This is a genomic window from Aquimarina macrocephali, from assembly GCF_051627225.1.
Lineage (GTDB): Bacteria > Bacteroidota > Bacteroidia > Flavobacteriales > Flavobacteriaceae > Aquimarina > Aquimarina macrocephali.
In genome coordinates this window covers 2,999,356-3,057,026 of record NZ_CP151795.1, presented here as the reverse complement: position 1 = coordinate 3,057,026, position 57,671 = coordinate 2,999,356, and the positions used below count along the sequence as shown (strand labels likewise).

53 protein-coding genes and 1 riboswitch (2 of these 54 only partly in view) are annotated in these 57,671 nt (G+C 33.2%); of the genes, 17 read left to right on the top strand and 36 right to left on the bottom strand.

Annotated elements, in window-relative coordinates; all coding sequences use genetic code 11:
* The 9 genes from AAFU52_RS13225 to AAFU52_RS13185 form a co-directional block, all read right to left on the bottom strand.
* Window positions 1-423, bottom strand: the beginning of a protein-coding gene (locus AAFU52_RS13225) for a hypothetical protein (RefSeq protein ID WP_438422259.1). It extends 705 nt beyond the left edge of the window; only the first 423 of its 1,128 coding nucleotides appear in the window; its start codon is at window positions 421-423; the stop codon falls past the left edge of the window.
* 248 nt (window positions 424-671) lie between these two features.
* Entirely contained in the window at window positions 672-1,727 is a 1,056-nt protein-coding gene (locus AAFU52_RS13220; protein WP_438422258.1) for an NAD(P)/FAD-dependent oxidoreductase, read from the bottom strand.
* Window positions 1,724-2,317 (bottom strand): precorrin-2 dehydrogenase/sirohydrochlorin ferrochelatase family protein, encoded by a 594-nt coding sequence (locus AAFU52_RS13215; protein WP_438422257.1) that lies wholly within the window; start codon window positions 2,315-2,317, stop codon window positions 1,724-1,726. The genes AAFU52_RS13220 and AAFU52_RS13215 overlap by 4 nt, the downstream gene beginning before the upstream one ends.
* A gap of 21 nt (window positions 2,318-2,338) precedes the next feature.
* A complete protein-coding gene (gene cobA, locus AAFU52_RS13210) occupies window positions 2,339-3,109 on the bottom strand; it encodes a uroporphyrinogen-III C-methyltransferase (RefSeq protein ID WP_438422256.1) in 771 nt (256 codons plus the stop codon).
* Window positions 3,110-3,114: 5 nt separating this feature from the next.
* Window positions 3,115-5,205, bottom strand: a complete 2,091-nt coding sequence (locus AAFU52_RS13205) for a HEPN domain-containing protein (protein WP_438422255.1) — start codon at window positions 5,203-5,205, stop codon at window positions 3,115-3,117.
* A 106-nt stretch (window positions 5,206-5,311) separates the two neighbouring features.
* Window positions 5,312-6,559, bottom strand: coding sequence for a sulfate adenylyltransferase subunit 1 (locus AAFU52_RS13200; protein ID WP_438426640.1), 1,248 nt, complete (start codon window positions 6,557-6,559; stop codon window positions 5,312-5,314).
* Between the two features lie 124 nt (window positions 6,560-6,683).
* On the bottom strand, window positions 6,684-7,643 hold the full coding sequence (gene cysD, locus AAFU52_RS13195) for a sulfate adenylyltransferase subunit CysD (protein WP_024770647.1): 960 nt from the start codon (window positions 7,641-7,643) through the stop codon (window positions 6,684-6,686).
* Window positions 7,644-7,664: 21 nt separating this feature from the next.
* On the bottom strand, window positions 7,665-8,291 hold the full coding sequence (locus AAFU52_RS13190; protein WP_438422254.1) for a phosphoadenosine phosphosulfate reductase domain-containing protein: 627 nt from the start codon (window positions 8,289-8,291) through the stop codon (window positions 7,665-7,667).
* Window positions 8,292-8,323: 32 nt separating this feature from the next.
* A complete protein-coding gene (locus tag AAFU52_RS13185) occupies window positions 8,324-8,590 on the bottom strand; it encodes a DUF2061 domain-containing protein (RefSeq protein ID WP_438422253.1) in 267 nt (88 codons plus the stop codon).
* A 324-nt stretch (window positions 8,591-8,914) separates the two neighbouring features.
* On the opposite strand from AAFU52_RS13185, the gene AAFU52_RS13180 reads away from it, so the two are divergent.
* Window positions 8,915-9,457, top strand: a complete 543-nt coding sequence (locus AAFU52_RS13180) for a hypothetical protein (protein ID WP_438422252.1) — start codon at window positions 8,915-8,917, stop codon at window positions 9,455-9,457.
* A 307-nt stretch (window positions 9,458-9,764) separates the two neighbouring features.
* Entirely contained in the window at window positions 9,765-9,935 is a 171-nt protein-coding gene (locus tag AAFU52_RS13175; protein ID WP_438422251.1) for a hypothetical protein, read from the top strand.
* A 91-nt stretch (window positions 9,936-10,026) separates the two neighbouring features.
* On the opposite strand, the gene AAFU52_RS13170 is transcribed toward AAFU52_RS13175, so the two are convergent.
* The 5 genes from AAFU52_RS13170 to AAFU52_RS13150 all read right to left on the bottom strand — a co-directional run bounded on the left by AAFU52_RS13170 (window position 10,027) and on the right by AAFU52_RS13150 (window position 16,531).
* Complete coding sequence (locus AAFU52_RS13170) at window positions 10,027-11,205, bottom strand: trans-sulfuration enzyme family protein (RefSeq protein WP_438422250.1); 1,179 nt, start codon at window positions 11,203-11,205, stop codon at window positions 10,027-10,029.
* Window positions 11,202-11,627: an OsmC family protein gene (locus tag AAFU52_RS13165; protein ID WP_024770642.1), complete on the bottom strand. Its 426-nt coding sequence runs from the start codon at window positions 11,625-11,627 to the stop codon at window positions 11,202-11,204. The genes AAFU52_RS13170 and AAFU52_RS13165 overlap by 4 nt, the downstream gene beginning before the upstream one ends.
* A gap of 145 nt (window positions 11,628-11,772) precedes the next feature.
* A complete protein-coding gene (thrA, locus tag AAFU52_RS13160) occupies window positions 11,773-14,187 on the bottom strand; it encodes a bifunctional aspartate kinase/homoserine dehydrogenase I (RefSeq protein WP_438422249.1) in 2,415 nt (804 codons plus the stop codon).
* Window positions 14,188-14,200: 13 nt separating this feature from the next.
* Window positions 14,201-15,163: an alpha/beta fold hydrolase gene (locus AAFU52_RS13155; RefSeq protein ID WP_024770640.1), complete on the bottom strand. Its 963-nt coding sequence runs from the start codon at window positions 15,161-15,163 to the stop codon at window positions 14,201-14,203.
* 81 nt (window positions 15,164-15,244) lie between these two features.
* Window positions 15,245-16,531, bottom strand: a complete 1,287-nt coding sequence (locus AAFU52_RS13150; protein ID WP_024770639.1) for an O-acetylhomoserine aminocarboxypropyltransferase/cysteine synthase family protein — start codon at window positions 16,529-16,531, stop codon at window positions 15,245-15,247.
* A gap of 122 nt (window positions 16,532-16,653) precedes the next feature.
* A riboswitch (SAM riboswitch) is annotated at window positions 16,654-16,762 on the bottom strand.
* A 331-nt stretch (window positions 16,763-17,093) separates the two neighbouring features.
* Between AAFU52_RS13150 and metK the strand changes: the two genes are divergently transcribed.
* The 3 genes from metK (at window position 17,094) to AAFU52_RS13135 (ending at window position 19,799) form a co-directional block, all read left to right on the top strand.
* Window positions 17,094-18,350 carry a methionine adenosyltransferase gene (gene metK, locus AAFU52_RS13145; protein ID WP_024770638.1) on the top strand — a complete coding sequence of 419 codons (1,257 nt, stop codon included), beginning with the start codon at window positions 17,094-17,096 and terminating at the stop codon, window positions 18,348-18,350.
* 213 nt (window positions 18,351-18,563) lie between these two features.
* Window positions 18,564-18,929, top strand: a complete 366-nt coding sequence (locus AAFU52_RS13140) for a hypothetical protein (RefSeq protein WP_438422248.1) — start codon at window positions 18,564-18,566, stop codon at window positions 18,927-18,929.
* A 516-nt stretch (window positions 18,930-19,445) separates the two neighbouring features.
* Window positions 19,446-19,799 (top strand): hypothetical protein, encoded by a 354-nt coding sequence (locus AAFU52_RS13135; RefSeq protein ID WP_152538556.1) that lies wholly within the window; start codon window positions 19,446-19,448, stop codon window positions 19,797-19,799.
* 79 nt (window positions 19,800-19,878) lie between these two features.
* Here the strand turns inward: AAFU52_RS13135 and AAFU52_RS13130 are convergent, their stop codons facing one another.
* Both AAFU52_RS13130 and AAFU52_RS13125 read right to left on the bottom strand, forming a co-directional pair.
* A complete protein-coding gene (locus AAFU52_RS13130) occupies window positions 19,879-20,301 on the bottom strand; it encodes a DoxX family protein (protein WP_438422247.1) in 423 nt (140 codons plus the stop codon).
* A 90-nt stretch (window positions 20,302-20,391) separates the two neighbouring features.
* Window positions 20,392-21,576 (bottom strand): heparan-alpha-glucosaminide N-acetyltransferase domain-containing protein, encoded by a 1,185-nt coding sequence (locus tag AAFU52_RS13125; RefSeq protein ID WP_438422246.1) that lies wholly within the window; start codon window positions 21,574-21,576, stop codon window positions 20,392-20,394.
* Between the two features lie 296 nt (window positions 21,577-21,872).
* On the opposite strand from AAFU52_RS13125, the gene AAFU52_RS13120 reads away from it, so the two are divergent.
* Window positions 21,873-22,253 carry a DoxX family membrane protein gene (locus AAFU52_RS13120; protein WP_438422245.1) on the top strand — a complete coding sequence of 127 codons (381 nt, stop codon included), beginning with the start codon at window positions 21,873-21,875 and terminating at the stop codon, window positions 22,251-22,253.
* Between the two features lie 168 nt (window positions 22,254-22,421).
* Window positions 22,422-22,763 carry a hypothetical protein gene (locus tag AAFU52_RS13115; RefSeq protein ID WP_024770633.1) on the top strand — a complete coding sequence of 114 codons (342 nt, stop codon included), beginning with the start codon at window positions 22,422-22,424 and terminating at the stop codon, window positions 22,761-22,763.
* 79 nt (window positions 22,764-22,842) lie between these two features.
* On the opposite strand, the gene AAFU52_RS13110 is transcribed toward AAFU52_RS13115, so the two are convergent.
* From AAFU52_RS13110 to AAFU52_RS13100, 3 genes are all read right to left on the bottom strand, one after another.
* Complete coding sequence (locus tag AAFU52_RS13110) at window positions 22,843-23,361, bottom strand: DUF302 domain-containing protein (protein ID WP_024770632.1); 519 nt, start codon at window positions 23,359-23,361, stop codon at window positions 22,843-22,845.
* A gap of 50 nt (window positions 23,362-23,411) precedes the next feature.
* Window positions 23,412-26,156: a carboxypeptidase-like regulatory domain-containing protein gene (locus AAFU52_RS13105; protein WP_438422244.1), complete on the bottom strand. Its 2,745-nt coding sequence runs from the start codon at window positions 26,154-26,156 to the stop codon at window positions 23,412-23,414.
* Between the two features lie 109 nt (window positions 26,157-26,265).
* Window positions 26,266-27,093 (bottom strand): GLPGLI family protein, encoded by an 828-nt coding sequence (locus tag AAFU52_RS13100; RefSeq protein WP_035091931.1) that lies wholly within the window; start codon window positions 27,091-27,093, stop codon window positions 26,266-26,268.
* 154 nt (window positions 27,094-27,247) lie between these two features.
* On the opposite strand from AAFU52_RS13100, the gene AAFU52_RS13095 reads away from it, so the two are divergent.
* The 4 genes from AAFU52_RS13095 to AAFU52_RS13080 all read left to right on the top strand — a co-directional run bounded on the left by AAFU52_RS13095 (window position 27,248) and on the right by AAFU52_RS13080 (window position 30,850).
* The gene (locus AAFU52_RS13095) at window positions 27,248-28,720 is read left to right on the top strand and encodes a sensor histidine kinase (protein WP_438422243.1); all 1,473 of its coding nucleotides are present in this window, start codon (window positions 27,248-27,250) and stop codon (window positions 28,718-28,720) included.
* Window positions 28,713-29,393, top strand: coding sequence for a response regulator transcription factor (locus AAFU52_RS13090; protein ID WP_024770628.1), 681 nt, complete (start codon window positions 28,713-28,715; stop codon window positions 29,391-29,393). The genes AAFU52_RS13095 and AAFU52_RS13090 overlap by 8 nt, the downstream gene beginning before the upstream one ends.
* A gap of 172 nt (window positions 29,394-29,565) precedes the next feature.
* On the top strand, window positions 29,566-30,180 hold the full coding sequence (locus AAFU52_RS13085; RefSeq protein ID WP_024770627.1) for a deoxynucleoside kinase: 615 nt from the start codon (window positions 29,566-29,568) through the stop codon (window positions 30,178-30,180).
* Between the two features lie 13 nt (window positions 30,181-30,193).
* On the top strand, window positions 30,194-30,850 hold the full coding sequence (locus AAFU52_RS13080) for a DUF2461 domain-containing protein (protein WP_024770626.1): 657 nt from the start codon (window positions 30,194-30,196) through the stop codon (window positions 30,848-30,850).
* Window positions 30,851-30,893: 43 nt separating this feature from the next.
* On the opposite strand, the gene AAFU52_RS13075 is transcribed toward AAFU52_RS13080, so the two are convergent.
* Window positions 30,894-32,135 carry a 3-deoxy-D-manno-octulosonic acid transferase gene (locus AAFU52_RS13075; protein ID WP_438422242.1) on the bottom strand — a complete coding sequence of 414 codons (1,242 nt, stop codon included), beginning with the start codon at window positions 32,133-32,135 and terminating at the stop codon, window positions 30,894-30,896.
* A gap of 207 nt (window positions 32,136-32,342) precedes the next feature.
* Here AAFU52_RS13075 and AAFU52_RS13070 point away from each other — a divergent pair, with 207 nt between their 5' ends.
* The 5 genes from AAFU52_RS13070 (at window position 32,343) to AAFU52_RS13050 (ending at window position 40,821) form a co-directional block, all read left to right on the top strand.
* Complete coding sequence (locus AAFU52_RS13070) at window positions 32,343-34,145, top strand: T9SS type A sorting domain-containing protein (protein ID WP_438422241.1); 1,803 nt, start codon at window positions 32,343-32,345, stop codon at window positions 34,143-34,145.
* A gap of 110 nt (window positions 34,146-34,255) precedes the next feature.
* Window positions 34,256-35,401, top strand: coding sequence for a DegT/DnrJ/EryC1/StrS family aminotransferase (locus tag AAFU52_RS13065; RefSeq protein ID WP_024770623.1), 1,146 nt, complete (start codon window positions 34,256-34,258; stop codon window positions 35,399-35,401).
* Between the two features lie 142 nt (window positions 35,402-35,543).
* Window positions 35,544-38,444: an SNF2-related protein gene (locus AAFU52_RS13060; protein WP_438422240.1), complete on the top strand. Its 2,901-nt coding sequence runs from the start codon at window positions 35,544-35,546 to the stop codon at window positions 38,442-38,444.
* 188 nt (window positions 38,445-38,632) lie between these two features.
* Window positions 38,633-39,907, top strand: a complete 1,275-nt coding sequence (locus tag AAFU52_RS13055; protein WP_438422239.1) for an amidohydrolase family protein — start codon at window positions 38,633-38,635, stop codon at window positions 39,905-39,907.
* Between the two features lie 173 nt (window positions 39,908-40,080).
* Window positions 40,081-40,821, top strand: a complete 741-nt coding sequence (locus AAFU52_RS13050; protein WP_438422238.1) for a phosphodiester glycosidase family protein — start codon at window positions 40,081-40,083, stop codon at window positions 40,819-40,821.
* 110 nt (window positions 40,822-40,931) lie between these two features.
* Here the strand turns inward: AAFU52_RS13050 and AAFU52_RS13045 are convergent, their stop codons facing one another.
* The 12 genes from AAFU52_RS13045 to AAFU52_RS12990 form a co-directional block, all read right to left on the bottom strand.
* Window positions 40,932-41,588, bottom strand: coding sequence for an IS1 family transposase (locus tag AAFU52_RS13045; protein ID WP_438422237.1), 657 nt, complete (start codon window positions 41,586-41,588; stop codon window positions 40,932-40,934).
* 248 nt (window positions 41,589-41,836) lie between these two features.
* Complete coding sequence (locus AAFU52_RS13040) at window positions 41,837-42,340, bottom strand: hypothetical protein (RefSeq protein ID WP_438422236.1); 504 nt, start codon at window positions 42,338-42,340, stop codon at window positions 41,837-41,839.
* A 5-nt stretch (window positions 42,341-42,345) separates the two neighbouring features.
* On the bottom strand, window positions 42,346-42,771 hold the full coding sequence (locus AAFU52_RS13035) for a hypothetical protein (RefSeq protein WP_438422235.1): 426 nt from the start codon (window positions 42,769-42,771) through the stop codon (window positions 42,346-42,348).
* A gap of 17 nt (window positions 42,772-42,788) precedes the next feature.
* Window positions 42,789-43,343, bottom strand: coding sequence for an REP-associated tyrosine transposase (locus tag AAFU52_RS13030; RefSeq protein ID WP_438422229.1), 555 nt, complete (start codon window positions 43,341-43,343; stop codon window positions 42,789-42,791).
* Window positions 43,344-43,445: 102 nt separating this feature from the next.
* Window positions 43,446-43,928: a JAB domain-containing protein gene (locus tag AAFU52_RS13025; RefSeq protein WP_438422234.1), complete on the bottom strand. Its 483-nt coding sequence runs from the start codon at window positions 43,926-43,928 to the stop codon at window positions 43,446-43,448.
* A gap of 269 nt (window positions 43,929-44,197) precedes the next feature.
* Window positions 44,198-44,677 (bottom strand): hypothetical protein, encoded by a 480-nt coding sequence (locus AAFU52_RS13020; protein ID WP_438422233.1) that lies wholly within the window; start codon window positions 44,675-44,677, stop codon window positions 44,198-44,200.
* A 1-nt stretch (window position 44,678) separates the two neighbouring features.
* Window positions 44,679-44,903: a ParB N-terminal domain-containing protein gene (locus AAFU52_RS13015; protein ID WP_438426639.1), complete on the bottom strand. Its 225-nt coding sequence runs from the start codon at window positions 44,901-44,903 to the stop codon at window positions 44,679-44,681.
* A 16-nt stretch (window positions 44,904-44,919) separates the two neighbouring features.
* The gene (locus tag AAFU52_RS13010) at window positions 44,920-45,474 is read right to left on the bottom strand and encodes an REP-associated tyrosine transposase (RefSeq protein WP_438422229.1); all 555 of its coding nucleotides are present in this window, start codon (window positions 45,472-45,474) and stop codon (window positions 44,920-44,922) included.
* Window positions 45,475-45,773: 299 nt separating this feature from the next.
* Window positions 45,774-46,481 (bottom strand): toxin-antitoxin system YwqK family antitoxin, encoded by a 708-nt coding sequence (locus AAFU52_RS13005; RefSeq protein WP_438422232.1) that lies wholly within the window; start codon window positions 46,479-46,481, stop codon window positions 45,774-45,776.
* A 113-nt stretch (window positions 46,482-46,594) separates the two neighbouring features.
* The gene (locus AAFU52_RS13000) at window positions 46,595-47,113 is read right to left on the bottom strand and encodes a hypothetical protein (RefSeq protein WP_438422231.1); all 519 of its coding nucleotides are present in this window, start codon (window positions 47,111-47,113) and stop codon (window positions 46,595-46,597) included.
* A gap of 2 nt (window positions 47,114-47,115) precedes the next feature.
* Complete coding sequence (locus tag AAFU52_RS12995; protein ID WP_438422230.1) at window positions 47,116-47,340, bottom strand: hypothetical protein; 225 nt, start codon at window positions 47,338-47,340, stop codon at window positions 47,116-47,118.
* Between the two features lie 66 nt (window positions 47,341-47,406).
* Window positions 47,407-47,961, bottom strand: coding sequence for an REP-associated tyrosine transposase (locus tag AAFU52_RS12990; protein ID WP_438422229.1), 555 nt, complete (start codon window positions 47,959-47,961; stop codon window positions 47,407-47,409).
* 146 nt (window positions 47,962-48,107) lie between these two features.
* On the opposite strand from AAFU52_RS12990, the gene AAFU52_RS12985 reads away from it, so the two are divergent.
* Window positions 48,108-48,386 carry a helix-turn-helix domain-containing protein gene (locus tag AAFU52_RS12985; protein ID WP_438426638.1) on the top strand — a complete coding sequence of 93 codons (279 nt, stop codon included), beginning with the start codon at window positions 48,108-48,110 and terminating at the stop codon, window positions 48,384-48,386.
* A 137-nt stretch (window positions 48,387-48,523) separates the two neighbouring features.
* On the opposite strand, the gene AAFU52_RS12980 is transcribed toward AAFU52_RS12985, so the two are convergent.
* The 4 genes in view from AAFU52_RS12980 to AAFU52_RS12965 are tightly spaced (at most 21 nt apart) and all read right to left on the bottom strand, a layout consistent with a single transcriptional unit that may run on beyond the window.
* A complete protein-coding gene (locus AAFU52_RS12980) occupies window positions 48,524-49,153 on the bottom strand; it encodes a hypothetical protein (protein ID WP_438422228.1) in 630 nt (209 codons plus the stop codon).
* On the bottom strand, window positions 49,146-49,511 hold the full coding sequence (locus tag AAFU52_RS12975) for a hypothetical protein (protein ID WP_438422227.1): 366 nt from the start codon (window positions 49,509-49,511) through the stop codon (window positions 49,146-49,148). The genes AAFU52_RS12980 and AAFU52_RS12975 overlap by 8 nt, the downstream gene beginning before the upstream one ends.
* Entirely contained in the window at window positions 49,483-53,394 is a 3,912-nt protein-coding gene (locus AAFU52_RS12970) for a DUF6443 domain-containing protein (RefSeq protein ID WP_438422226.1), read from the bottom strand. The genes AAFU52_RS12975 and AAFU52_RS12970 overlap by 29 nt, the downstream gene beginning before the upstream one ends.
* A 21-nt stretch (window positions 53,395-53,415) precedes the next feature.
* Window positions 53,416-57,671: the 3' portion of a PKD domain-containing protein gene (locus AAFU52_RS12965; RefSeq protein ID WP_438422225.1), read on the bottom strand. The gene runs 49 nt beyond the window's last position; only the last 4,256 of its 4,305 coding nucleotides appear in the window; its start codon lies off the right edge, out of view; the stop codon is at window positions 53,416-53,418.

Here is a 57,671-nt window from a genome sequence, read left to right as displayed (position 1 = left end):
GAGGAAATCATACACTTCTTCTTTATTAGGACATAAAAACTGGTAATGTGAAACATATGCAGGTTTATCATATGCAGATTCACCATTTCGATTAATGGCGTACCATTCTGGTTTTAATTTTGGATTAGAATTTTGTATCATGGTAGGTATCCATGCATGAAACTCCATCCCTGTTTCTTTTACAATTTCACCAACTCTTTTATAAGTTAAAGGATCATGACCTGCAGAATACATTAAACCGTCAATTCCTTTATTTTTTAATTCTTGAAACTGATTTTTTAATTCTTCATCTGACGCATCTTTAGGCAATTGTGCCCATGCGTAAACAGGTATTTTGTTTTTAGTGACTACACTTTTCTCAGTTTTATTTTTACAAGCAATTAATAAAAAAACAATCGAAAGAATAGAAAGTAGCTTTTTCATAAGAACGTTTAAAAAAAATTAGAATCATAGGTAAAGAAAAAAAATAGAGATTAAAATTTTTTTCTACAAAACACATCATTTCATAGAAGTACAACCTGTTTTATAACCTATTATACCATTTTTGATAATATCCAAACGGGTTATTGAAGCAACTAAATCTTTATTGTCAGGATTCAAAATAAAACAAGTGCATACTGAAACCGATTTTTCAGTATGCACTTGTTTTGCCTTTACGGTAAAATTTATTTTTAATTAATGGCTTTTACCACTTCTTTTTTAGCTTCTTTTTTAGTTCCATCAAATCCTTCTACTCCCCCAACAGTTGTATATTTCATAACATACTTTTTATCTGGGAATATTCTTTGGTAAGCGCTCTGACACATAATAGCTGCTTCATGAAAACCTGAAAGAATCAATTTTAGTTTTCCTTTATACGTATTTACATCACCAATGGCATAAACTCCCGGGATATTAGTCTGGTAGTCGTAAGAATTATCTACTTTGATTGCATTTTTCTCGATCTCTAATCCCCAATCTCCTATTGGTCCTAATTTTGGTGATAATCCAAATAACGGAATGAAGTAATCTGTATCTAAAATAATTTCTCCTTTTGTTTTATGTTTTATACCAACAGCTGTAATGTGATCATCGCCTTTTAATTCTTTTACTTCAGCTTCAGTAATCAGGTTTATTTTACCTAATTTAGAAAGTTCTGCTACTCGTTCTACAGAATCTAAAGCTCCTCGAAATTCGTTTCGTCTATGTACCAGAGTTACTTCGCTAGCAACATCTGCTAAGAAAATCGACCAATCTAAAGCAGAATCTCCTCCGCCTGAAATTACAACTCGTTTATCTCTATATACTTCTGGATCACGTATAATATATGCTACTCCTTTATCTTCAAAATCAGCAATATTTGGGATTGGTGGTTTACGAGGCTCAAAAGAACCTAATCCTCCAGCAATTGCAACTACCGGCGCATTATGCTGCGTTCCTTTATTGGTAGTTACCAAAAATGTATCGTCTTCTAATTTCTCGATAGTTTCTGCTCTTTCACCCAGGGTAAACCCAGGGTTAAAAGGTTTTATTTGCTCCATTAGGTTATCTACCAATTCTCCTGCTAATATTTCTGGAAACCCAGGAATATCATATATTGGTTTTTTGGGATATATTTCTGAGCATTGCCCACCTGGTTGTGGTAAGGCATCAATAAGATGCGTCTTTAACTTCAGTAATCCTGCCTCAAAAACAGTAAATAATCCTGTTGGTCCCGCTCCGATTATTAAAATATCAGTCTTGATCATTTTTCAACTTCTTTTTTTCCTATTAATCCTTTGGTAAATTCGTTTAGTGTCTCCACTTTTTCTTCAAAATTACCTTTTATTGTTTTTCTGTACTCGTTTAAATTTTTAACTAAATCATCAATGTTTTCAGGTATCGCTTCCTCAAAAAACTGACGTAATCGTTTGGCTGTCGTTGGCGATTTCCCATTAGTAGAAATAGCCACTTTTACATTGCCTTTGGTTACAATTGCACCCATATAAAAATCGCAATATGGTGGATTATCTGCTACATTAACCAATATACTTCGTTTCCTGCAATCTTTATATACTTGTATATTAACTTTAGGAACATCTGTAGTAGCAATCACAATGTGTTTTCCTTTGAGAAAACGTTTGTGATATTTTTTATGTATCATTTCCACTCCAAACTTCTTTGCTAATAGTATTGTATCTTTTCTAAACATTGGCGATACTATAGTCACCTTAGCATCTGGGCTGGATTTTAGTAAGAACGTAAGCTTTTCTTCTGCTACATTCCCTCCTCCTATTATAAGGATTTCAAGGTTTGCAGTCTTTAAAAAAACCGGATATAAATTATTTCTTTCTTTCATCTTTAAGCTAGTCCTGAACTATTAAGATACAATTTCTTCCCGAACTTCATTATAAATCGAAGCTAGCCGAACTCGTTGGCTTACTACTTCTCCTATTACAATAATTGCCGGTGAGGATAATTCTTTTTCTAAAACTACTTCCTCAATGTTCTCTATTGTACCATATCCAAACTTCTCTTTTTTTGTAGTCCCGTTTTGGATAATAGCAACCGGAATGTCTTGCTTATTTTCGGCTGCAAAGATACTAACTATTTCATTCAACTTACTCATTCCCATCAAAATTACCACAGTTGCATTTGATTTTGCTGCCAGGCATATGTCCTGTGATAATTTGTGGGATTTTGTGGTTCCTGTAATTACCCAAAAACTTTCTGAGGATCCTCTTTTTGTTAATGGGATTCCTTGATATGCAGGGACAGCTAAAGATGATGATATACCAGGAACTATATCGGTTTCTACATCAAATTGTTGTGCATAATCAATCTCTTCTGCTCCGCGTCCAAAAATAAAAGGATCTCCTCCTTTTAATCGCACTACATGCCCATGGCTTTTGGCTCTACTTACTATCAATTCATTAATCTGCTCTTGTTGATATGCATAGCATCCTTTTCTTTTACCAACGAATATCTTCTCTGCTTTATATGCATAATCCAATAAGGTTTCATTGATAAGTGCATCATATAACACCACATCTGCAGACTCTAAAGCTTTAATCGCCTTAAGAGTGATCAAATCCGGATCTCCCGGACCTGCTCCTACTACTGTTAATTTTGATGCTCTAGTATTTATCATTTTCTTTATGCATTTTCTACTTCAACAGCTCTAAACTCCTGTACTTTTTGTAAAAATTGTTTTGCACTTTTGATATAATCTACTGCAAAATTTCTGGTAGGCGTATTTTTTTGAAGTTGATAGATCAAATCTGCAAATGTTCCTTCTAATTGTACTTTTCCACTTGCTACAAATTCTTCGTCAAACTGACGAATGATTCCTGCATGTGTATTTGTTTTTTTGTTTTCGGCTAACAATAATGCTTTTGCAGAATTAACTAATGAGCTGTATGCATGATATACAGCATCAGAGTATATCTCATTCTCAAAAGATATTTTCGCATTTTCTATTTTCTCTTCACTTTCTAAGAACAAAGTAGCTATTAAATCTATAACTACTCCTGCACATTCTCCTACTCCGATTGCCTTTACATAATTTTCTTCTGTTCCCCAATCGATAAAATCTTCTTGAGTAAGACTATCTACATTAGATAAATCGGTAAGAAAATCATAGAAATACTTTTCTCCTTGCTCAGTATAATAGTCTATAAAAGTTTTACCGTTAGCATTTGCTTCAAAATCATTAAGGATTCTACGTAATGCTTCTGGCCCTCTTCTACTTGGTATTTTTACTACTTTATCGGCAAAACGACCATTACCATCTCCTAAGTTTCCTCCTCCTAATAAGACTTGTAATGCAGGTGCAACTAGTTTATCCTTAGTACGTACAGACATTCCCTGGAAACCAATATTTGCCATATTGTGTTGCCCACAAGCATTCATACACCCACTAATTTTGATCACCAAATCTTCTTTTTCAAGATATTGAGGGTATTCTGTTTTGATTACTCGTTCTAGTTCCTCGGCAATACCTGTACTACTTGCAATTCCTAAATTACAGGTATCTGTTCCTGGACAAGCGGTTATATCTACTGCTTTATTGTAACCAGATTCTACAAATCCTAATTTTTCTAATTCTTGATAGAAAAACGGTACTATATCTTCTTTTACAAAAGGGATCAAAATATTCTGACGCAATGACAATCTTATTTCTCCCGCAGCATATTTCTCTACTAAATCTGCTAACAATCTAGCTTTATCAGTATAAAAATCTCCTAATAACACTTTGACACCTATAGCTACATACCCCTCTTGTTTTTGCGCTATTACATTGGTAGATTTCCACAGGTCAAAGGTTTTTTGGTTTTTGATCTCTACTTGAGGCGCTTCAACTTCAACCGGAACTGAAGTTTTATATGCTTCTGCATCAATCACAACAGTTTTCTGTTCTATTGCGTTTTGCTCTGCTTCTACTAATTCTCTGAACGCTTCAACACCTATGTCTTTAAGTAAAAACTTCATTCTTGCCTTGGCTCTACTTTTTCGTTCCCCATGGCGATCAAAAACCCTCAACACTCCTTCCATCAAAGGGATAATTTTTTCTGATGGCAAGAAACTGTACAACTCATCTGCATGTCTTGGTTGCGATCCTAATCCACCACCTAGCATGACTTTAAATCCTCTAACTCCATTTTTAATTTTAGCAATAAAGCCAAGATCATGCATATAGGATAGTCCTGTATCTTCTTCAGTTCCTGAAAAAGAAACTTTGAATTTACGTCCCATTTCCTGACAGATAGGGTTTCTTAAAAAGAAACGAAATAATGCATCTGCATAAGGTGATACATCAAAGGGTTCTTTTGGATCAATTCCGGCAGTTTCTGATGCAGTTACATTACGAACTGTATTACCACAAGCTTCTCTTAACGTCACATCATCTTTTTCTAACTCTGCCCAAAGTTCTGGGGTTCTATTTAAATCTACATAGTGAATTTGTATATCCTGACGTGTAGTGATATGCAATCTCCCTCGAGAATACTCATCAGAGACTTCACAAATACGTCTTAATTGATTACTTAACACTTTACCGTATGGCAACTTAATACGAATCATCTGCACTCCTTCCTGGCGTTGGCCGTATACGCCACGTGCCAAACGAAGGCTACGAAACTTTTCTTCATCAATCTTACCCTTATGGAATTGCTCAATTTTATTAGCTAATTCTATAACATCTTTTTGAACAATTGGGTTTTCTATTTCGGTTCTAAAACTTTGCATCTTTTTTCGTATTTCTGCCTTTAAAAAAGGTCATAGTTATGACTTTTGTATGATGGTTTTATGATTCTATTTTTTTGTTTTTCTTTCTATAAAGAATGGCTTATATTTATTCTATAAAGCCAACTCCTGAAGTAGTATTGGTTTGTGAATCTATTAATATAAATGATCCTGAAGCTTTATTCTTGCTATAAGAATCAACTGCTAAAGGTTTGCTTAACTGTATCTGAACTTTCCCTATTTCGTTTAAACTCAAAGCATTTTTTGAAGTATCATCACCAGAAAAATCAGTTGCAATGGTTCCGTTTATACTTTTCACTTTTGCCAAAATCCGATTACTTCCACTTTGTATAAAGTAATTTGTTCCTGGATTTAGATCTTTACTGTCCATCCAGCATACTGTTGCTGTGAGTTGTTTTTCTACTCGGGGCTTTTCTGATGATTTTACAATCATATCTCCTCGACTTACATTTACATCATTTTCTAAAGTAATTGTACAAGAACTCCCTCTACCGGCGGTATCAAACTTCTGATCGAAGAAGTAAATTTCTTTTACTTTTGATGTAGTTAATGATGGTAAAATTGTTACCTCATCTCCAATCGAAAGGTCACCTCCATATAATTTACCTGCATATCCTCTAAAATCATGAAACTCATCTTTTTTAGGACGAATCACAGTTTGAATTGGAAAACGTACCTGAGCTTTTTCATATACATCTTGCGCATCCAATTTCTCTAAGTGTTCTAGTAAAGTTTGTCCATTATACCAAGGAGTATTATCAGATTTATCTACCACATTATCTCCCTGTAATGCACTTACCGGGATAAACGTTATATTTTGTTCTTTGTAATCGCTTTTTTCGATCAATGTTTCAAAATCGGCTTTAATAGCTTTGTATTTCTCTTGAGAAAAATCTACCAAATCCATTTTGTTAACTGCTACAATCACATCTTTAACCCTTAGTAGGTTATTGATAAAAAAGTGACGATACGTTTGTTCTATTACACCTTTACGAGCATCTACCAAAATGATAGAGGCTTGCGATGTTGACGCTCCTGTAACCATATTTCTGGTATATTCAATATGCCCAGGAGTATCGGCTATAATATAACTTTTGGTTTTTGTAGAAAAATAGATATGGGCAACATCAATAGTAATCCCTTGTTCACGTTCGGCTACTAGTCCATCTGTCGCCAATGAAAAATCTAAATAATCAAAACCGTTGGCTTTACTTCTGGTTTCAATTGCTTCTAATTTATCTGTCGTTAATGATTTTGTATCATATAGAATACGACCGATTAAGGTACTTTTACCGTCATCTACACTTCCTGCTGTTGCTATTTTTAATACATCCATAGCTGTTATTGTTTCTCCTTTCGGAGTAATATTCGTTATTATTATTACACTCTGACTTAACTTTGGATTCCAGCCGAAGTCTATGCTGGAGCGTAGACAAAGTACTGGAACGGCAAAAGCCAATCTAGAAATATCCTTGTTGTTTTCGTTTTTCCATCGCAGCTTCTGATCGTTTATCATCGATACGAGCTCCTCGTTCTGAAATTGTGGACTCCCTGATCTCTGATACTACTTTATCTATAGTAATCGCATCAGAAAGCACTGCTGCGGTACATGACATATCACCTACAGTTCTAAAACGCACCATTCTTTCTTCTACCACTTCATCATCTTCTCTATACACAACATCATCTTCGGCAGACCAAATCATCCCGTCTCTTACAAATGTTTTACGGGTATGAGCAAAATATATAGACGGAATTTCGATTCCTTCTTTTTGGATATAACTCCATACATCTAATTCTGTCCAGTTACTAATCGGAAACACCCTTACATTTTGGCCTAAATCAATTTTTCCGTTAAGGTGATCAAACAACTCAGGGCGTTGGTTTTTCTCATCCCATTGGCCAAAATCATCTCTAACAGAGAATATGCGTTCTTTGGCTCTAGCTTTTTCTTCATCCCTACGAGCTCCACCAATAGCTGCATCAAACTTAAATTCTTCCAGAGCATCCAAAAGTGTGGTAGTTTGTAAACTATTACGGCTAGCGTATTTTCCTTTTTCTTCTACGACCTTACCTTGATCAATAGAATCCTGAACATTGCGAACAATAAGTTCTACACCTAATTCTTCTACTAATCGATCTCTGAATTCTATAGTTTCGGGAAAGTTATGTCCTGTATCAATATGCAATAAAGGGAAAGGAATTTTTCCGGGATAAAATGCTTTCTGGGCTAATCGTACTAAAGTAATAGAATCTTTTCCTCCAGAAAAAAGTAATACTGGTTTCTCAAACTGTGCAACTACTTCTCTAAAAATATAAATTGCTTCACTCTCCAAAGGATTTACCTTAAGAACAGATACTCCAGCTAGGTTACCTGCCGACCCTTCTAATTGTTCTATTTTCTTTTCTAGTATTTCCATTCTTATCTTTTTCGTATTTTATTAGTTAGTATGTAATCCACACTCTCTATTTTCTAACACTTTAGTTGGATCAAAATATTTGAATTCGTTAGGTAATTTATATTCTTCTAAATACACATCTAACTCTTCATCACTGTAATAATAAAATGGACTTATTTTTAAAACTCCATCTTTACCCATGCTTACAATATCTAACGAATCTCTAAGTGCCGTTTGTCCTTTCCTAAGATTTGTAAACCAAACATCGGGAGTAAAATCAGACATTGCTCTTCTAAATGGTTCTAATTTTACTTGTTCTGTAAAAACTTTGTGTTTGGGATCATCAATATCCGGAATCCCCATAGTTACATCTCTATGTGCTGTGGTCTGCTTAGGCACATATAATTTAACATCAAGCCCCAACATATCAATAACCTCTTCGGCATGCCTATAGGTGTTTGGAGTATTGTATCCAGAATCACACCATATTACCGGAATATCTGACAATGCCTTTGAGCAAACATTAAGAATTGCAACCTCGTATGGTCTAAAATTAGTAGTCACAACTGGAGTTTTCGCATTTAAAACTGCCCATTGTGCAATTTCTAAAGGTGTTTTATCCTTTAGAGACTTATTTAAGTTTTCTATTTCTTTTTCTGTTAAACTCATAGTTTACAATACTTGTTTTTCTACTAGCGCAATTATTTTCCCCATTTAATACGATTCCAAATTCTTTCATGAAAAAAATACAGAATCATTTTTGTTACAAAATCAATAGATGCAATTGAAGTAGCAAGAGCTATTTCTCCTGTTAATACATAAGACACTATCAATGTATCTAATGTACCCACTACCCTCCAGCTTACTGCTTTTGCGATACTACGTACTGGTTTTTCAGAGGTTTTATCGTCCTGATACGTTGTTTTCTGTGTAGCTACTTTATCTAATATCATTTGATCTAAAATCATTTTTTTCAAAAACTCTATTACCCTATCGGAATAGTAGATTATTAAACAAATGTATATATAATATTTTGTTTATAACACAAAAAACCCATAAGTTCTTAAAGAAAATCATAAGAATTATGAAATCTTCAACAAAAACCCTAGTAGCTTAGTAGATTATTAAGACAATCCCAGAATCTTTATATAATTTATTGAGGAACACCCTATTAAACTTTTATTAATTATCCTTAAAAATCACATAAAAAGAGATTTCATTTAAAGAAATGACAATATGTAAATTTCTATCTCGTTGATAAAAGTAATATTAACCCAAAATATATAGTCGAAATGAAAAGATTTGCAATGTTTTTATTTTTAGCAAGTACCTTACTATTTGTTTCTTGTAACGATGATGATGATTCTCCAATTGAAATTGATCAATCCTTAATCCCAGGTGAGTGGAATCTCACAGAAGTTAAATCTGAAAATGGAAAAGTTACCGCTACTATTGAAAACATACCAGTAAGTGGCGGTTATTCTTTATCAGGTAAAGATTATACTGCTGAAGCAACTTTCACAAAAGCTTCTGAAGCTGATAAACCTAATACTTTTCTTAGTTCTGGAGGGTTTACATTAGTAGCAAAAATAACTATCCCCACTCAATCCATTGATTATGAAGAAGCAATTCCTGATTTTATTGGAGCCGGTGATTGGAAAATAGATGGGACTAAACTAATCACTACTGTTGCTAACAAAGACGTTTCTTTTGATATTATTGCATTAACTGCGCAAACCCTAAGTATAAAAAAGGATATCAAAGAAACAGTCGAACAACAAGGTATTACTTTTGAAGTTACGGGAAGCCAAATTTTCACCTTAACAAAAAAATAAGGCTGTAAATTTTAAATTCTTTGAATAAAAAAAAGCTGAGAAACTTCTCGGCTTTTTTTATTCACATACTTTTCTAAGACCCATTTTATCATCAAGAACACACACCCCTATTTACAGGGGGTATTACTTCACGGTTTACAGTGTTCTATATCCTATATTGAAATTTTAAATTTGAGAAACTAAATCATAGAATTGCTCATTTAACCAATACTACCCCGATCTAAATGTGTAATCCTATTCATTCTTAAAACATATCACATTATGAAAAAAATTTTAAACTTAGGAGGAGTTACTTTATTAAGTAAAAATGACCAAAGTCAAATTTTGGGTTCGCGTAGCGGGACTCCTTGTTACCAAAACGGAAATCAGTGCTGCAGAAAAATTGGTAATGGAAGTCTCTGTGATGCAGGACAATGCCAACCTAATGGATATTGCATATATTTCTAAAATTAAAAGCAGGAATTATAGTTTCCTATAATTCCTGCTTTTACATGTTTATATTATCCTCTGAGTTTTTTACAAAAACGATGATAGCTTAGTATTTATAAATCTTTTTTTAGTTGCGGCTTTCATATCTTTTCCAGAGCTTGTTTTATATCCAATATAACATCATCAATATGCTCTAGTCCCACAGAGCAACGCACCATTCCATCTGTAATCCCAACAACAAGTTTATCTTCATCTGCCAGCTTACTATGTGTTGTTGAGGCAGGATGTGTAATTATCGTTCTGGTATCACCAAGGTTAGCAGACAGAGAACACATTTGTACACTATTAAAAAAAGTTTTCCCTCCTTGCACTCCTCCTTTTACTTCAAAAGCAACAATATTACCTCCCATTTTCATTTGCTTTTTGGCAACTTCATATTGTGGATGAGATTTCAAAAATGGATATTTTACCCAGTTTATTTTAGGATGTGATTCTAAAAATTCTGCTAGTTTTAGTGCATTCTCACAATGACGATCTACCCGAACTGCCAGAGTCTCTAAACTTTTAGATAACACCCATGCATTAAAAGGTGATAGTGATGGCCCGGTATTACGCGAAAAAAGGTAAATTTCTCTTATCAGTTCTTTTTTACCAACAGTCACTCCTCCCAGAACTCTTCCCTGTCCATCAATTAACTTAGTAGCAGAATGAATTACTAAATCTGCACCAAACTTAATTGGATTTTGTAAATATGGAGTCGCAAAACAGTTATCAATAACCAAAAGTAGGTTATGCTTTTTTGCTATCGCTCCCAGCAATTCTAAATCTAAAACATCTACTCCTGGGTTTGTTGGAGATTCGGCATAAATAATTTTTGTATTAGGCTGGATTAAACCTTCTATTTTATCCACCTCATTTACTCTAAAATAACTGGTTTCGATATTCCATTTTGGAAGATACTTGGTAAATAAAGTATGTGTAGAACCAAATACAGATCGAGCAGAAACAATATGATCGCCAGCATCTAATAACGCAGCAAATGTAGAAAACACTGCCGCCATACCTGTTGCAAATGCATATCCATCTTCTGCTTCTTCTAATTTACAGATCTTATCTACAAATTCTGTTGTATTAGGATTACTAAAACGGCTATATAGATTTCGTTCTTTCTCTTCTGCAAAAGCAGCTCTCATTTCTTCTGCATCTTCAAAAACAAAGCCCGAGGTTAAATACATTGGTGTAGAATGCTCTAAAAACTGTGTTTTATCAGTTTGCGTTCTTACCGCTTGCGTTTCAAAATTTAAACTTTCCAGACTCATATTTCTTTATTATTAACCACAACCTTGTACTCTATTGTAGCTGTAGGTTCTAATGTTTTGGATACCGAACAATATTTCTCAAACGACAATTCTGCTGCTCTCTGTGCTTTTTCTGGAACAATATCCCCCTCGAGATAAACGGTTACCGTAATTTTCTTAAAAGGTTTTGCTCCATCAATTTCTTCGCGAGCACCATCCACTTCTGCTCTATAACCTGTAATTTCTTGTCGTTGTTTCTTTAAAATAGAAATCACATCAATAGCACTACACCCAGCTACTCCCATTAAAACATATTCCATTGGACTTGGTGCGAGATCATGTCCTCCAACTTTGGCCGTACTATCTATATATGTTACATGCCCTCTTTCGTTTTTTAATTCGAAATGATAATCACTGTCTATTCTTTTGAGTTGTATTTTCATTTTATTTTGTTTTGAGCGTTCCCCTGACTAATCAGGGTCGGGCTTTTAGCTATATCTTTTGTAACCTGTCAGAAACCCTTCGACTTCGCTCAGGGTAACAGGATTACAAAAGGATGTCGCTTCAATCCCTAACGCGATTATAATTTTATCCTTTTTCTGCTAATCGTAACACATCTCCAAACACTCCTCTTGCTGTTACTGCTGCTCCAGCACCTGCTCCCTGAATTACAATAGGCTGGTCTCCATATGACTCTGTATAAATCTCAAATATAGAGTCGGAACCTTTTACTTGTCCTAACGCACTACTCTGAGGTACAGAAACTAATTTAACATCCAGATTTCCTTTCTCTTGAGACAAGTCACCCCAAAGATCACCAATATATCGTAATACATGATTAGGTTTTTGCTCTTCTTTAACATTTTTATATACGATATCTAACTCTTTTAGTCTTCCTAAAAACTCTTCTGCTTCACCAGCTCTTAGTTCTTCAGGAATTAGGTTATGAATATTAATATCTTCAAATTCGTTACTTAGATCCAATTCTCTAGCAAGAATTAATAATTTTCGACCTACATCATTACCACAGAGATCTTCTCTTGGATCAGGCTCAGTAAATCCACTATCAATTGCCTCTTGTAATACCTCGCTAAAAGGTCGTTCTTCTATAGAAAAAGTATTAAACAAATAACTTAGTGATCCAGAGAAAACCCCTTTGATTCGAGTTATATTTTCACCGGACAAATGTAACAACTTAATAGTATCAATCAATGGTAATCCGGCTCCTACATTAGTTTCATATAAGTACTGCTTTTGATTTTCTTCTAGCTTAACTCTTAATTTTTTATAAAAATCAAAACTTAATGTATTGGCAACTTTATTAGAAGAAACCAAATCAAAACCATGTTCTACCAAATTTACATAGTTTTCGGTAAACCCTTGACTAGCTGTATTATCAATAGCTATTAGATTTTCTAAATGATGATCATCTGCAAATCGAATCACATCTTCAACCGCATATGAAATTCCTTTTTCATTGATCGCATTTTTCCAATTTTGAACTACCCCACTTTTATTCAGAAGTACTTTTCTAGAATTTGCTACTGCAAAAATATTGAGACTAATCTTTTTTCGTTTTTCGATCTGCTCTGAAGATTTTAAAATTTGGTCTATCAAGGTACCTCCTACCAGTCCATGACCAAATATAGCTATGTTGATTTTTTTAGAAATTTCGAAAATCTCACCATGAATCACGTTTAAGGCGCGATGCAATTGTTCTTTTTGTACTACTAAACTCACATTCTTTCCTGTAACCGTATTATTAAACAGTAATGGAATTACCTGATTTTTTATCAGTGCATTATATGGTTTATGAAATGTGCTTAAATCCTGGCCGATAATAGAAATCACAGACACATCTTTTTCTATTGAAATACCACTCACATCACGTTTATAAAAATCAGATTCAAATTCTTGCTCTAATATAGATTTAGCCTCTTTTGCTTTATTTGCTTCGACAACAAAACCTATTCCGCGTTCTGATGAACCTTGTGAAATAATACTAACACTAATATTTTTATGGGCTAGTGCTTTAAATATTCTCGCATCTACTCCTACTTTTCCCAGAAGACCTCTTCCTTCGAGATTTATTAGAGCTACATTCTCTAAAACCGAAAGGGATTTGATTCCTTTTTCACTGGCCTCTGATGTAATCAGGGTTCCTTTATTTTTATGATCAAAAGTATTCAGAATCCTAAGTGGGATATTCTTTTCAATTAATGGAATTATAGTTTTCGCATGTAAAATATTAGCTCCAAAATATGCTAATTCATTGGCTTCTGTAAATGACAGTTTTTCAATTTTTATAGCATCGGGCACCAGTTCAGGATTGGCAGTATAGATCCCATTTACATGAGTGAAATTTTGTAATTCTTCTGCTTCGAGATAATTAGCTAATAATGATGCCGTATAATTACTACCATTTCTTCCTAAAGTAGTTGTTTCATTTTTGGTATTAGATGCGATAAACCCAGTAACGATATTTACTGTAGCACCATTATGCGTTTGAAAATGATTAATTACATTTTCTTTAGATAATTTATCAAGAGGCTGAGCATCTCCAAACTGGGCATCTGTTATGATAAGAGTTCTACTATCGGTAAAATTAGCATTGATATTTTTCTCTTTAAGGATTTGCGTTACCAATTTAGCCGAAATAACTTCACCTTGTGACAGTACCTGATCTTTTATCCTCTTGCTATAGTCTTTTAAAAGTGAAACTCCTTCAAAAAGTTTATCTAATGTCTCGAACTCCTGAGTAAAATCAGCATTATCAAAATCGGAAATTTGATATTTTTTAAATGCTTCTAACTGCAACTGATAATTTTCACCATTAACAGCTTTTTCAAGAATTCTCTCAAGTTCATCAGTTGTATTACCACGAGCAGAAAGGACAACGGTAATCTTTTCGCCATTTTTCACCTTATCTTCAATTATATCAATCACTGCAAGAATTCCTTTTCCGTTAGCTAGTGATTTTCCTCCAAATTTTAAAACTTTCATTTTTTCTTTTTCTTTAAAACACATCTTTCAATAATGCATTTAATTGTTCAAATTCTATTAAAAAGGCATCATGACCATGAACCGAATTAATTATTTTATGAGTAACATTTTGTTTTACTTCTTTCAGTTTTTTGAATGTAATCTTATCTTCTGCTGCTGTAAAAAACACATCAGAGTTTACACTTATGATATGAATATTGGATTGGATTGATGCAGCTACTTTATTAAAATCTCCTCGTCCTTCGGTTATATCGATATTCGCCAGAATATAATTTAGTTCCTTATAGGCAGAAAGTTCAAACCTACTATCTAGTCGTTCTCCATGGTATAACAGCCAGCTTTCTATATTGTACATATCTTTTTCATCATTATACGTACGGTTAAATTTTTGCTTAAATGATTCTGGAGATCTATAGATTAACATGGCATGTAATCTGGCATCATGAACTGGGGCCTTAGAATTCAATAAAATCTGTTCTTGAACCAAACAATTAGCCTTTAACCAATCGGTAGATTTCCAATCTGTAGCCACCGGGATTAAATGAGTAATTAAACTAGGGTTAAGAGCGGCTAATTCCCATGCAATTCCACCACCAACAGATCCCCCAATTACGGCATGTAATTTATCTATTTTTAATAGTTTTAGTCCTTCAGAGAAGATAGCAGCAATATCTCGTGCATTAAATATTTTATATTCTTCAATTAAGTTTTCTTCTTTTCCATCATATCCATTTCCTGGAATATTAAAAGACAAAACGGTATATCTATTGGTATCAATGCACTTATCTTTTCCTATTAAACCGTTCCACCAACCATGCTCTCCACATACGGCAGAATTGCCTGTAAGAGCATGATTAACTAAAACAATTGGTGCCGTATAAAGGGGTTTTCCAAACACTTCGTATGTGAGATGAATCTGATCAATAGATCTTCCCTTTATCGTGGTATAGTTTAAGATGTCTAATTTTTGAAGCATTATTTATAATTTCTTTGAGGTTATTTTGGTAATCCTCTTATTATAAATCCTTTTAGAAAGGATAGAGATTTTTTTGATCTTTTAAATTTTGACTTTTACTTTATTAAAAGCTTCTTTTAAATCTTCTTTTAGATCCTCAATATCTTCGAGCCCAACTGATAACCTAATCAAATCCTGAGTTACACCAGTAGATGCTTGCTGCGCAGAATCTAATTGTTGGTGTGTAGTACTGGCAGGATGTATAATTAAAGACTTAGAATCCCCAATATTTGCCAGTAAAGAGAAAATTTTTGTTTCATCAGCTACTGTTTTAGCTGAATCAAAACCTCCTTTTACTCCAAAAGTGATGATTCCACTTTGCCCTTTTGGTAAGTATTCCTGAGCTAATTCGTAGTACGTATTATTTTTGAGTCCAGGGTACTTTACCCAACTTACTTCTTCTTGCTCTTCTAACCATTTAGCAAGTTCTAATGCACTTTCACTATGCTTTTTTATTCTGATTTCTAAGGTTTCTAAACCCTGCAAAATCTGAAACGCATTAAATGGGCTTAGTGCAGCTCCATGATCTCGCAATCCTTCTATTCTGGCTTTTGCTATAAATGCTGCCGGCCCTAATGCATCGTGATATACTAATCCGTGATATCCAGGTGAGGGTTCTGTAAACTCAGGAAACTTACCACTAGACCAATCAAAAGTTCCTGCATCGATAATTGCTCCTCCAAGAGATGTCCCATTACCACTAATATATTTTGTAAGTGAATGAATTACGATATTAGCACCATACTCGATAGGATTAAGAAGTGCCGGTGTAGCAACTGTATTATCAACTATCAGAGGTACTTTATAGGTTTTGGCTTCAGAAGAAATCGCTTTTAAATCTAATACATCCAGCTTTGGGTTTCCTAATGATTCTACAAAAAATGCACGTGTATTCTCTTGTACAGCATCTTTAAAATTATCCGGATTTGATGGATCTACAAAAGTTGTTGTAATCCCAAATCTAGGTAACGTGACATTTAACAAGTTGTATGTTCCACCATATAAACTACTGGATGCAACTATATGATCGCCTGTTTTTAATAAAGTTAGTAAAGTCGTATTGATTGCTGCTGTACCTGATGACGTTACTACTGCCGCAATACCACCTTCTAAAGCTGCAAGACGTTGCTCCAGAATGTCATTTGTTGGATTATTTAATCTCGTATAAATAAATCCTGTTTCGGATAAATTAAATAGATTGGCAGCATGATCAGAATTGTTAAAAACATATGATGTTGTTTGATAAATAGGCACTGCTCTTGTTCCACCATTGGCCGACACATCATGACCTGCATGTAAAGCTCCTGTTGCAAATTTTTGTGTACTCATAATTTTCTATTTTAAATTTTTAAACAAAATTCAAATACATCAAACACTCGATTATAGTAGTGTATGTAAATAGAAAATTAAAAAGAAAGGAAAACGACAATTACAAAAATTGAAATTGTATCGAGTTATCTTCTCCCGATTAATCGGGATAGAATTTAGCACCTTCTTTAATAAATCAAAGGGTTGCTAAGGTTTCACAGGGTCTATTCCCTCCACCTTTCTTAATAACTTACTAATATGTATAAGAAACTTCGGGGACAAAGCTAGTAATTATTTTTTAATCACATCATTTTTCTTTCGAAAATTATTTTGCTAAAATTGACCTAATAAAAATAATCTTCAATAAAGAAAATTAATGATACGTTAAATGCTTTTAAGTATTATCATTTTTTTTACCTTTGCCAAAATATTTTTCAGGGAAAGATTTGACTGATTGCAACCCGAATACTGAAATAATTTTTTTTTACAGTATAAAAATGCTAAAGCAGTTCGATTAAGATATTCTGTCGAAAGCTTCACATTGCAATTACGCCTAAGTATTTTTCCATAAAAACAATAAAGAATGGCATATTTATTTACTTCAGAAAGTGTATCTGAAGGACACCCAGATAAAGTAGCAGATCAGATAAGTGATGCATTATTAGATAACTTCTTAGCTTTTGACGCTGATTCTAAGGTAGCTTGCGAGACGCTTGTAACCACTGGTCAGGTTGTACTTGCTGGAGAAGTAAAATCAAAAACATATCTTGATGTACAACATATAGCAAGAGATGTCATCAATACTATTGGATACACCAAAGGTGCATATCAATTTAGCGGTGATTCTTGTGGAGTAATTTCTCTTATTCATGAACAATCGCAAGATATAAATCAAGGGGTTGATCGTGAAAATAAAGAAGAGCAAGGTGCTGGTGACCAAGGAATGATGTTTGGATATGCTACTAAAGAAACTGCTAATTACATGCCATTAGCTCTTGATATTTCGCATAAAATATTAATTGAATTGGCCAAACTAAGACGTGAAGGCACAGAAATTCCTTATTTGCGTCCTGATTCTAAAAGTCAGGTAACTATCGAATATAATGATGATAATGTACCTCAGCGTATTGTTGCCATCGTTGTATCTACACAGCATGATGATTTTGACAGTAATGATGATGTAATGCTGAGTAAAATAAAAAATGATATCATTTCTATTTTGATACCTAGGGTAGTTGCTCAATTACCTAGTTATATTCAACAATTGTTTAATGATCAGATCACATATCATATTAATCCAACTGGAAAATTTGTGATTGGTGGTCCTCATGGAGATACTGGTCTTACCGGAAGAAAAATTATAGTTGACACTTATGGTGGTAAAGGAGCTCACGGTGGAGGGGCTTTTTCGGGTAAAGACCCAAGTAAAGTAGATCGTTCTGCTGCATATGCTTCTAGACATATCGCCAAAAACCTTGTAGCTGCAGGAGTAGCAAGTGAAGTATTGGTACAGGTATCTTATGCAATTGGTGTTGTTGAACCTACTTCTATTTTTGTAGATACTTACGGGAGTAGTTCTCTTGGATTAACAGATGGTGAAATTGCAGAAATAGTAGGCAAAATCTTTGATATGCGTCCAGCTGCCATCGAAAAGCGCCTTAAATTACGTAATCCTATCTATCAGGAAACAGCCGCTTATGGTCATATGGGTAAAGAACCACAAACAATTACTAAGGTTTTTGAAAGTCCATATTCTGGTAAAATTGAAAAGGAAGTAGAGCTATTTACCTGGGAGAAACTTGATTATGTAGAAGCGGTTCAAAAAGCCTTTAAAATATAGCGTTTATCTGGTTTTATAGTTATTCATCGAAAAATTAGGTGAAGCCTTGAAAAAATGAGGTTTTCCCGTATTATGAAATCAAGTATTATCATTACATTTATCCTGTTAACATAATAAGATACAAAACATATCTATTCTGAGGGGAAATAATTTTGGTATGTTTTTTAGAATTTTAGTGTATCACTATTGATTAATACATTTAAATTTAGGGAAATGAAATTAAAATTTGCATTGAGCATCGCTTTTTTATTAGTATGTAGCATGTCTTTTGGTCAAGATTTTGAAAATGATCTCACTTCGGTAAAAACCATTGATAACCAAATTCAGGAAGAGCAATATAGTACTGATAAAATTGCCATGACAGATCGTTTGGTAATACAAGCTCCTATAAGAATGAAGGATAAGGATTTTTATAGCAAGAAAGAGTGGCGAAAAATCAAAAAGCAGCTCAAAAAAAATAAAAAGAGAGTTTCTAATGCAAAAAACAGTATCTACGCTTCTAAAGTTATGGATACTATATACATAGATATTCCCGCATATAATACTGGTAGTAATCAATCTCGATTATCAGGTTGGTAAACTATAATTAGATCGAAAATATTCTGGAAAAAAATTATTTTTTTCAATTACCTTATTTTGCTTTAATTAATATATAGTTATTTCTATCTTATATAAAATCTGACGTTTTTCACCATTTTGTGAAATAATAAACAGACCTATTTTCTTGAAAACAGTACTGTTTTCAAGAAAATAGGTCTGTTTATTTTATATTCCAAAACAGCTCTCACCCCGTATTATTACTTGATTAGCTCAATATTTTATGCTTTTTATTAGAAAAAAATAAAATAAAAATTTCACTTCATATATAGAAAAAAATATGAGTAAATACAGCACTTCTCAGCTCCTTTTAGGGGAAAAATCCCTGTACTATATTGCGGTTTTTCCGTATTCAAAATTGAATTAGTATAACTATCTTAGTGACTGAAGATCAGATGCTTATTTAGCATCTAGATTGTAAAAATTAATCTTATTTAAACTTTCATAAATAACTTCAATTTTATACTTATGATCACTAACCCCCAAAAATCTAAAAAAATGAAAATGAAAATCGCTATGACTACAGTAGTATTGCTATGTATAACATATTCATCAATAGGACAAAGTAATACAACTGATTTCAAATCTATTACTATCACTAATAATACGCTACAAAAACAAAACCTCTCTTATACTACTAATTCAATAGAGGCAAATGAAAATGTAGCCCAGCGATCGAAAAACACCAATAGATATAGTGAAAAGAAGTGGAAAAAAATAAGAAAACAAATTCAAAGAAATAAAAAAAGAGTTTCTAAATATAAAAGCAATGTTTATGCTTCAAAAAAAATAGACACTATATATCTAGACATTCCCTCCCATAACGGAAAATCTCGTTTATCGGGATGGTAAAAGAAACAAAAAAACCGCTCTCACTGAGCGGTTTTTTTATTTTTAAAATGTATTAAATTCATATTTTATCTTCGCAGCTTCACTGTTCCATTTTTAAATAGTAATCTACAGAATGTTTCCCAGAACCATAGAACAAGAAAAATATACATAATAACAAAATTATACTGGCAATAATAAGATTTGCTACGTTCATTTCTCCTATAAAATTAATAAGAACTGCTCCTATTAATAATGGAAGTTGTGCCGTAACTGACCATCGTGTTAGTAGCCCAAAAGAAATAAGTAAACCTCCTATTAAATGTGCTGGAGCTACATAATGAATTATAATCATAGCCCCTGCAAGGTTTTGAACCGGTTTAATAAGATCTACAAGAATCTGGCTATTACTAATAAAATTTATTCCTTTTATAAATAAGAAAACTCCTAAGGCAATTCTTAATAAATCTAACGGATAATACGTATGTGCATTAGCCCATTTGTTTAATGATTTTATTGTTGGCATGACAAAATGAGTATTGATTAGACCACTATAAGATACTGATTTTTAACACAATAAAAAAACAGTCAACTAACCAATCTATAGATTACAATATTATCGCCTCGTATATCTAATGTTTCGATATGTACGAATAATAGTATTTCTAAACAGCATAAAAGCTTCTGGCACGGTAGCTTTCATCTTCTGATTTGTAGAATTAAGCAAATGGTGTACTTGAAGCTTCAGTTCTTCTTCATATTTATAATAATACAAAACCGTTGTACATACACCAATTATAAACAATAACGCTCCTATAAAAACTTGTGCCGGCGTTAAACTGTGATAAAAAAAGCGACTAAGCCCCAATCCGAACCAGCTTCCGTAAAGTACAAAAAAGTGAACTATATAGATAGATAGCGTTCTCCCTCCTATTTTGGTTATCATCTGATTTGTAAAATAGTTTTTCACCAAAATAAATACAGAAAAAAGCATACACACATTTCCTAATCTTATAAATAAGAAGTTGTTATAAGCTACTGATTTAAAAACAGCAACACCTGTTATACTGTATATCACCATTAATATGGTCGAAGAATAAAATACCAATACCACTCCTACAGATAAAAGTGCTATAATAGCATAAGGGTAAAACATTTTTCGTTTTCCGTATTTCAAAAATAAGCTAGCCATAAAACTACCTATACACACATACCCAAACCAGGGTAGTAACGTAAAAATAGATCCATTTCTATTGGTGAAATAATTCGCAACTGTTTTCGGTAAAAACTCTAATATACAACTACCATACATTGGTTGCAGAAGAAAAATAATCACTCCAATGCTTAACACTATGTTCTGAAACCAAGCTTCATTAATTCGGCATAAAATAAGATATACTCCTATCAACAGCAATAATGACGTACCTATACATTGTAATACATCTACATAGAAAAACGAAGGATTTACTGTTCCTGTAAAAACTTCATAAAAGCTTAATCGCAATAAATACCCCCAAAAAATAACTTTAACGGCACGTTTTACACCTTTTAAAACTCTTGGATTATCTATTCCTTTTGTGTTTTGCTTTAGTAACAAATACGTGAAAATAAAGCCAGTTATCGTAAAAAATGTTGGAGCAGTCATTCCTCTAAAATACTCCCATACCGTATACACAAGATTACTTTTATCCCTGTACACATCTCCCAAAAGAGAGTGTACAAAATGCCCCTGAAGCATCATAAGAATAGCAAATGCCCGAATTGCATCAAGAAAATGCAATCGACTAGTACGTTTAGTCATTATTGTGGTCTTTGGTTAGGTTGTTCCCAAAAAACGAGTTTTCGGGTTGTATTATTGCTTAAAAAAGCGCAAATCTAGACAATTTTTATTGGTTTCTATATTGATTTTAAGGTGTTTATCTCTAAACCCATAATATTTGTGGGATTTTACGTAAAACAATAATCCTAAAAAGTGCCCTATATCGATAGTTTTAAGACTTTAAACCCATATTATCGTTAAGAGTTCATGTACAACCCGGCAATTTTAAAAAGGTTAATACGTTAAACAATAATACTAATAACCAAAATCTTCAATCTATGAATACAAAAGTAATTTTAGGAATTAGAATAGTTTTTGGCCTTGCCATTTTATTTTTTGGATGTAATAAATTATTTTATTTTATGGATCCACCAGCTCCTTCAACCAAAATAGCTATAAGTTTCTTAAAAGTTTTAGTATCCTCTAAAACTATGATGCTGGTGGCTATTGTAGAGATCTGTGCAGGGGTTGCTTTATTAACTAATAAATTTGCTCCCTTAATGATGGTCATTCTAATGAGTGTATCTGTCAATGCGTTTTTATATCACATTAAACTTGATACCGAAAATTGGATAATAGGTGTTGTGTTCTTGGCCCTAAATATTCTTATGCTATATATCTATAGGGATCACTATAAAGAACTCCTAAAAGCACAGTAACAAATAGAAATAAAAAGATGTCTAAGCGGGCATCTTTTTTATTTCTATTAAAGTATCACTTAATTGGCAATTATAAATTATAAAAAACAAATCCTACACTTCACGTAAAGAAAGCTTGGTTTTGGCATCTTTATTGGTGTCTTTTTTCAATAAATAAAATTATCCTTTATGAAAACTGATACCTATACCAAGTCTATAATTACAATTATTGCTATTTGTCTTGTAATTATTGTAATAAGAGATATTGATATTATTCCAAAAGCATATGCAAACAATGTCCCCCCTACAAACTATGGGTTACTCCCTATTAATGATGATGGATCTATAACGGTTCGATTAAGCAATACTGATGAGATCGATGTAAATATTAAAAATATAGATACTTATGATAAGCTTAAAATAGACCTTAGCACTATCAGCACACAAGATGAATTGGATATTAATATTGATGAAATAGGAGGAAGTTATGTATCCAGTGGTGGGCCAATCAAGGTAAAACTACAAAATTAGCCTCCAAAAATAAAATAGTATTTATTTCTGGAGACATCTATATTGAATATTGGGCTAACTCAAGTACTGTAATCGATTATTATGCTCCTGTGGCTCCTTTTGAAAGATTATCTAAAGCTTTGGAAATAATTGTCAAGACATCATCTTTACCAATAATCTCATGGCGTAGCTTTAAAAATTCAGGATCATTGTACGAAACATGAACAACATCTTTATCATCTTGCCATATTAGAATCCTTTGTGGAAGATCTAATCCTGTAATTTGAGAATTCTGCATCAAAGGAGTTCCTAACTTCGGATTACCAAACATAATTACTCGTGTTGGGTTCAATTCTAGATCTACCGATGCCGCATTAGCCTGATGATCTAATTGTGCTATAATCTTTAGATTAGGATTATTGGTAATAATCTCTATTAATGTATGATAAGTATCTTCAAAACTTTTAGAGCTTACTTTTGTGATTATGCCTTGTTTTTTAACAATTTCCATTTTTTGTTGCGAATTCGTTTGTACAGCTTTGGACGTATCATTTTGATTTTGATTACATGATATCATTACTATTAGCAATAAAACCCCCAATATTTTATATGTTCTCATTATAGTTTTTTTAGGTTGTATCTAATTGGTCGTAATAATCTACACTATAATTACAGATTATATTTTATACTTAAAATCCAGTAACGAGGCTGAATTACATAACTCGAAGTACTACTATATAATTCATTAAAACTATCTCTATTAATACTTTTGGTATCCAATACATTAGTTACAGAAAACTTATACTCCCACTTACTGTCTGGTTTTTGATAAAATAAATCTGCATCCCAGAAGCTATATTCGTTTAACATAGTTTCTGTATTGCGATACTGGTAATAGTTATAAGACGACTTTAATAAAAAACCTTTGGCAAAAGACCAATCTAACCGAGCAAATGGTTGGCTCGTATAAAATGTATTTTCGACCCCATTATTATCATAATCATTGACTGTAAGACTGTATCCTAAATCAAAATTAGGTCCTTTTTTAAAGTTTGTAGACCATTCTGTTTTATACATTTGGGTAAGACTTATACTTTTACTGGGCAAAGTATTTACAATGGTATTGAAAGCAGATCGGTTTATATTTACATTTAAACCTCCTTTTATTTTACCAAATGTTCGACTAATACTTCCATTGGCAGAAAAAATTTGATCCGCAACATTAGAATTTATAGGAGTATCTATCCTATTTATACCTGTAATCGTACTCGTATTTTTAATAGGATTACGTCGGTCACTATATGTTAGTTGAGCAAAAATATTAGTATAACTAAACATATTAAAATTGAAGTAGTTTATGGAATAATTATCATATAATGAATTTTCCAGGTTTCGGTTTCCCTGAAATAATGAATTATAGTTATTAAACACATAACCAGTTGCTAAACGATTAACATCGGTATACTCTGCGGTTATCGAATAGTTAAACCTTAGGCTTTCACTTTGTCTTAATTGAGCTAAAACAAAAAGATCTGGTAAAACCTGCCATTCGTTCTGGGTTATTTTAGTACCTAATTGTTGATCTTTTAAACCATAGTTATGTACACTCACCCCTGGATTAAATGTAAAAATCCCTTTAATAAACTTATAATGCAGGCCAGCATATACATCATTAAAGTTATATTTCACCTCATTACTAAATTCACCAGCCTCAAAATTATTCTGGTTTCCATTATCCAAAATCTGAAAAATGCTTGAATCAAAGTTTTGAGTACTTAGTGTACTTCCGAACGTAAGATTGAGGTTACTCTTTTTGTTAATCACATAATAATAATCCAGTTTCGCGTCCAACTTACTGGTTTTTACCTCTTTTTTTTGATTAATACTATAGTTTGAAGATTCCTCTAATGGATCAAAAGTATCTGAATCTGGAAGTAAAGGGTCATTTATTTGTGTAAAAACACCCCTAAAAGGAATTTCTGCTCGTATTGCATTATAAAAGGGATCTTCATCTTGAAATAAATGCCGTGCTTCTAAAGAGAAAATATGTTTTGTATTTAGTGTATAGTAAGCATTCATATTTTGTTGTATCGAAAATGGAGAGCTTTCAAGTCTCTCATTTATATCTTCAGAAACAGTTGATCTTGTAGATAAGAAAGTATCCTCTTCTTTTTGTTCAGAAAGTTTTCCGAGAATATCATAATCTAATCTAAAATTGCTACTAGGCCTATAACTTGCATTTAGTTTTAATAATCCCAACGTACTCCGCTGCCTGGTATTATCAAAAGTTTCTTCAATTGTATTATCTGTAGGATCCGGGGTATCATCAACATAAACTCTTCGGGTATTGGTTATTAAATCTACTTTGTTATCACTCACAATTCCATAACCGCTAATATCCAATTTCTTATTGGCCATAAGATTAAAGTTAACTGCACCAAATTTGGTATTAATTTCATTGGCTCTATTATTTTGTAGTGCAGCAAACGCAAGGTCATCTGTAGAAATACTAAAAGACGTACCTCCACGCCCTAAATTTCTAAAACCTCCTGTGAAATTAAAGTAATCCATCATCGTAAAAGGAACTTCACCAATATCATTAATATCTGTAAGGACATTAATACTGTACTTTGGACTATAATAAAACAGTTTAGGTTTAATTATATAGCGCTCTGTCTCCCCTACTCCTGCACCAGCGGTTATATCACCAAACCAAAAATTCTTTTTACCTTCTTTCAATTTAATATTAATGGCTACCTGATCTTGCGAATTTCGTAAACCTCGCATTTGGCCAACATCATCATAATTTCGTAATACTTCTACTTTATCCAAAGCATCTGCAGGGATATTCTTTGTCGCCAGTTTAGAATCTCCATCAAAAAAATCTTTTCCTTCTACCATAACCTTAGAAACTGTTTTGCCTTCAACTTCAATTTCACCATCTTCATTAACTTCAACTCCAGGTAGTTTTTTCAGTACATCTCCCAATTTTTTTTCTGTACCATTGACAAAAGAATCAGTATTGTAGACTAAGGTATCTCCTTTTACTACTACTGGCATTTCATAAACGATTTCTACTTCATCCAGACTATTTTCTTCAGGCCTCATCTCAAAATCAATAACTTCATCATTGGTAGATATAGTAATTGATTTTGTTTCTGCTGTAAGACCAATAAAACTTACTTTCAATATGTATGTTTCATTCGCAGGAACCGAAATTTTATACTTACCCTTATCATTCGTTATTCCGTAGCTGGTCATCGCATTATCCAGTTTCTTATATGCAATCACATTAGCCATTGATATAGGGCTGCCTAATGAATCTTTGACAAAACCTGTGATTTGTACTTTTTGGGCAGTAGATGCCAGGGTTATCCCAAAGAGGAAAACCAATAGTCCTAGTTTTTTGTACATTTTATAATGATTTTTATCTATTTCTATAACAAGAGTTATAGAAGCAGTAACTCTTAATGAAGAGTAGAGTTACTGCTATATACTTATTTTTTTAGGTTCGAATATAAACTTACCCTCCTATTCGTATTCGTATTGATTCTCCATCCCCTCGTCTTGATTCCCGATCTCTCATTTCCTTCATTTTTTTCTCTACAATTTGCTCAAATTTTTCTTCTGTGACCTCTTTCCCTTTTGTTGGTTCGCTAATGTTTACTTTCTTTTTTGGGTTCAGTACTATTTTAGCACATAGTATACTTTGATCTCCATCATTGATTTCTAATATTAAACCAGGAAGTCCCCAATAATTTCCTGGACCGTTAGATACAGGTATCTCTGGAGTATACCATGCCGTAATTGTAATCTCCTCTTCTTCTGGCTCGGTCACTTCATCATTATCATCATTGGTACTAATTCTCATATTTTGAATGCGTTGCCCCATTCGTTTTGCTGTTGCCTTATAGCACGTATAATTTCCTATCTTTTTTGTTTCATCTTCGAGTTTCCAATCTAATTTTTCCAAGTTGTCTTTTACCAGAAATAGCTTACCCATCATATCTTGTTTCCTGGCAAAACGTTTTTCTTTAATATTTTTATACAAAATGTTAGATGCTCCGGATCCTGCAACTACAATTTGAACTCCCGAAGCTGGTTGTGGTGTTCCCAGATTTTCTTCTTCTCTATATACCGATTCTGTAGCATTAAAACTCAATCTATATTCTTTTTGAAATTGCTTTTTCAACATTTCCTGAAGCTGTTTTTGCATATCAGCATTCATTTTAGAATCTTCCATATTAAGATCCATTTTTCTATTCGTCTTATACGTCACAATGCCTTGAAAATCCTGTGCAAACAAGCCTTCAAACACAAAAAGTAATATCAATATCATAATTCGTATCATAGTTATTTTTTTGATGAAGTGGAATAAACTTTTTTCAATCACTTCGATTAATACGTTACAAATATGAAAACTGAACCCTAACCAGAAGGTTAACCAATGTTAACGTGTGTTAACCGATTGGTTTTATATAAGATAAGAACCTTACTTTTGAAGTATGCGAAAAGGAAGCTACAAGAATATATTATATTTTATCACCGCTGTAATTGTAATTACATTAAGCATACAGGTGTATTGGAATTATAAGAACTATCAAATCGGAAAACAACAATTAATTAATGAAGTACAAATAAGTTTAGACAATGCCGTAAATCAATATTATACTAAACTTGCTGAAGAAAATACAATAGGGTTTGTCTCAGATTCTACCAACCTTAAAAATTTCTTAGAAAACGGAGATTTCAAAATATTACTAAAGAAAATAGATTCTGATACTATAAATTTTAAAAGATTCCAGATTCCAGATAGTATAGACATGACTGGTATATCTATATTTAATGAAAGTGAACACGAACATAGAGGGAGTCGTAGACGCATATCAGTGACTACCAATAGATTTAAAGATAGTACAAATCAAAATGATATATTTAAGCAACTTACTTCTAAAATTGTAGTTTCGATTACTCAAGATTCGCTTCAACTTCAAAAAATAGATTCTTTGGTGCAGCAGGAATTTTTACGTAAAAAAATTGCCGTAGATTTTGGGCTAAAGTTCAACGATACTTTAGGAGAAAAAAAAGAAACTAAAAGCGATATTATTAACTCTGCTATTTTAAGTACTTCTTCAAAATCATTATATCTACCAAAAACAAGTTCATTACAGTTATTTTTTACTAATGAAAAACTAGTCATATTTAAAAAAAACCTAATCAGTATTACTCTTTCATTTTTATTAGTGAGTGCGGTGATTGCATGTCTTTTATTTTTACTAAGAATCATTAATCATCAAAAACATCTGGCAGCACTAAAAAACGACTTAATAAGTAACATAACTCACGAATTTAAAACCCCTATTGCCACCATAAGTGCTGCTCTGGAAGGCATTCAAAATTTCAACCAGGAAAATGATCAGAAAAAGACAAAAAAGTATATCGAAATGTCTTCTGGTCAATTAAACAAACTTAACACCATGGTCGAAAAGATCCTGGAAACAGCTACATTGGATAGCGATGAATTACAATTAAATCTGGAGGAAATAAATTTAGTACCGCTAATTCAAACCATTGCAGAAAAGCACAAAGTAAATTCGCCCCTAAAAAATATAACTTTTACCAATTCTCATGAAAATATTAGGAGAAAAATCGATGGGTTTCATTTTGAAAATGCAATAAATAATATTATTGACAATGCTATTAAATATGGAGGAAACACAGTAGGTATTAGTATTACAAATACAGATTCACACAGTAGCATAGAAATTAGAGATAATGGTACAGGATTAACCAAAGCTCATAAAGAGAAAATATTCGAAAAATTCTATCGTGTACCCAAAGGAAATACACATGATGTTAAAGGTTTTGGTATCGGTCTTTTTTATGCCAAGACTATAGTTGAAAAACATGAAGGAACTATACAATTATCATTAGATCAAGGGCTAACAAATTTCAAAATCACTTTACCTAATGACTAAGACAATCGAAATACTACTTGCAGAAGATGAACCCTCTTTAGGTCAAATCATTAAAGAGAGCCTGGAAACCAGGAACTTTAAAGTACATCTGGCTAAAAATGGTGAAGAAGCCTATAATTTATATAAATCTGTAAAGCCAAAACTACTTGTTCTGGATGTTATGATGCCTAAAAAAGATGGATTTACTCTGGCTAAAGAAATTAGACAAGAAGACAACACCATTCCTATTATATTTCTTACAGCTAAGTCTCAAACACAAGATGTTGTAGAAGGATTTACTATTGGCGGTAATGATTACCTAAAAAAACCTTTTAGCATGGAAGAATTGATCGTAAGAATCAATAATTTACTACATCGTATTACATTGCAACAGAGTGCAGAAATTATTAGTTTTGGCGCCTATACTTTTGATTTTCCTAAACAATTACTCTCCTATAAAGAAGAAACACAACAACTCACACATAGAGAAGCTCATCTGTTGTTTCACCTAATCAAAAATAAAAATCAAGTACTGGATCGTTCAATGATTCTCAAAAAACTCTGGGGTGATGATGATTTTTTTAGTGGTAGAAGTATGGATGTATTTATCACTAAACTTCGCAAAAAACTAAAACAAGATGAATCCATCCAAATTATTAATGTAAGAGGATATGGATATAAACTAGTATGCTAAAATCAATTTTTGTACGTTACTTATATTGATTAAACGAGCACTTAAGTTTTTAAAACATGCATCTTACCGAAATTCTTTTCTATCCTTTTTATGTTCGCCATAAAATCCACTATATTTACGCCCACACTATAACGTACATTTTTACAAAACACCTCAAGAAAAACAATCAACTATGCATATAGCAATAGCTGGAAATATCGGAGCCGGAAAAACTACATTGACCCGATTACTTGCTAAACATTATAAATGGGAAGCTCATTTTGAAGATGTATTAGAGAACCCTTATCTAGAGGATTTTTATAATAAAATGGAGCGTTGGTCTTTTAACCTTCAGATTTATTTCCTTAATAGTCGTTTTAGACAAATATTAGATATTCGTGAAAGCGGAAAAGATATTATCCAGGATAGAACGATCTACGAGGATGCCTATATTTTTGCCCCAAACTTACATGCAATGGGGCTTATGACCAATCGTGATTTTGAAAACTACAGATCTCTTTTTGATCTTATGGAAAATGTAGTCGAAGGTCCTGATCTATTGATTTATCTTAGAAGTAGTATTCCTAATCTAGTAAATCAGATTCATAAACGTGGACGTGAATATGAAAATACAATTAGTATTGATTATCTAAGCAGGCTTAATGAACGATATGAAGCTTGGGCACATGATTATGATAAAGGCAATCTTCTTATTGTGGATGTAGACAATATCAATTTTGTGGATAATCCAGAAGATCTGGGGAACATTATAAATCGCATTGATGCCGAGCTAAACGGGTTATTTTAATCTTTGAATCGAGATGGATTTTAATGCACTCTTTCAGTTTTTACAAGGTTTACAGGCCAATAATCATAAAGAATGGATGGATGCTAATAGAAAACAGTATCAAACTGTTCGTAATTCATTTATACAATGGCTAGATGAATTGGATGTGAAATTAGCCGCAATCGACCCCAATTACTATCCTACATCGGGTAAAAAAGGAATTAATCGCATTAACAACAATTTACTTTTTCATCCTAATAAACCTGTATACAAAGATCATTTTGCTGCTGGATTGGATCAACGCACCAAGCAAGGCGATTTTTATATCCAAATTGGGATTAACGAATGTGAATTGGCTGGTGGTTATTGGAGGCCAGAGAACAAAATGCTTAACAGTATTCGAGAAGCGATTGACTATAATGGTGAAGAGCTAGTTAAGATTTTGAATAAAAAAAGTTTCAAACACACTTTTGGAGAGATGTACTTAGATAAGGATAAGCTAAAAACTACTCCCAAAGGTTACCCTTCTGATCATGAATATATCGATCTGCTTCGTCATAAAACATTTGCTGTAATTCACCCCTTAACCAAAGAAGATATCCTTAAAGAAGATTTTATGAATAAGGTGATTACTGTGTATAAAGAAATGCTTCCGTTTAGGCGGTATTTTAATCAGGCTGTTACCGTATAGTTGTTAAAAGTAAAAACCAGCATGACACTTTGTTGTTTTTATTCTAATTAATTTTCTTAATTAAATACGCCATAATCATTGCCGTAGCACCCGTATTACTATTGATAAAGTGACCAGAAATCATCCCCGTTTTTTCTCTAAACTTTTTATCCTCGACAAGTTTATTTAATATCTGATTAAATTCATCTGCACTTGAAACTGAAAATAATCCTGCCAATTTTTGAAGTTGCTTAGCCTCTCTAAATTTCTCAAAATTCTTACCAATAATGATTGGGATTCCAAAAGTTGCTGGTTCTAAAATATTATGTAATCCTCCCGTTCCCATAGCTCCACCTACATATGCAATATCACCATAACTATATATTCGGGATAAATATCCGATAGTGTTCATTATAAACACCTGCTGATCTTTCAGCACTATTCCTTCTTTTTCAGAATATAAAACGGTTTTCTTTTTAATCTTTTGTTTTAATGCATTTGTACTACTATCTTTTATTTCGTGAGGAGCAATAATAAAACAAACCTCATTAGAGGCGCAATTTATATACTCCATAAAAATTTCTTCATCTTCTGGCCATGAACTCCCCATCACTATACAAAGTCGTTCATTAATAAATTCTGAAATAAAATCAACATGGTTATCCATTTCAATTTGGTGTGACACACGATCAAAACGTGTATCCCCACTCAAAGTAACATTAGTGAAACCTTGTTTTTCTATTAGCGTTTGGGATATTTTATCCTGAACAAAAAAGTGATCTATGGTCTGCAAAGCTTTTCTCATAAAACCACCATACCATTTAAAAAACGCCTGATCTTCTCTAAATGCCGCAGATATAAACACTGCCGGAATGTTTCTGCTTTCTAATACTTTTAGGTAATTAGGCCAAAATTCATATTTTACAAAGACAGCAAGTTCAGGTTTTACAAGCTGGATAAACCGAATAGCATTTGCATTTGTATCCATAGGTAGATACACAATAATATCAGCCAAAGTGCTATTTTTTTTGGCTTCGTAACCTGAAGGGGAAAAAAAAGTGACTACTATTTTATGAGTAGGATACTTTTTCTTTAGCGCTTCTATTACAGGAACACCTTGCTCGTATTCTCCCAAAGATGCACAATGAAACCAGATAATACGATCTTGAGCAGGAAAATGTTTCTCAAGAGTTTCAAAAACTGTTTTCCTTCCGTTAGCAAACAATTTGAGTTTAGGGCTTAACAGACCTATTACAGGAAGTAAACCATTAAATATTGCAATAAAGATGTTATATAAAATGCCCAAGAATGATAATTTTTATGAATTGCTAAAATACATTTCTTCCTATTAAAAAAGGTAATTATCTATCACAAAAACCTTATTCTAAGGGTTAAGGCTATTGCATTAATATTTAATTTAAAGTGAACAAAACTTAACAAAATGATCTTTTTTACAAAAGAAAAGCAACAAAATAGTTAAATTAACATCAACTATTACACAAACTCTATATTTATGAAATTAAAACTTACTTTAATTGCATTATTTTCATGTGCAATATTATGTTCTCAAAACTTTAACGAAGTACAGCTTCCTAAACCAGACAAGGTATCTCCCTTTTTTATTGGCCCCTTGTTTAAATCCACAATTCATTATGGCGCCACTCCTCCTAATTATAACGGAAAAATAATCCTTTTTAACCATGGTTATATAGATCTTAATCAATCTCAGTTTCTGTTTAATAATTCCTTTTATCAAGAAACATACAATGAAGGATATCAAGCTGTTTTTGTTGCCACTACGAGAGGTGGAGGAATCTGGGTAAACGGAAAATTATTAGCAGAATCTATCGATATTGTTACCCAAAAATTTAATGTAGATCAGGTATATCTGGTTGGGCATAGTAATGGTGGAAAAGCTTCAGAAGCAGCAATGTTCACTTATAAAAAAAAGGATAAAGTAGCATTGGCCTTTGCTCTTGGAACTCCTTTTTGGGGAACATATCTGGCAGATATTTCTCAGATGCCCTGGTTAAACTGGGCATGGAAACTTACTGGATTAAACGAAGGAGCACAAACCTCGACCACATATTATTGTAGAGATGTAGTACGACCTTACCTGGATAATCATCCGGATAACGAACCAGAAAAGTTTATTGTATTGGGAGCTTCTGGTTTTTACAAAGGATCTACCATTGCTGCTCCAGCTTTTTTACTAACAGGAGGGTTTCTATTTCCAATTCAAGGAGCTAATGATGGAGTAGCACCGTATAAAAGTACACTTAGACCTGGTGCAGAATATGTCTTCAGAAAAAATGATCCCAGAGCAATTATTGATCACCTGGATATTAGTTTTGGACAGTTTAGTTGGTCTTATATAAAATCTTATATCGAAAATCGTTCTCTAAAAAGTGCTATTATACCCGATAATAAATTCGATAACTCCAAAATAACAAGTAACTATTATATTATTTATTCTGAAAATGAATATGATCAAATACTACTGGATAAGGGTTCTAGTTATGCGGTAGCCGAAGTCATACATGAAAATCCAACTGCTAGTTTTGAAGTTTTTGATAAAAATCTTAAAAAATTGAATATTCACAAAAGCTCTAGCTATGAAAATCATAAAATCATTATTCCAATTTCCGAAAATAATATAACCTTAAAAAGTAATTCTCGATTTACGGCATTTATCAAACAAAACAGTGGAATATTAATGTCTCTAGAGCAGCTTTCTATGAGTAGGTATCCAATACTAAAAGTTGATTTATACTCGGATAAAAAAGATTCTCAATTATTTTTGAATACTCAAGTTCATGGTGTAATACTCAAAACTTCAGAAATAGATGGTACACCAGTACAAAGTGATCCCGAGATGATTACATTTGATGAGAATGACCATAGCTTCTATTTTAACACTAAAAATCTAGAAAAAGGAGTGTATAGTTTATTTCTAAATTCAGAAAATAAAAATAATTTCAGAAGAAGTATTATTTCTGGATTTGTAGTTGGAGATGTTGAAAACAGTTTAAATGAGGTCGAGGATGAGAGTCACATATATAAATCCGAAAAAGCAATTTGGATAACACCAAATTCAGTCAAAAATCAAGCATTTTTATCTGTTCTGGCGTATGTTTTACCAGATCCATTTTCTATAAAAATATACGATATCACAGGAAAAGAAATTAAGAACTTCAGGATTCGAACAAATCAAAATTCACAATATCATATTTCAGAAAAACTGAAAACATTACGCAGCGGCGTTTATTTTCTTAATATTCAAGGTTTTAAATCTATTAAGTTTATTAAAGAATAAATCCATGCTCATATATTGTTTATCGTTAATAAAAATTATATCAAAACCTTGTATCGCATTGGCAATAGCATCAATATTTTGTACTTTCGTAAGGTTACAATAAAACATTTATGAAGAAGATACAAATGGTTGACCTTAAGGGGCAATATCAACAAATCAAAGAACATATCGATTCATCTGTTCTCGACGTTATACAATCTACAGCTTTTATTAATGGCCCAGAGGTACATAGTTTTCAAAAAGAACTAGAAGATTATCTCGGTGTAAAACATGTTATCCCTTGTGCTAACGGTACAGATGCATTACAGATTGCAATGATGGGATTAGGCCTTCAACCTGGTGACGAAGTAATTACTGCAGATTTTACTTTTGCTGCAACAGTAGAAGTAATTGCATTGCTACAACTTACTCCTGTTCTGGTAGATGTTGAACCTGATTCTTTTAATATTGATCCCGAAGCCATTAAAAAAGCAATTACTCCAAAAACGAAGGCTATTGTACCTGTACACCTATTTGGTCAATCTGCCAATATGGATGCTATTATGGCTATTGCCAAAGAACATGATTTATATGTAATTGAAGATAATGCTCAAGGTATTGGAGGAAGTTATCATTCTAAAGATGGGAGTACTTCAAAATCCGGAACCATAGGTCATGTAGCGTCTACCTCTTTTTTCCCTTCTAAAAACCTAGGATGTTATGGAGATGGTGGTGCTATCTTTACTAATGATGATGATCTGGCTCATACCTTACGTGGAGTAGTAAATCATGGAATGTATAAAAGATATCATCATGATGTCGTGGGTGTAAATTCTCGTTTAGACTCTATACAGGCAGCAGTGCTAAGAATAAAACTTCCTAATTTGGATCACTATAATAATGCCCGACGGGAAGCAGCAAAAAAATATACTGCGGCTTTTGCCGATCAGGAGCATATTATTACTCCAACTATTATTGACAAAGAAGACACACATGTGTTTCATCAATATACGCTTAGAATAATCGATATAGATCGTGATGCTCTGGCTAAACATTTAAATGATAATGGAATTCCTTGTGGCGTTTATTACCCTATCCCTCTGCACAGTCAAAAAGCATATCAGGATGAACGCTATAATGAAACTGATTTCCCTATAACTAATCAGTTGGTAAAAGAAGTTATTTCTTTGCCAATGCATACAGAATTGGATGATGAACAAATTGATTTTATCACCAAAACGGTTATTGATTTTGTAGGCAAATCTGTAACAATCTAAAGCATTAAAAAAAATAAGACGAAGTCAAAAAACATTAAAGAAGTTTTTCTTTAATGTTTTTTGGCTTTGTTTGAAATAATAGAAGAAAAAGAAATCTATCTTCTAAAAATCTAATTTAATCTCTTAAACTTATTCCTTTTTCATGGATTCCCTTTGCATTTGTTATAACCTTGTTGATCACAGTCTTTCTAAAATCCCTCTTTTACCAGAAGCATATGTTGTACCAATAACGAATGGCCATCTTGGCTATGTAGAAAAACAAGCAACTCCTGAAACTTTAGAAAGCTACGAAATCATATTTCACGACACTCCTCATGAGCAACTACTAGAGATATGCTCATCCTTAAAAATCAAAGCATTAGAACAACAATTTATGCCTGTAAAAAGGAGAAAAAGCTTAACCTTTTCAGATGTATTAAAAGATCCAAAAGTAAACGATGTTGTACTTGATTATATAAGCAAAAAATTATCCGTTTTCTATTCCTTGATTGTTTCGCATCAATATGCAATAACTATTAATGCCCAGAGAAAAGATCCTTTCGAAAACCATAAATTATCAATTGGCAATACTACACTAAAGCCTATTCTCGAATTCACTAAGATAGATGAAGGCATTGAATATGCTTTTTCTCTAAAAAACAAAGACGCTCTCATTATTCCTAAAAATAATGATATCCAAATATTACTTAACGAGCCTTCGTGGATTATCGTAGATAAATACTTGTACCAAATTGAAAACTTAAATGCCAATAAATTAAAACCTTTTTTTGATAAAGAAAAAATTACCATTGCACGTAAGCATATCAAAATTTACTTAGAAAAAGTAATCATACCCATTATCAAAAATGTAGATGTTATAACCCATGGTTTTGATATTATTACACATAAAAATATAGCATCATATGGGATAGAAATTATCCAGGATTTTATCCAGAACACTTATGTAATTAAGGTTGTTTTTGAATACAACACTATTCATTTTGATTATAACAGTACAAAAACTACGGTTTCTAATGTACGTTTCGGAAATGATGATCAAATTCAAATTATCCAAACCAAACGCAATCCAGAAGCTGAGCAGAAAATCATTAGTTTACTAACATCCAAAGGGCTAGAGGTTAATAATAATCTATTATTAGAAACTAAAGCCTCTGATGACCCTTTTGAAATTCTAAATTGGTTAAAATTGAACAAAACCCAATTAGAAGCAGATGGTTTTGAGATAAACCTACCTTTACTAGGCGAGAGAACGGTTAATCTTGCTCCACATACCATTGAGATTGGTAGTCAACAAGAGAATGATTGGTTTGATATTAAAGGGGTTGTTACTATTGGGAGTCAGGAAATTCCTTTTTCAAAATTTATAACATATATCAAGCAAAATAATCGTTTTTTCCCAATTGATGAGGATCAGGTTTTTATTATCCCTAACGAATGGATGACACGATATAAAAAACTTGTAGATTTTGGTCAGATACAAGATAAAAATATACGTATCACCAAAAGTAACTACATCCTGTTAAAGGATATTATTCCACCAGAAGAAATTAGTATAGAAGACTCTACCAGTCATCTTTATAAACCATCATCTAAACTTAAAGCAACATTACGCCCTTATCAGGAAGAAGGAGTGCAATGGTTGGTTAATCATCATTACAATAAATTAGGTGCCTGCTTAGCAGATGATATGGGATTAGGAAAAACCTTGCAAACTATTGCGATGCTAGTTTATGCAAAAGAACGACTAGAGCCTGTAGATAAAAAGCTTGAAAAAATTCGATTAGACTTATTTATCGATCCTCTAGAGGTAAAAACCTACCTCAAAGCTTTGATCGTACTTCCCTCTTCTCTGGTATTTAATTGGGCACAGGAGATATTAAAGTTTGCTCCGCATCTCAATATTGTTAAATACACAGGTCCTGATCGCAAAAAAATCACTCCATACCTAGAGACCTACGATATTATTCTCACAACCTATACTACAGTATCAAAGGATATCGCTGCTTTAAAAAAGGTAAATTTCACCTATCTAATCACAGACGAGAGTCAACAGATCAAAAACAAAGAGTCTAAAATATTTCAGGCGATAAATAATATAAACACTACCCATAAAATTTCTCTAAGTGGTACACCGATAGAAAATTCATTATCTGATCTTTGGTCTCAGATGGAATTTATTAACCCAGGAATGTTAGGCAGTTATCCATTTTTTAAGGATCGTTTTAAAACTCCGATAGAAAAACATCAAGATCCAGAATGCATCAAAGAGTTAAAAGCGTTAATAGACCCTTTTATACTAAGAAGAACTAAAGAACAGGTTGCCAAAGATCTTCCCGAATTATCAGAACAGACAATATACACAGAGATGTTTTCTGAACAGGAAAAGCAATACGAATCTCAGAAATCGGCAGCCAGAAATCTATTACTAGGTATTGATTCTGCATCAACAAATAAGATCCATATTCTTAATACACTAACCAAACTTCGCCAGATTGTAAATCATCCTAAACTCGTAGACGATAAAACAAAAGATTTATCAGGAAAATTTCAGGATGTTACTCATTACCTTGACACACTGGTCAAAGCCAACAAAAAAGTGCTCGTATTCAGTTCCTTTGTATCTCATCTTGATTTGTATCAGGAATGGTGTTCGACGCATAATGTATCCTATTTAACATTAACCGGGCAAACCAAGAGTGCCGATCGAGAAGCTATTGTAAATGAGTTTCAGAAAAATGATGATATCAATTTGTTCTTCATTTCATTAAAAGCAGGTGGTGTTGGATTAAACCTTACCAAAGCATCTTATGTAGTATTATTAGATCCATGGTGGAATCCATTTATTGAAAAGCAAGCAATTGCCAGAGCTCACCGTATAGGACAAATCAATAATGTGATGGTCACAAGATTTATTACCAAAAATACTATCGAAGAAAAAATACTGCAACTACAGGAAAAGAAAAAAGGTTTATCTGATGAGATTATTGATATTAATGCTATTCCTCAGTACATAGAACAAAATCTAGAAGAGTTACTAAAATAATTTGATACTATTTATAAAAAAACCTAAGGCCTCACAAGTTTTAAAAACTTGTGAGGCCTTAAACCAATTCCCATATTTCTAAAAGAAATCATAATCAACCTCTTAATCACAACAATTTATTTTAAATTGTTCCTTTTCTATATTCAAAACTCAATTTTAATTTATAGTAATTTTTCACACCATCACTTATGAGATATCTATACACAGTGCTTTTTGTTTTTATAAGTACGACCATTTTAGCTCAAAACACGTATTTACAATGCGGAAAACTAATCGATACCAAAACAGGTAAAATCCTTACCGAAAAAACGATTGTCGTTTCCGGAAATAAAATTATTAAAATCGAAAATGGCTTTGTAGTCGGTAAAAAAGATGATATCACTATAGATCTTAAAAATAAAACAGTGATGCCCGGTTTGATTGATATGCACGTACATCTAGAAGGCGAAACAAATCCAAAGGCATATCTTCAAAAATATACCGATAGCGAAGCAGATGTCGCTTTTAACTCAGTTCAGTTTGCTAAAACAACACTAATGGCAGGTTTTACTACAGTAAGAGACCTGGGAGGGAGCGGAGTAAATATTTCGCTTAAAAAAGCAATTAAAAGTGGCCGTATTAAAGGCCCCAGAGTATTTACAGCTGGCAAGTCTCTGGCTACCACTGGTGGACATGCAGATCCTACCAACGGAAGTAAAAGGTCATTAATTGGTGATCCAGGCCCAAAAGAAGGTGTAGTAAATAGTATCGAAGATGCAAAAAAAGCAGTACGACAACGCTATAAAAATGGCGCAGATCTTATCAAAATTACAGCTACCGGAGGTGTATTAAGTGTAGCAAAAAGCAGTTCTAACCCTCAATTTACTGTAGAGGAGATTAAGGCTATATGCGAAACTGCAAAAGATTATGGATTTCATGTTGCAGCACATGCACATGGCGATGAAGGAATGCAACGTGCCATCCTGGGTGGTGTAAAAACTATTGAGCACGGTACATTAATGAGTGAGAAAACGATGGATTTAATGAAACAGCATGATGCATATCTAGTACCTACCATTACTGCAGGAAAAGAGGTTACCGAAAAAGCAGCTATTGATGGTTATTACCCTGCTATCATTGTTCCTAAGGCACTAGAGATCGGTCCAAAAATCCAAAATACATTTAAAAAAGCATATGATCGTGGGGTAGGTATCGCTTTTGGTACCGATGCAGGAGTATTTAAACACGGACAAAACGGAAAAGAGTTTGGTTTTATGGTCGAAGCGGGTATGCCTGCAATGGCAACTATACAAAGTGCTACTACTATCAACGCCAAAATCCTGAATATGCAAGATCAGATCGGACAAATTACTCCAGGTTTCTTAGCCGATATCGTAGCAGTAAATGATGATCCAACCCAAAAAATAAATACGATGGAGAATGTAGTGTTTGTAATGAAAGAAGGAAAAATATATAAGAAATAGTAGGTAGTGCCTGATCGGAAATAGATCACTATTAGATTTGTTTCTTTTTGCGCAATTTCAATTTATTTTTTATCACCTGATGCTAAGGCATCTGTGTCAAAAAAGAAAATCAAAATTCCATCAAAAATAATTCAAATCATAAAAATCGCCTATTTCAGACCAGGCACTATGTAATGAAAAAACTCATTGGTTCTATAGTAATATTTGGAGCTCTGGTACTATTAACCAGTTTCTTTTTTGTCGGGAAATCAGAAACTCAGGTTGATAAGTCCAGATTTTTAAGCTACGAGGTAAATCCATTGCAACAGGAACTACATTTCTATTGGAAAAATGAGAATACTAATACTTACAAAAGCTTTCAAAACTTAAAATCAGAACTTGAAAAAGAAAACAAGGAATTGGTTTTTGCAATGAATGGGGGGATGTATAACAAAGACCTATCCCCTCAAGGGCTTTATATTGAAAATGGAGAAACCAAAGCCAGGATTGACACATCTCAAAGTGGATATGGTAACTTTTACCTTCAACCCAATGGGATATTCTATTTGACTAAAAAAAACAAACCCGTCATTTGCACTACAAAGATATTTACGGATAGTGAGCATATCAAATATGCCACACAATCTGGGCCTATGCTCCTGATTGACGGAAAAATCCATCCCAAATTTAGAAAAGGATCTTCTAATGTTCATATTAGAAACGGAGTAGGAATCTTACCCAATGGAAATTTACTTTTTGCTATCTCTAAAGAGAAAACAAATTTTTATGATTTTGCTTCCTATTTTAAACAAAATGGTTGTAAAAATGCATTGTATCTGGATGGATTTGTATCCAGAGTATACTTACCCTCTAAAAACTGGAATCAATTAGACGGTAACTTTGGCGTAATTATAGGAGAAACGAAAACAAAATAATAGATCTAGGAGAAAAGATATTGTGTTTAATCCATGGATACAAAGTATTAAAATAGTAAAGTTTATCAATAACAAATCGAGGTAGAAGTAGTTTTCTTAATCATAAAAAACTATCCCCAAAAATAGATTCGTAAATGTGCTGTGAGATATATTTTGTTTCTCGAAAAACAAATTGTTCTTCTTGATAATCTTTTAATATGGGTACGTAAGGTTAAATTTTTACGCTCTATCCTATTTGTACAATACCGAAACACTTTATGAATTTCTTTAGGAATCAATCCCGGATAAATATTTAATCGGTCGGTATAAATACTCTTGGGTTGCAATAACATTAATTTATCAACCAATGGCCTGATAGTATCTTTTGTTTTTCTACCTACAAAAAAATCAACAACATTTTTGGTATCTCTTTCTATAGCATAGGTAATCCAGGTTACATTGTCTTTACTACCGATAAAGCTCCACAGCTCATCGACTTCAAATTTGCAACCTAACCTATTAAAACATGGAACTTTAATTTGTAGGCTAATTTTTAGCATCCTGGATAATACTGTATTTTTTGAAATGCCTATAATTCTAGCAATACTCAAAACACCACAGCTTTCTTTGAGCAAACTTTTAATCAAAGTATTTGTTGTGGATTTATATGCTTTATAAGAGTATGAGTTTTGAAATGAAGTATGACAATCTCTACAGGAATAGCGCTGTTTGCCATTTCTTTTACCTCGCTTTATACAATTTGATTGGTTACAATTTTTACAATTCATAATTGCAAATATAACCAAGCACCAATTTGACCAATGTAGCGATATAAAACCCTTATTTAATAGGCTCTAAGCAATCTTAAGTAGTGTAAACAACATAAACAAGCCTCAATAAAGAAGCTTGTTTATTATATAAAGCACTAATAATCAACCTTAAAAAAATGCTATTTTTAAAAAGCACCAGTTTGGGACATTACCGCCAAGAGGCATAGCGGTAGCGATCAATTACACGCTAGGAGCAGCGGGGGGGATTAATCTACTACAACCCAACTATCGTTCTTACTATTGTAGTATTTGGTATTTAAAAAATCTCTATAGCTAATTACATAGTAATCATTCTTGTTTTCATATTGAAATTCATCTGATGAAAAGCCAATAAAATATTTAGGAACTTCCTCTATGTATTTCGGACTAAGAATAGCTAATTCATCAGGAAAATTCTTTTCATTTTTATGATACTCCTTTAAACCATCTATCACCATTTTAGCCTTATTATTGGCTGTCTTTAATTGGTATGATTTTATTCCCTCTCCTGTAAAAAGAGTCATAATTGCGATTACTGTAAGAATAGATGAATAAGCTTTTAATTTTTTGTGCTTTTTCAGCACAGCAAAAATTAATAACACTAATCCAAGACCAATTAGGATATATGTAAAAAATTTCTCCTCTCTTATCAAAAAACTAAAAGAGAGTTTTAAGTATATCACATTTGCGATTACAAAAAGTAAAATAGCGAATAAAATTAATTTCTTCATGTTTTTTATTTTATTATACCAAGACTTCTTAAATAACTCAAAACATTGGCGTCTATTCCATTTGAATTACGATTTTCAGAAGTTGTTTCACTCTTAGGTAAAGCAGAGCCGTTTTTTAAACCTCTTAAATCGGTAGCATCATTTTCGCTATTAGCAACTTTTTGATAATCTTCGGTATTTTCTGGATCATTAACAAAACCTAGTTCTTTAAGAAATTTAAATAATTGTAAAGACATTAATTCAGCTTTTTTAAAACCAGTTTTCTCTCTAAATTCTGCAAGTTCTCCTATAGTAGTTTCATCATTTTCAAGCCATTCTTCAAAATATATTCCTAAAGCATTTGATGTCAAATCTTCATATGAATAGGCAGATCCGTTACCCTTCTTTTGTTGTTCTTTTTCAACACCTAACCCGATGGCGCGGATTTGCAATCCGTGTTTTTAAAACTTCAAAATAAATTTAAAACAACAATTTCTAATTCATGATCTAAATCTGCATAATTTCTAGCAGAACTAAAAATATAATCCTCTGGGTTTAAAACAATCTTATCTACAACTGGATTATTATGAATGTACTCTATTTTTTGTTTTATAAACCAATTTGAACTTGCAATCTCTGCGTGATATCCGTTTTGCCACACTTTATATCGTTGTCCACGTTTTAAATGTTCACAAGCTTTACTAAAATATTCTAACATCCACTCTCGTCTACTTTCAGAGTATTCTTCGATCGTTTCTATAATTCTTTTGGAGGTAAACTTCTTAAAATCACGGATGATATCTGATAATATATATCCTTCTTTTGCTTTGCATAACATATGGATATGACTAGGCATTATACAATATCCATAAATTTCTAAACCTTTCTCTTCTTGGCAATATTTTAGGCTATCAGTAATGACATATTTCTGTTTCACTCTCGTAAAAACATCAATCCAACCAACAATTGTTATAGTAATAAAATAACCAACATCAGGTATTGTAGCTTTATATTTTGTAGACATGATAGAGTTTTTACTAAAATATATTTAACAATGATAAACCATCCCAGTTTCGTTTTTCGGGACTGAGCAATTATTAATAATTTACTATAACAAAAAAAACAGTCACATTATAAGTGACTGTTTTGATATTTCGTTAGGTTTCACGGATTGCAAATCCGCGCCATCGGGTTCTTCTTTTGTAATTATCAAATGATCTAGCAAATTAATATCTAATAGATTACCTGATTCTTTAATTTTCTTAGTCAATCTAATATCTGAATCACTAGGCTCTAAAGTACCAGAAGGATGATTATGAGCTATAATAACACCACTTGCACATACTTTTAAAACTATAGCAAATAATAGTTTTACATCTACATAAGTACCACTAGTGCCTCCTTTTGATAGATTTTGTACTCCTAATACTTCGTTTGCATTATTTAAGAGTAGAATCTTAAATTCTTCTTGTAGTTCTATAGTTTTCTGATCCCAAGAATTAATAAATACATTGAAAGCATCTGTAGAACTCTTAATTTTTGTTCTGTTCTTTTTAGCGATATGAGATGAGTAGCTGATCTGTATCTCAGCAATGTTGTTTGTTCGCATAGATTTGGTTTTGATAGGGTTGTATTGTTCTTTTCTTCCTTTCTGGCAGACTAGAGAACTGTTTTCTTAGTTCGCTTTAGAGCATAAAAAAAAGAGTCGTATTTCTACAACTCTTTTTTACTTATATAATTTATTTGATAATTAAACTTTATAGTACTCTTTTTCAAAAGCATCAGTTTGACCCATTACCAGTTTGACCCATTACCAGTTTGACCCATTACCAGTTTGACCTATTACCGCCCCATACTAGGGAACAGCGGGGGTACCGCTCACTCTTCGGAGAGCGGGTTATTCAAAAACTTAATAAAAGCTTCATATAAATTATTCTCCTTTATCTCCTGCTCAAGAAAAATCTTATTAGGATAAATTATTCGTAAGTTATCTTCTGATAGGTCGCTTAAAAAAACTAAATTTTCGTTTTTAGCAAAACTTATTAATAAATCTATAAACTCATAGTTTACCTCTCGTAAATCAATACGAGCAGATAATTCTATGGGTTTTTTATTCTCTAAAAAAACTTTAAAACAATTAGAATTTTCATTTCCAAAAACTATCAAATTCTCACTCCAAGATCCCATTTCAGGCAATAGTCTAGAAAAAATAGCTTCTATTTCTCTTAATTCAATTATTCTATATTGCCACCAATTAATGTTATCAAAGTCTTGTATAGTTAAATTTTCAACGTCAGAAAAAAAAGAGTCTACTTCTTCTTTAGGTAATATAAATATTTGATGTTGCCATATTGACATTTTAGTATCTTGTATAAATTAAATCATTCGTATTTCTGTATCCTGCATAAGGTAATTTAACTTCTACTACAGGCACATTTTTTAAACCAAGTTCTTTTGCTATACGCACTCTATGATGACCTCCTACTAAGTATCTTGTTCCGTTGTGATTAACATAAGGTATTGCGTTTGTTATTCCATTCTTGGCTATATCTGCTTTCAAAACCCGATGGCGCGGATTTGCAATCCGTGTTTTTAAAACTTCAAAATAAATTTAAAACAACAATTTCTAATTCATGATCTAAATCTGCATAATTTCTAGCAGAACTAAAAATATAATCCTCTGGGTTTAAAACAATCTTATCTACAACTGGATTATTATGAATGTACTCTATTTTTTGTTTTATAAACCAATTTGAACTTGCAATCTCTGCGTGATATCCGTTTTGCCACACTTTATATCGTTGTCCACGTTTTAAATGTTCACAAGCTTTACTAAAATATTCTAACATCCACTCTCGTCTACTTTCAGAGTATTCTTCGATCGTTTCTATAATTCTTTTGGAGGTAAACTTCTTAAAATCACGGATGATATCTGATAATATATATCCTTCTTTTGCTTTGCATAACATATGGATATGACTAGGCATTATACAATATCCATAAATTTCTAAACCTTTCTCTTCTTGGCAATATTTTAGGCTATCAGTAATGACATATTTCTGTTTCACTCTCGTAAAAACATCAATCCAACCAACAATTGTTATAGTAATAAAATAACCAACATCAGGTATTGTAGCTTTATATTTTGTAGACATGATAGAGTTTTTACTAAAATATATTTAACAATGATAAACCATCCCAGTTTCGTTTTTCGGGACTGAGCAATTATTAATAATTTACTATAACAAAAAAAACAGTCACATTATAAGTGACTGTTTTGATATTTCGTTAGGTTTCACGGATTGCAAATCCGCGCCATCGGGTTTTCTTAGCTCACTTTTATGCATAAAAAAAAGAGCTGCATTTCTACAACTCTTTTTTATTTATATAATTTATTTGATAATCAAACTTTATAATGCTATTTTTCAAAAGCATCAGTTTGGGACATTACCTCTTAGTGCTTTTCTATAGATATAACAATACCATTCTCATCAAAATACTCCCAAGTACCCACTTTCTTATCAAGTTCATAACGACCTTTCTCTGCTATATTACCATTAGGATAATATTTCTCATAATTACCATGCCATAAGCCCGATTGGTAATGATAAATTTCTGTTATAAGACCATCTTCACTATATTCTTTCCATTCACCATCATTATTACCATTATGATAATAACCCGACACCATCAACTTGCCATTTACATAAAATTCTTTATGATTTCCATGCAATCCTCCGTTTTGAATTTGAGTCACCAATTTAGAATTACCATTGGGATGAAAGTATTTTATAGCGCTACCAATAAGTATTCCGTTTTTAAATTCTTGTTTAGAATGTATTGCACCACCACTATGATAGGTTTCCCAAATACCTTGTTTTTTTCCATTCGCATAATTACCTTTTTCAGATAATTGATTATTAATAATATAGGTCTTAGCTATTCCATTTCTTAATCCTTCTTTATATGTTATAGAGTCAATACTTGTTCCTTTTTCATTATAAAACACCCATATTCCGATCTTTTTTCCTTTGTTAATACTTCCTATGGCTTTAATTTTCCCACTACTATAATACTCTGTTTCTTGACTATTGATAGAAAAAGAACAACTAACATAGAACAACCCCATAAAGAGTAGAATAAGGTTTGAGAAATATTTCATACTTGATATTTAAAAAAACCCACAACCTTTTACTTGTTGTGGATTCTCTATCTATTACTATTATTGTTAACTTAATACCGAGGCTCATTACAAATGAGCTTTAGAGAGTAATTTTATAATAATTCTATTACTTTACTTTCTTCATTCATCATTTTTAAATACAGTTTATTATTATCCAAATTATAATCTTCCAATAAATCAAATTGTTCGTTTATCAGAACTTTTCCGTCACTATCCACTAACCTCATTGTAGCTTCTTCTAGAATAATTAAATTCTTTGAAGTAGTTATAAATAAGCCGATTATAGGGGTAATAATATTAAGGGATGTAATAATTATCATATTTTCATCAACTATAAATATATTATCACCTGTTTCTATAACAAATAGCTTTTTATCATCCCAAAACAAAAAAATCATATTCTCTCCGTCACTATCATCACTAAAGCTTAGAAGAAACAATTTATCTGATGTTAAAGAGTCATAGCATATATAACAATATTGAAAATTATCTTTGGATTCATTTAATATCAGTTTTTTATGAATATCTTGATTTTCTATAAATCTATTAAATTCTATTTGATTATTGAATTTATACGATTTAATATACCTATTATTTATTATTACTTTCATAATTATTTTCCTTTTAATATAATAGTTATTAAATCCTCTTCTTTCCAGATACTTTGCATCATCAATCCACCATTAGGCCCCATTAATAAAGATTCTCTTGTTATGAACCCTCCTTCTGAAGAAAGAATACTTCCTGGAGTATTCAATACTTTTCCTAAATGACCACTCAAATAAGTTCTTCCAGAAGCATTGTCAAAAACACCAATACTACTCAATTGTCTTTGCATTGCTGTAGATCTCTGAATATTATGTAAACCCGATGGCGCGGATTTGCAATCCGTGTTTTTAAAACTTCAAAATAAATTTAAAACAACAATTTCTAATTCATGATCTAAATCTGCATAATTTCTAGCAGAACTAAAAATATAATCCTCTGGGTTTAAAACAATCTTATCTACAACTGGATTATTATGAATGTACTCTATTTTTTGTTTTATAAACCAATTTGAACTTGCAATCTCTGCGTGATATCCGTTTTGCCACACTTTATATCGTTGTCCACGTTTTAAATGTTCACAAGCTTTACTAAAATATTCTAACATCCACTCTCGTCTACTTTCAGAGTATTCTTCGATCGTTTCTATAATTCTTTTGGAGGTAAACTTCTTAAAATCACGGATGATATCTGATAATATATATCCTTCTTTTGCTTTGCATAACATATGGATATGACTAGGCATTATACAATATCCATAAATTTCTAAACCTTTCTCTTCTTGGCAATATTTTAGGCTATCAGTAATGACATATTTCTGTTTCACTCTCGTAAAAACATCAATCCAACCAACAATTGTTATAGTAATAAAATAACCAACATCAGGTATTGTAGCTTTATATTTTGTAGACATGATAGAGTTTTTACTAAAATATATTTAACAATGATAAACCATCCCAGTTTCGTTTTTCGGGACTGAGCAATTATTAATAATTTACTATAACAAAAAAAACAGTCACATTATAAGTGACTGTTTTGATATTTCGTTAGGTTTCACGGATTGCAAATCCGCGCCATCGGGTAGGCACTAAAGGTCCGGCTATTGGAAGGTATGAGAGAGGAGTTGCTAAACCAACTATTGAAGTTGCAGGAAAGCTTGCTAAAATACTAGGAATATCATTAGATTATCTTGTTGGTAATTCTGATCAAGAACTTGATGATAATACCTTAAAACGTATTTTAGAAGTACAACGATTACCTGAAGATATAAAAGAAAAAGTATACTATTTCATTGATATATCTATTAAAGATTACAAAACAAGACAAGCCTATTCTTAGATTGATTGCATAAAAAAACCAGTTACATCGCTGTAACTGGTTCTTGTCATTTTATTCTATTTAATATTACCTGCCAATCTTTGACGCCACAAGTTGCAAACTTGCGGTAGCGATCACTCTAGCGGCAGCAGGGACTTCTATTTACCAAAATTACTAATAGGTTCTATAGGAATCTTTGGTAAATCAAATATTTCTTTTTTTACCTCTAATTCTTCTATTTTAATAGCTATACTTGTTGATTTAAATTCAGGTGTATCCATTACCATTTTTAATGGAATAGATTTAGATTCTTTAACATATGCATACCAATTTCCAAAAATATGATCTTTAAAATTATTAGGATCAATTGCATATTTTGAATTATAATAATAAATGTAAATGCCTCTGGATGTTCTCATTGTAAGCTCATCACAATTTATACCTAAAATCATTTCTTTATTTTTAACTTTCTTTACTTCTACAATTTTTTCTCCTTCAACAGATCCATCACTCCAATACAATATATTCGCATTAGAAAATTTGTTGTATAATTTGTTTTCTTCACTCCTATATATTTGGAATTGATTCATTTTACCATTAAAAGAAGTTTTATAATTAGCATTTTTTATAACATATTCCTGTATAGTACCCATTAACAAATTAAGTTGTTCATTAGTTAAGTTAGGGGTTTTACTTTCATAACTATTTTGATATGTTATTTTACCTTCAAAATTCTGACCAAAAACAAAAGTGTTAACCAATAATAATAACAAAAAAAATCTATTCATTCTTTATTCTTTTATCCAATAATAATTCACTGTAATCTGGATTCTTGGATGAGTATTTAACCTCAAACAAATCTCCTTTTTTTATTAGTTCTTGCTTAATAGATAGTTTTTGACTTCTTTCAAACAATTTTCCTGATACACTATATTCATAGTGTATATAATAGCCTCTTTTAGATGTTTGATACTTATCCGTAATTTTACCAATCGTATAAAGAGGACTATCTTTCAATTGACTTTTTTTGGATATGCTATTAAAAAAACCATATCCTAAAATAATAAGTACTATAACTAATAAACCAAAGAATGATTTATTATGATTTTTCTTAACACTATTGTTCAACTTTTTCTTTTGTTTCATCCGCTACAACTGTAGATACTGCCCCTTCTGCTGTACCTGTAACTGTTTTTGTGAGATTTTGATTTTGCCCCACAGTTTTATTTAACGCTTTGGTTACATCTTGCGCTTGTTTAGCATTACTAAAACTTGTAAAAGCTTCGTTTGATGTTTTCGCACTTGAACCTCTAGCTGAGTTTTTCCCTCCATTAGCTAATATATTATTAGCTTTATCAAGATTCTTTGCTGCTGCCGTAACATTTGATTTGGCAGTTTTAACAGCTGTATCACTTGAAGCTCCTAAAATTCCATTAGTTAGTTTATCTCCTCCTTCTGCACCTGCCACTCCTATAACCGTATCAACAACTAAACCTTTAGCTGTTTTATTACTGCCTTCCGTACCAATTACATCTGTATCACCACTACCATTAACATCTACAGCTGCTTTTACGACTTCTGAAGCAATTCTCACACCAACCCTTCTTACTGCACTAGCACCCACTGTTAAGGCTCCCTCAACTGTTGCTGCCCCAACATCTACAAAATCAATATTATCCCAAGCTGCTTCACTAAAACTTTGTCCTTTTGCTAAATTAACAGTAAGTTGAACCGCATATTCACTAATACCTCCTACTAATGCACCAATACACCAAGGACAGTTCCCATCAGGGTCATTTAAACTTATAGGTGAATTCCAGCTATATGCATAAGGAGATTTATCAATTTGCATTTCATCATCAGCAAGATTATCGTTTACAAACCATCGACCTACAGCAGGATCATAAAATCTCGCTCCATAATCTAACGTATTAAAATCTAATTCTGATTGTTCTTCTTTGCCATTATACCCATAGTTATGTTTGCTACCATTTATAGCAAAGTTGTATCCTTTATGTTGCAGGCCAAAAGGATAATAATTCTTCTCTTGCTGTACAATGATCCCTTCTTCGGTTTCTTGTACCACACTAATATCATCCAGATAGATCTCTTCTTCTGTAGCTATACTACTGGTTAATCCCAGTTTGATATTTAGCTTAGAAGCATCTTGCTTGATCTGGTAAGTAGCTTCAAAATTACCTTCGCCAGCATCACCAGCAGAATACCATCCTGTACTTTTGTTGGCAGCATCAATCTCATTGACCAATACACGCATCTTATACCCTTTGCCATTAGCATCCAGTTTCAGTCGTATCTTCACAGTTTCACCAGCACTAAAAGATTGTGTAATCTTTTTATTAGTACCACTATACGTATATCTTACTTTAACGCCTAAACGACCATTAACTGCAGATACGCCTCCGCCACCCCAGCCATCGGTACTACTATCAAAAGTATCATTTAAAAAAGTCTTGTTACCGCCTTTATTATAGCTTAAACGTATATTACCTAAATGATCTTTATATTGATAGATGTACTTAAAGCCATCTGAGTGTTGTTCTACATACCCTTCTGAGGTATTAAAAAACTCCAGATCACCATTCTTATACACATAATTACCGGCATACTCAGTCTCTATTAAAGAACTTCCCTCTGTTGCAATCTTTTTTAATTTTGCTCCAGTGGCGTCGTAAATATAATTAATATTTCCGGTATGATCTGTATTATTTACAGTTACTGTTTGAGGTAGATTTAAATGATTATAGGTAATCCCTGTAATCCCTTTGTTTTGATCCTCAGTCATATTACCATTAGTGTCGTAAACATAATCATTAGAAGTATCAGCAGTAGTATTCACCGCATCATCTTTAAAGCCAAACTGATCTATAGGGGCAGCATCACTAACTTTCATGAGCTTATTGCCGCTGTCATACGTATAAGAGAGTATATCCATATCCCCAAAATCTGTGGCTGCTGCATTAATATGTCCTTTTCTATTTAAAGAAAGAATGTTCCCAACCTTATCATACGTGATATTACTTATCGAATAGTTACCAGTATTATCTGTTGCACTTACAATTCTATTAAGGGCATCATAACTATACACATATGAAGTGCTTACCGGATTGTTCGGAGGGTTAGGGTTTACACTTTGAGTTTTCCAATGGGTCTCTGCTATATTACCATTAAACAGCGGCGTAGTTCCAAGTTGTGGGGTATTGTAATTGATGCCAAAAGCAAACAGATCATTCCCCAAGTTATTTACATCATTGATTCCTTTTAGCCAGCCTCTTACATTGTATTTGTAGTGAATATCCTGTAATCCATTACCCACTTTTTTAGACACTAACTGCCCTAAAGCATCATAGGTATTGGCTGCGATAACTTCTGGATCCTGAGTATTGATCTTTTGGGTTTGGTTGAGTACTCTACCCATATGGTCATACATAAAACTATCTATCGTTACAATCGCTGCATGACTATCTTTGATATGTGTGGTTGTGGTTTCTTCTACCTTACCCACAAAATCCAGCTTGGTTTCTATAATATCTGTAGTGTTTAGATACTCATTCTTACTGGCTACATAGATCGGTCTTGATTTGGTATCATAATAAGTAACCGTAGTGATCCAATCCAGAGTTTCTAACACCCGTACTTTACTAACTACCGGTAAGGATTTGGTTTGCGCTCTAGGGGTTACACCATATACCATGGCTGGTGCATTAAAAAAGGTATCTTCACTGCCTAAAACAGTATAGTCCCCATAATAATTGATGGTGAGTAGTGTAGCATTGGTCACTTTGGGATAGCCCCCATCATTATAGTACAATTGTACCCCATCTACTAGTACAGGAGCAATACGGTCTACCCACAATGCATCACTATAGGCGGTAGCCTCGGTTTGTAGGGCTGCACGATCCTTGGGATCGGTGATTTTACCGGTGTAGGCTACCCGACCAAAGGCATCGTATTTGGTATAGAGCCATGCATTAGTTGCTTTTAAGTTGGTATCCTGGGTCATAATCGGCTGATCGAGTTTGTTATACACAATATACTCCTTGCCTTTGCCAGGGATCTTCTTCTCGATCAATCGGTTTCTATAATCATATTTATATTGGTAGCACAATTCGGTAAGCTCAATAGCAGAGATACTTGTAGTACTCGTATCTACTTTAGGTGGTATTACATAGGTTAAATTCCCAAATCTATCATATACATAATGGGTATCATGCGCTGATCCTGCATTAAAGGTTCGTTTTAAAACAATTCTACCTTGTTTATCCTTGTACTCTTTAGTAGTATGATTATTACCAGCTGCCGGAGTCCAGTTTTCATCTTGAGTAATGGTTATGTACAATTGATTTGCACCATAAAAACCATCCTTTACCAAGCTAGGAGCTTCAGTATCGTTTGGATTGGCAAAGTCTACTTTAAAATAGATTACTTCATTAACTTTATTAGTATACCAATCTGTCTTAATAGCGTGATCTGCATCACTATTAGGGTTAGCTTTCCAAGCTGTACCAGGCGCACCTATTTTTATTACTCGATTAAGAGGAGATTTATCAAAAATACTCTCTGAGTAGGCATTAACCTCTCCCAGATTAGTATTAGTAATCCCGGGAAAATCATCTGTATAGTTGTCTTTGTAATATTGGTTAATATCTTGATTTACATTAATATCTTTATAACTCCCCACCGTATTACTTGCCTCAAAAGGCAGGTATTGTTTGTCTTGTCTGCCATACACATCATACTCGATATGAGTTACAATATCCTTACCATCTTTAGAGGCTTTGATTGCTCGTTGTTGTATCGGTCTACCCAGTCCATCAAAATAGGTAACACTCTCTATCGTCTTATCAATATCATTGATATTAGTACAATTTACAGCCTCTATCTGCGCAATAGTCATGGCTGTTTGAGGAACTGTCGAATGTATATAATTCTTATCCGATAGTACTACCTGGGCCTGAAGCTTCAACCCCATTAGTAGTATCGCGATGCTATATATTATTTGTTTTTTCATCTTACTATATTATTTATGAGATTAATGTTGCTCTCCTGTATTACCGCCGCCGCCAGTGTCTGTAGAAACTGTGGCGACAACCACCATCACCTTGGTGATTTCCTGACCTGTGAGGTTATCTTTAATTTTAGCCTGAATTGTATACTCATGAGTACCGGTAGCGAAATTAGAAAAACCAAAGTTTGTACCACTACCTGATCCTAAGGCTTGAGAGAGGTTAATACTGTTATAGGCTTTCCAGGTGATCTGAGAATTTCCTGAACCTCCGGTAAGGCTTGTTACATTAAAAGTAACACTTGGATTAGAACCAGAAATAGAAGTATGAGACTGACTTGTACTTGCCACCATACCCGGGTATGATTTTAAAACAGGAGCATTACCACCCCATTTATAATTAGCGTTTTGTAAGGTTAAGTCAACTACTTTAAATTTGATCGTATAGGTTCCTGAATTTGGAAAATGATAAGAGTATGTTGTTCCTGTAGCACTTTGTTTTACATCATTTACATACCACTCATAGCTACGAGATCCGGAACCGCCTCCTATACCCGAAGCGGTAAAAGTCGTCGTGGCACCTTGTACAATATGCGCTTTTGATGCACTTATTACAGGAGCAATTAGTGGATTATACATATGCAATAATCGAACTTCGCTATCGGTAGATTTACCACTTCTGTTATCGATCACTTTAAAATACACCGTATAGGTGCCTGCTGTGTTGTTGGTATAGGTAAAGGTGGTAGCAGTACTGGCTTGTTTTATAGTATTTACATACCACTCATAACGCAGGTCTCCTGTTCCTCCCCCGATACCCGAGGCACTAAAATTAACATTAGTACCTGTGATCACACTACTATAATTTGCACTTAACACTGGGATATTGATAGGAGGATACGCCACCACAACATTCATCGTTTTACTGACTCTATGTTTGGTTTGCGTATTATAGGCAAGTACCGTTACAGTATATGTGCCTTCACTAGCAAAGGTTTTGGTAAAACTAGTCGTACTATCACATTGTTCTTGTGTACCATCTACAGACCAGGTATAGAGATTCGCACCCCCGCTTCCTGAAGTATTGGCGGTAAATGTAACCGATTGATTAGGTTGAACAGATCCAGAAGCTGAGAGTTGGATAGTCACATCTCCTAAAACATCGGATTGTTGTCCCTGGTAATTATAGCGCAACTGCTGGGCTACATACTGTTCCTGATCCAGGGTATATTGTAAGCGGTTAAAATCATCATATTGATAATATATAGTATACCCTTCTGGATCTGTCATACTGGTTACTCCAATCAATGGATCATAGGTATAGCCGCTTATTTCTGCATTTTTAAAATAAGTATGCTCTCGTAAATCTTTAAACAGGTTACGCATCGTTACCTCTTCATCTGCAGTATCCTCGGTATTGGATGCAGTTTGTAACTGGGTAATTAGTGCTGTTGCGGTAGCTGGAATGCCGGTATAACTCGCATTGTCAATCTTAGCAATAGGCAGAGTGTTGTTATACCCCCAAACATACATGATATGACGACCATCGACTTGTGAAACTTCTAATGGATTCCCCTGGACATCATAGTTGTGATACGTAAGGCGAGCTTCTGGAGTATCAGTTCCCTTGGCTATTTTGGTAATGCCTGGTAGTAGAATCCCATTACCCCAATCAATAAAATCTATCGTTTGAGTGGCCGCTAGTGTAGTGCCTTCTGTGCTTTTTGTCTCTACAAGAGTCGTAATCCTGTTTTGAGCTACCAAAGAATCGTTAACAATACTACTCTTATCATAAGGATATGTATAGTTTGTCGTTATGGTATTGTTATGACTATCGGTATTAGTTTGTGTTTTTAACTGTCCATATGGATCATCATACATATATGAAGTTTCACTGGTAAGTGTCTCACCATGTAAAAACTCTCTGGTCGTAGTTTTTATCAGCTTATGTTCTTTAGGATAGTCTACATAATAATTCTCTACATAATGTTTAGGGTCTCCTTCGATCAAACCTGAGAGCTGGCCTTCACCAGTCCTATGGTATTTAGTACGTCCTACTGCCATTCCATAGGCTTTCACAGTACTGCTTACTCCAACACCATAAGGATACACATTATCATACTCGTGTATCGTTTCGTTTTGTAATACAAAGTTTTGACCTCGTTTTGCAAACACTTCTGATTTTAGTAGTTTACCGGTTTGCCAAGCATTACTGGGTGGAGATACAAAAGGAAAAACACTACCTCCGTTAGACATACTCGAATACTGATTAACCGTCTTACCATTACCGCCATCTTCTTCCCAGATCTCTACACGGGGATAAAAAACAGGAGCTCCTTGATAACTGGTAAAATTAGCCATACTTACTGCACTTCTATGCACCTGAATAGTAGTTACATACTTGTCTATATGGGTAGTCGTATATTGATAATCAGATGGATTGCTTAACACCAAACCACTATCAGTACCATCTTCTGTAACATACTTATAGCTTTTGGTCTTACAATTCCCATCACCATCACAATCTTTGGTTTGTTCTACTCGTACTCCTCCTATATGTTTATATAGCACATTATTATCTACACGTTCTTCATAGCGTATGATATACTTAAAATATGCACTGGTATTAAGAGGAGCAAGTAACCTACCCGTAATACGAATTTTACCATCTGAGGTATATCCCAACTTTTCATATGGATCACTATAATAGGTATCATCACAGTCATTTGCCCCTTCACAAGAAATCGTTTCACCATGTATGGTAAATCTCTTATAAATACGATCATACCCACAAGAATTACCTGCCGTAGCAATAGTAACATCGGCCTCGGTACCTATAAAACCATTACCGGCTCCTTCTCCCAAAGTAAGCTGACTATACACCCTGACTACCTGGTTTGCTGGAACCTGAATAATCGTATCGATCAATACCTCATTAAATCCTGATTCCGCTTTTATTGTTTTATTGATGATTTTGTTATGCGAATACGTACAATTGGTACCTACACCGCCATTATCAACAGCGACCCTGTTTTGTTCATACGTGATTTCACTATACCCTTTGGTAGGATAGGTGATCTTTGTTAAGGCTCCTGATCGTGTTTTTTGTTGATCGATCACTCTGCCTTCGGTAGATAATAATGAATTACCAACCCCATTATAATATCCCCAGAAATCCTGGTATTTATAATTGATCGTTTCAGGAAGTGTATTAGGAAAAGAATGGTATTCAAACTGATACCATGGCAGAGTTACACCTGCATTGCTTTTGGTGATCGATAAAAGAGTTTTCCTGTTTTTTGTGGGATCGTTATATGTAAAATCATACTTCACAATCTGTTTACTTTGGTTCCATACCGAAATGCTATGAAGTGCCTGGGTCGCAACACTCTGATCCGTAGCACTACTAATATCAAAGCGTACCTCCCCGTTAGGGAAAGTGATTTTCTGTAATGTATGACGGGTAATCGAATTACGGCTATGGCTAAGATTTGGAGTCGACATCCCGTTGACCACAGTTTCTGATTCTGAAACCACCAGCTTACCATAAGACTCCGCAGGAGCATATTCAAAGTAAATACTACCTTTAGTATTGGGTAGTTCTATTCGAGTAAGCAGATAACTCATAGGAACACTATGATCTACCGATTCTGAGCCTGCACTGTAACTATAGGTACCAATTTCATGAGTATCAAAATAATAGGTAATTCCTTTATCATCGACAATGGTGAAGGTGTTACCATTCTTTTGCACCTTATAATTCTTATAATTTAAAAAGACAATTTCTCCCGCCTCATTAAACACAAAACTACCGTCTAGTCCTGAGACATTGATTCCATATTTATCTTGCTGGGCATCGATATTTCTGTTCCCGATATTATCATAGACCTCAAATTGTTTGGCTTTAAAAGCAGCATCAGATAGATTATTGTATGCTCCCTGTAAATAAGGGATCATAGTAGACCCTTTATACGTCTGGTTACCATAATCATCATCTACTCCTCTCACCTGGCGGGTAATCCTGCCATTAGCCATCACATCCCAACCTAAACCGGTCATAGGATGATCCTGCTCGTTAATAAGACCGCTATAGTTATAAGACAGATAAATGGGCCATTCATAGCCGCCATGCTGTATCGTATAGATAGGAACAGTGTAATTGATCTTTCCTGAGGCTAAATTGACAGGGATATCTCCATACTTACCTAATGAAGCTGCTTCTGGCGATACAGGAAAAACCTGTAAGGCCTCCTCTAAAGGTGTTGGTACTGCTTCTTGACCTA

What these genes read in the sequence shown, in the direction of transcription:
- AAFU52_RS13030 (WP_438422229.1), bottom strand. Translation starts at nt 43,343, where the DNA reads ATGTCTACAAAATATAAAGCTACAATACCTGATGTTGGTTATTTTATT.
- AAFU52_RS13000 (WP_438422231.1), bottom strand. Translation starts at nt 47,113, where the DNA reads ATGAAAGTAATAATAAATAATAGGTATATTAAATCGTATAAATTCAAT.
- AAFU52_RS13025 (WP_438422234.1), bottom strand. Translation starts at nt 43,928, where the DNA reads ATGCGAACAAACAACATTGCTGAGATACAGATCAGCTACTCATCTCAT.
- AAFU52_RS13105 (WP_438422244.1), bottom strand. Translation starts at nt 26,156, where the DNA reads ATGTACAAAAAACTAGGACTATTGGTTTTCCTCTTTGGGATAACCCTG.
- AAFU52_RS13040 (WP_438422236.1), bottom strand. Translation starts at nt 42,340, where the DNA reads ATGAAGAAATTAATTTTATTCGCTATTTTACTTTTTGTAATCGCAAAT.
- AAFU52_RS13060 (WP_438422240.1), top strand. Translation starts at nt 35,544, where the DNA reads ATGGATTCCCTTTGCATTTGTTATAACCTTGTTGATCACAGTCTTTCT.
- AAFU52_RS13065 (WP_024770623.1), top strand. Translation starts at nt 34,256, where the DNA reads ATGAAGAAGATACAAATGGTTGACCTTAAGGGGCAATATCAACAAATC.
- AAFU52_RS13205 (WP_438422255.1), bottom strand. Translation starts at nt 5,205, where the DNA reads ATGCAAAGTTTTAGAACCGAAATAGAAAACCCAATTGTTCAAAAAGAT.
- AAFU52_RS13155 (WP_024770640.1), bottom strand. Translation starts at nt 15,163, where the DNA reads ATGCTTCAAAAATTAGACATCTTAAACTATACCACGATAAAGGGAAGA.
- AAFU52_RS13085 (WP_024770627.1), top strand. Translation starts at nt 29,566, where the DNA reads ATGCATATAGCAATAGCTGGAAATATCGGAGCCGGAAAAACTACATTG.
- AAFU52_RS13090 (WP_024770628.1), top strand. Translation starts at nt 28,713, where the DNA reads ATGACTAAGACAATCGAAATACTACTTGCAGAAGATGAACCCTCTTTA.
- AAFU52_RS13050 (WP_438422238.1), top strand. Translation starts at nt 40,081, where the DNA reads ATGAAAAAACTCATTGGTTCTATAGTAATATTTGGAGCTCTGGTACTA.
- AAFU52_RS13005 (WP_438422232.1), bottom strand. Translation starts at nt 46,481, where the DNA reads ATGAAATATTTCTCAAACCTTATTCTACTCTTTATGGGGTTGTTCTAT.
- cysD (WP_024770647.1), bottom strand. Translation starts at nt 7,643, where the DNA reads ATGGAAATACTAGAAAAGAAAATAGAACAATTAGAAGGGTCGGCAGGT.
- AAFU52_RS12975 (WP_438422227.1), bottom strand. Translation starts at nt 49,511, where the DNA reads ATGAAACAAAAGAAAAAGTTGAACAATAGTGTTAAGAAAAATCATAAT.
- metK (WP_024770638.1), top strand. Translation starts at nt 17,094, where the DNA reads ATGGCATATTTATTTACTTCAGAAAGTGTATCTGAAGGACACCCAGAT.
- AAFU52_RS13190 (WP_438422254.1), bottom strand. Translation starts at nt 8,291, where the DNA reads ATGAGTTTAACAGAAAAAGAAATAGAAAACTTAAATAAGTCTCTAAAG.
- AAFU52_RS13100 (WP_035091931.1), bottom strand. Translation starts at nt 27,093, where the DNA reads ATGATACGAATTATGATATTGATATTACTTTTTGTGTTTGAAGGCTTG.
- AAFU52_RS13140 (WP_438422248.1), top strand. Translation starts at nt 18,564, where the DNA reads ATGAAATTAAAATTTGCATTGAGCATCGCTTTTTTATTAGTATGTAGC.
- AAFU52_RS12995 (WP_438422230.1), bottom strand. Translation starts at nt 47,340, where the DNA reads ATGCAAAGACAATTGAGTAGTATTGGTGTTTTTGACAATGCTTCTGGA.
- AAFU52_RS13010 (WP_438422229.1), bottom strand. Translation starts at nt 45,474, where the DNA reads ATGTCTACAAAATATAAAGCTACAATACCTGATGTTGGTTATTTTATT.
- AAFU52_RS13020 (WP_438422233.1), bottom strand. Translation starts at nt 44,677, where the DNA reads ATGTCAATATGGCAACATCAAATATTTATATTACCTAAAGAAGAAGTA.
- AAFU52_RS13170 (WP_438422250.1), bottom strand. Translation starts at nt 11,205, where the DNA reads ATGAGTCTGGAAAGTTTAAATTTTGAAACGCAAGCGGTAAGAACGCAA.
- AAFU52_RS13055 (WP_438422239.1), top strand. Translation starts at nt 38,633, where the DNA reads ATGAGATATCTATACACAGTGCTTTTTGTTTTTATAAGTACGACCATT.
- AAFU52_RS13070 (WP_438422241.1), top strand. Translation starts at nt 32,343, where the DNA reads ATGAAATTAAAACTTACTTTAATTGCATTATTTTCATGTGCAATATTA.
- AAFU52_RS13185 (WP_438422253.1), bottom strand. Translation starts at nt 8,590, where the DNA reads ATGATTTTAGATCAAATGATATTAGATAAAGTAGCTACACAGAAAACA.
- AAFU52_RS13095 (WP_438422243.1), top strand. Translation starts at nt 27,248, where the DNA reads ATGCGAAAAGGAAGCTACAAGAATATATTATATTTTATCACCGCTGTA.
- AAFU52_RS13045 (WP_438422237.1), bottom strand. Translation starts at nt 41,588, where the DNA reads ATGAATTGTAAAAATTGTAACCAATCAAATTGTATAAAGCGAGGTAAA.
- AAFU52_RS13080 (WP_024770626.1), top strand. Translation starts at nt 30,194, where the DNA reads ATGGATTTTAATGCACTCTTTCAGTTTTTACAAGGTTTACAGGCCAAT.
- AAFU52_RS13165 (WP_024770642.1), bottom strand. Translation starts at nt 11,627, where the DNA reads ATGAAAATACAACTCAAAAGAATAGACAGTGATTATCATTTCGAATTA.
- AAFU52_RS13175 (WP_438422251.1), top strand. Translation starts at nt 9,765, where the DNA reads ATGACCAAAGTCAAATTTTGGGTTCGCGTAGCGGGACTCCTTGTTACC.
- AAFU52_RS12980 (WP_438422228.1), bottom strand. Translation starts at nt 49,153, where the DNA reads ATGAATAGATTTTTTTTGTTATTATTATTGGTTAACACTTTTGTTTTT.
- cobA (WP_438422256.1), bottom strand. Translation starts at nt 3,109, where the DNA reads ATGATAAATACTAGAGCATCAAAATTAACAGTAGTAGGAGCAGGTCCG.
- AAFU52_RS13130 (WP_438422247.1), bottom strand. Translation starts at nt 20,301, where the DNA reads ATGCCAACAATAAAATCATTAAACAAATGGGCTAATGCACATACGTAT.
- AAFU52_RS13220 (WP_438422258.1), bottom strand. Translation starts at nt 1,727, where the DNA reads ATGATCAAGACTGATATTTTAATAATCGGAGCGGGACCAACAGGATTA.
- AAFU52_RS13125 (WP_438422246.1), bottom strand. Translation starts at nt 21,576, where the DNA reads ATGACTAAACGTACTAGTCGATTGCATTTTCTTGATGCAATTCGGGCA.
- AAFU52_RS13215 (WP_438422257.1), bottom strand. Translation starts at nt 2,317, where the DNA reads ATGAAAGAAAGAAATAATTTATATCCGGTTTTTTTAAAGACTGCAAAC.
- AAFU52_RS13115 (WP_024770633.1), top strand. Translation starts at nt 22,422, where the DNA reads ATGAAAACTGATACCTATACCAAGTCTATAATTACAATTATTGCTATT.
- AAFU52_RS13110 (WP_024770632.1), bottom strand. Translation starts at nt 23,361, where the DNA reads ATGAGAACATATAAAATATTGGGGGTTTTATTGCTAATAGTAATGATA.
- AAFU52_RS13135 (WP_152538556.1), top strand. Translation starts at nt 19,446, where the DNA reads ATGAAAATGAAAATCGCTATGACTACAGTAGTATTGCTATGTATAACA.
- AAFU52_RS12970 (WP_438422226.1), bottom strand. Translation starts at nt 53,394, where the DNA reads ATGAAAAAACAAATAATATATAGCATCGCGATACTACTAATGGGGTTG.
- AAFU52_RS13180 (WP_438422252.1), top strand. Translation starts at nt 8,915, where the DNA reads ATGAAAAGATTTGCAATGTTTTTATTTTTAGCAAGTACCTTACTATTT.
- AAFU52_RS13120 (WP_438422245.1), top strand. Translation starts at nt 21,873, where the DNA reads ATGAATACAAAAGTAATTTTAGGAATTAGAATAGTTTTTGGCCTTGCC.
- AAFU52_RS13200 (WP_438426640.1), bottom strand. Translation starts at nt 6,559, where the DNA reads ATGGATGTATTAAAAATAGCAACAGCAGGAAGTGTAGATGACGGTAAA.
- AAFU52_RS13150 (WP_024770639.1), bottom strand. Translation starts at nt 16,531, where the DNA reads ATGAGTACACAAAAATTTGCAACAGGAGCTTTACATGCAGGTCATGAT.
- AAFU52_RS12990 (WP_438422229.1), bottom strand. Translation starts at nt 47,961, where the DNA reads ATGTCTACAAAATATAAAGCTACAATACCTGATGTTGGTTATTTTATT.
- thrA (WP_438422249.1), bottom strand. Translation starts at nt 14,187, where the DNA reads ATGAAAGTTTTAAAATTTGGAGGAAAATCACTAGCTAACGGAAAAGGA.